The following is a 57,671-nucleotide window of genomic DNA, read 5'->3' as shown; positions in this document are numbered from 1 at the left end:
CTCCAGACGCTCACGCACCGAGAGAATGGACAGCATTTCCTGCTTTTCAGGAATCTTGATCGCGAGATGCGAAGCAACCGTATCGGCAAGCTTGGAATAGTCGTCGATCTGGCTGGCGGCACCAACCACTTCCGGCGAAATCTTCTTGTTCAGCTTGACGTAGTTTTCGAAGTCGGAAACCACCGAACGGGCCAGCGCCTCAATCTCTACGGCATCTTCTTCAGGCTCCGGCAGAGCCGCAGCGTAAGCTTCGTGATAGTCTTCGCGATCCGTAAACTTGGAAATCTTGGCGCGCGCCGTACCCTCAACCAGCACCTTCACAGTGCCGTCCGGCAGCTTCAAAAGCTGAAGCACATTGGCAATGGTGCCAATTTCATAAATTGCATCCGGCGCCGGATCGTCGTCGGCAGCATTTTTCTGGGTCGCAAGCAATATCTGCTTGTCGACACCCATCACTTCTTCCAGAGCGCGAATAGACTTTTCGCGTCCGACAAAAAGCGGAACGATCATGTGCGGGAAGACCACAATATCGCGCAACGGAAGAACGGCATAAAGCCCGTCTGCACCGCCCGCTTCTGCTCCACCCATCGGGGTCTTGTCTTCAATACCCGTCATAATTCAAGTCCTTTCTCAGGCCTTTCGACCCGACTGCCACGCCGACGCCCCCTTTCATCATGAGGCAGGTCGCACAGCGTGCTTCGGTTCATACTTGGAGAGCCAAGCCCGGCAATTCAATAGCCAGTTTCGGGCGGCTTTCATAGAATCGTTAACTATCCTGCGCCGTCCTGGCAATTTGCACAATATGCCGCTTTGGATATGCTCCGATACAAGCGCTTCGAACCCATAACACTAAAGCGAATTGCCAAACTGGCAACAAAAAAGGCCGCTTTCGCGGCCTTTTGAGGAGAAAATCTATCTCTTAGGCCGAAACATTGCCCTTCTCGTCCTGACGCTCCGCATAGATGTAGAGCGGACGGGCACTGCCATCCACGACATCACCGGAGATCACGACTTCGCGAACACCTTCCAGTGTCGGCAGTTCGAACATCGTGTCGAGCAGGATCTTTTCCATGATCGAGCGCAGACCGCGCGCACCCGTCTTGCGTTCAACTGCCTTGTTGGCAATGGCGCGTAGAGCGTCGTCATGGAACACCAGCTCGACATTTTCCATGTCGAACAGGCGCTGATACTGCTTCACAAGCGCATTTTTCGGCTCAGTCAGGATCTGGACCAGTGCATCGACGTCGAGGTCTTCGAGCGTTGCAATAACCGGCAGACGACCGACGAACTCCGGAATGAGACCGAATTTCAGCAGATCTTCCGGTTCCAGTTCGCGGAACACCGCACCGATACGACGTTCGTCAACCGAACGAACAGTCGCCCCGAAGCCGATGGACGTCTTTTCGCCACGAGCGGAGATGATCTTGTCGAGACCGGCAAAAGCACCGCCGCAGATGAACAGGATGTTCGTCGTATCCACCTGCAGGAATTCCTGCTGCGGATGCTTGCGACCGCCCTGCGGAGGAACCGAAGCAACGGTGCCTTCCATGATCTTCAGAAGTGCCTGCTGCACGCCCTCGCCCGATACATCGCGCGTGATGGACGGGTTGTCGGACTTGCGGCTGATCTTGTCCACTTCGTCGATATAGACGATGCCGCGCTGTGCGCGTTCGACGTTGTAATCAGCAGCCTGAAGCAGTTTCAGGATGATGTTTTCAACATCTTCACCGACATAACCGGCTTCGGTCAGCGTCGTCGCATCAGCCATGGTGAATGGCACGTCGATGATCCGAGCGAGCGTCTGGGCAAGATAGGTCTTGCCGCAGCCGGTCGGACCGACGAGAAGAATATTCGACTTCGCCAGTTCGATATCGTTGCTCTTCGACTGATGTGCGAGACGCTTGTAGTGATTGTGCACCGCGACCGACAGAACGCGCTTGGCATCCTTCTGGCCGATGACATAGTCGTCAAGAACGGCCATGATTTCCTGCGGCGTCGGCACGCCCTCGCGGGACTTCACCATCGAGGATTTGTTTTCCTCGCGGATGATATCCATGCAGAGTTCGACGCATTCGTCGCAGATGAAAACGGTCGGGCCTGCAATCAGCTTGCGCACTTCATGCTGGCTTTTGCCGCAGAACGAGCAATAAAGCGTATTCTTGGAATCGCCGCCGCTGTTGCTGACTTTGCTCATTGCAGTTTCCTTTCAATAAACCGAAACGAACCTTGGGCTGTTCATTCCGATCGTTTCTTCCGGTTCGGACCCAGTACGGAAGGAAACACTCACCTTCTACCGGTCACATTGACAGTTGATACGCACTGCCCCTGTAGTCTCTAGGATTCCAGTCACCGTGGACTCCCCGACCGAAGGAGTCTTTTGGTGACTTTTGCAGAACCTGAACCGTCGAACAAACAAAAAATAAGTTCCCGGCAAAGATTCGGCCTGATCTGACCAACTTTAGCGCCTTGATGCCCAACAGATGCTTAACGCGGCGCGTTAACCTTCACGTTGGTCCAAGAATTGAGCCCCTTTTGTGGCAAAAGGAGCCAATAATTGGAAGGGAGCCAGATTCAGGCTCACTTCGATTCGTCGGCGCTCACGTCGCGGGCTTCCACGACCTTGTCGATGAGACCGAATTCGAGCGCTTCCTGAGCGGTCATGAAATGATCGCGGTCAAGGGTGCGTTCGATGGTTTCGTAGTCGCGGCCCGTGTGCTTCACATAGACTTCATTGAGACGGCGCTTCATCTTGATGATGTCCTGCGCGTGGCGTTCAATGTCGGACGCCTGTCCCTGGAAGCCGCCCGAAGGCTGGTGGACCATGATGCGGGCATTCGGCAGCGCATAACGCTGGCCGGTTGCGCCTGCAGTCAGAAGCAGCGAACCCATCGACGCGGCCTGGCCCATGCAGAGCGTGGATACCGGCGGACGGATGAACTGCATCGTGTCATAGATCGCCATGCCGGACGTCACCACGCCACCGGGCGAGTTGATGTACATGTTGATCTCTTTCTTCGGATTCTCGGCTTCAAGGAAGAGAAGCTGTGCGCAGACCAGCATCGACATGCCGTCTTCAACCGGTCCGTTGACGAAGATGATGCGTTCTTTCAGAAGGCGCGAGAAAATATCATAGGCCCGCTCGCCGCGGTTGGTCTGCTCGACCACCATCGGCACGAGGTTCATGACGGTTTCAATCGGATCTCTCATTATGGGCCTCTGCATATATTGGATGCGTATTGAGTGGATTTGAATCGTCGGACTTCCATACATAGGGCGTTGCGCCCCTGTTCCGCAAGTGGTGCTCGGTTCCTCACGGAATCATGACTAACACTATAGTTGCATTCTTCGTGAGGTCGGTCTGCAACGAGCAATTTCCTGTGCTCCGGTGCTCACGCACCCAAAAGTACGCTCCGCTCCGGTGCTCGAAAATCACTCGTTTCGCCACGACCTGACGAATTTGCAACTGTAGTGCTAATCCCAGTCGTTTTCCGGCTTCTCCGGCTTGATGCCGCGCTTTTCGTCCAGCGTCTTGCGCGCCACTTCGGTCAGACGCGCCTGCACCCGAACCGAACCGTCTTCGAGATCTTCGCGCTGCACATCACTGCCGTGCTGGTAAATCCAGTTCAATATGTGCAACTCGAAAGGCGACAGAACGACATCCACCGTGCCAAGCACGCCCGCTATCCGCGTTTCGATCAGGTTTAGCAAGCGATCAACGCCCTCGCCTGTGATGGCTGACAGGGGGATAGGGCGGCCTTCATCACCGCCGGCTGCGGCCAGACGCAGCGCCGCTTCACGCCCGCTTTCGTCCAGATTGTCAATCTTGTTCCAGATTTCGACGACGCGCTTGCGGTCCTGCGGCTCAATCCCGAGACCAGCCAGAATATTCTCGACATCTTCAGCCTGCGCGGCATTGTCCGGATCAGAAATATCGCGCACATGCAAAATGAGATCGGCTTCCACCACTTCTTCCAGCGTCGCGCGGAAGGCAGCCACGAGATGGTGCGGCAGGTTGGAAATGAATCCAACTGTATCAGACAGGATCACCGTCTCGCCATGCGGCAGGCGAATGCGCCGCAAAGTCGGATCGAGCGTGGCGAAGAGCATGTCTTCGGCCAGCACCTCGGCACCGGTCATACGGTTGAACAGCGTGGATTTTCCGGCATTGGTATAGCCGACAAGGGCGACAATCGGATGCGGAACCTTGCGCCGCTTCTGGCGGTGCAGTGTGCGGGTGCGCACCACCGTTTCCAGTTCGCGCTTGATCTTCAGAATCTTGTCCTGCAGCAAGCGACGGTCGGCTTCGATCTGCGTTTCACCCGGACCGCCGAGGAAGCCGCCACCGCCGCGCTGACGCTCCAGGTGGGTCCAGCTGCGAACCAGTCGGCCCTTCTGGTAATTCAGATGCGCCAGCTCAACCTGCAGCGCGCCTTCCTTGGTGCGCGCACGTTCACCGAAAATCTCGAGAATCAGACCCGTGCGGTCGATGACCTTGACGTTCCATTCCTTTTCGAGATTGCGCTGCTGTACCGGTGTCAAAGCATGATCGACAATGACCAGCCCGATATCGTTTTCCTTGACCGTATCGGCAATGGCTTCGACCTTACCTGCACCAAGCAAGGTTGCGGGCCGTGGATTGGTGACAATCGCCACTTCTGCGTGAATGATTTCCAGATCGATGGCGCGCGCCAAACCGACCGCTTCCTCCAGACGTGCTTCGTTCGAGCGCTGGAACTGCGTGCGTGCGCCTTCTTCGCCCGAGCCGTTCGCACTATAGCGCTCCGGCAAAATGGGAACGACGACGGCAGCTCTGGTCGGTTCTTGTTCGGAAAGGCCGTAGCCTTTGTTCGCATCGTCTTTATGCGCGTCGAAGGATGACGCGTTTTTATCCTTGAATTTGGACAAATAAATTTTCTCCGGGGAGTGCAGAGACATTGCGCTCTATCATCAAGCACAAATAGGTCGCCGCAATGCGTGTTTCAAATGGAAGACGCCCCGGGCGTTAAAGCAAATATATCCGAGTCCCATGGCTGAGACCCGGAAATAATCGCCTAACAAAACATCCACGCGACGCGACATCGATGGACGAAGCCGCTACACCCGAATGGAATTCGGAAAGCGTCAGGCTTCCTCGCCTTCGAACATCTGAACCGGCTGGCTCGGCATGATCGTCGAAATTGCGTGCTTATAAACGAGCTGCGAATGACCATCGCGGCGCAGAAGCACACAGAAATTGTCGAACGACGTCACAATACCGGTCAGTTTTACGCCATTGATCAGAAAAATCGTCAGCGAGATCTTCTGTTTGCGTACGGAGTTCAGAAAAAGGTCTTGAAGATTTTGCGATCGTTCAGCCATTGTTTTTATTCCTTTAATCGATCAGCAGCCTGTTCGCGATACGTCAAAGCGGTGAACCCGCTTATCTCTTTGTTTTCGTGCACTTCTCGACCAGCAAAACCGTTTCACACTTTTGCTGGAATGCAGTTATTCCTTGTCTCATTTCCAAACGCAAAACCGTTTCACACTTTTGCTGGAAATGCTCCAGACGAGCATGCGCATTTGCATAAATCAAGCACCGGAGCGCGAGGCGCCAGTACAGAACTGCAATTGCTGTGGAAAGACAACTGCTTCGCCCTCTAGCTTCGGTTAACAGGATGGGAATCTTTGCGCAACCGACATTTTTGTTGAACACGCGTCAAATATTGCTCACAAGCCTGTCGGCTGTCGGTCGGCCCGCCTTTGAAAGCTCAATGTTATCATTGTGTTCCAGCAGAGGCTTAACCTGATCCCTCATCCACATGTAAAAACTTCCGGGTTGCAATGAAACAACTTCCTTGTGTTTTTTATGAACATGGAAGCCAATGAAATCGGGATGATTGAGCGGCTCCAGACCATAGGCAGGATCGTAGATACGGGTCGCATCCTTGCCCACCCAATAATAGAAATTCTCCTGCTGAGCGGCTTTTTTGAAAACTCCGTATTTGCGGGCAAGGCGTGAAATGCCGTCATTGCCGAAAACCGTGATACCGATAGATGCTGGCGTAACTTCCTTGCCGATTGCCCGGTAATAGAGCGGTCGCAGCGTTCCACGCCGTACTCCCAGCCATCGCGGCAGGGAATAAGTCGCGCCCATATAGGCTTCAAACTCGCCAATAATCGGATGGTCCGGCGGGAAATAAAGCGCCGATACACCGACGCGAAACCGGTTTTCGCGCGCAAGATACGGCTTCTGCGGATCTGGGTGGAATTGCTTTACGAGAAAAACATCCGTGTCGAGCCATACGCCCTGCTGGTGTTTCATCAGCATGATGCGGAAAATATCGCTGAACTGCACAATGGTTCGCGATGAACGAAAATTCGGATAGTCGCAATCCAGCCGTGTGAATGCACTTTCCGGCAGAACCGCATTGGCATCATGCAATTCCACCCCAGACGGCACATTTTCAATTGGCGCGTAGGCAAATAACTTCACACGCTGGCCCGTCATCACCATCGATGCCAGACAAATCCGATCGACCTCGCGCAAGCGAGGTCCGTACCAGAAGGTACAAATATCCATACAAGCCCCCAAGATTGCAGCTTGAAGACTTATACCACTCATATTTAATTAACTATATCAGAATTCTATGGTCAAAAAAATTCCAGGCTGACACGGAACATCTGTTCCACATGCTTTACAGCTTCCGCCGTAGCGAAAATAACCACCCGGTCCTTTGGCTTGATGCGGACGTCGCCATTGGGCCGGATCACCTGCCCATCCCGGTAGATCGCACCGATTCGCAAGCCGACCGGGAGATCGAGATCCCGCAATGGCGCGCCGACGAGCGATGATGTTTCCAGCGCTTCAGCTTCAATGATTTCCGCCATGTCGCGATAGACGCTATAGACGGCACGGATACGGCCGCGGCGCACATGCTGGAGGATTTTGGAGACCGTCACCGCCTTCGGATTGATATAGGCGTCGATCCCCACCATGTGGGTGAAATCCTGATAGGCGACCGTGTTGAGCAACGCCATGTTGCTTTTGCAGCCAAGGCGTTTCGCCATGATGCTGGAGAGAATATTCACCTGATCCTGATTGGTGAGCGCCACCATCAGGTCGGCATCCTGAATATCGGCCTCCTGCAGCAAAGCCTGATCCAGCGCACTGCCATGTAGCACCATGGTCCGCTTCAGCTGATCGGCAATCGTGAAGGCGCGCTCGTGGTCGCTTTCGATCATCTTCACGCGGGTTTGCCATTTGCGGTCTTCGATAGCCTTGGCGACATAAAGCCCGATATTCCCGCCGCCTGCTATGACGATGCGGCGCGCTTCCGGCTTTTCATGGCCGAACAGCGACAGCGTCCGGCGAACCTGCTCGCGCGTGGTGACCACATAAGCCAGATCGCCTGCATTCAGCTCATCGGACGAGCGCGGAATGAACAGATTTTCATTGCGCACCACGCCCACCACTGTTGCCGCGAGATCGGGAAACAGATCGGTCAACTGCTTGAGCGGCGTGTTGATGACCGGGCATTCTTCCAGACATTCGATGGCCAGGCCGATGACGCGATCATCGGCAAAGCGCAGAACATCCGTCGCACCCTGCAAGGCGATGCGGCGCAGCACCACCTCGCCCACTTCCAGTTCGGGCGAAATGATCACATCGATCGGCAGGTTTTCACGGAGAAACAGGTCCTGATATTCGGCCTGAAGGTAGGACTGGGCGCGAATGCGCGCAATCTTCGTCGGCACATTGAAAACCGAATGTGCAACCTGACAGGCGACCATATTCACTTCGTCAGACAACGTGACTGCGATGATCATATCCGCCTCGTCAGCGCCAGCCGCAGCCAGCACATCCGGCTGCGAACCATGGCCGACAAACCCACGCACATCCAGAGTATCACGCACGATTTCGATATGACGCGCCGACGTATCGATGACCGAAACGTCGTTCTCCTCGGCGGCCAGCCGCTCAGCTATGCCATAGCCGACCTGCCCCGCTCCGCATACGATCACCCGCATGACTGCTCCGCTTCTATAATCACCAGATGCTTATACGCCGAGTGATTTCAATTTACGATGCAGGGCCGAGCGTTCCATACCGACAAATTCCGCAGTACGCGAAATATTGCCGCCAAAACGGTTGATCTGCGCGATCAGATATTCCTTCTCAAAACGCTCACGCGCTTCACGCAGTGGCAACGCCATGATGTGCTGGTCCGACTCTGTCGGCGCACGCGGCAACGTGTCACCAATTTCGGCTGGCAGAAGATCAGCTGTTACCGGCGCATCCGCGTCGTCGCCCCGCGCCAGAATCATCAGGCGTTCGACATTGTTGCGCAGCTGACGAATATTGCCTGGCCAACTATGGGCCTGAAGTACGGCCATGGCATCCGCACCGATCTTGCGCGGCTTGATGCCCGCCTGCCCGGCAATCTGGGTCATGAAATATTCGACAAGCGACGGAATATCTTCGCGACGAGCTGCGAGCGGCGGAACCTGCACCGGCACAACCGACAGGCGATGGAACAGGTCTTCGCGGAATGTGCCTTCGGCAATCATGCCTTCAAGGTTCTGTGCCGAGGATGAAATGATGCGCACATCGACCTTGACGCGCTTCGTGCCGCCCACGCGCTCAAACTGCTGATCGACCAGCACGCGCAAAATCTTGTTCTGCGTTTCGCGCGGCATATCGGCAACTTCATCGAGATAGAGAATACCGCCATGCGCTTCTTCCAAAGCACCGACCTTGCGTTCGCCCCCGTCCATTTCAGTGCCGAAAAGCTCGATCTCCATGCGCTCCGGCGTGATCGTCGCCGCATTCACGGTGACGAAAGGCCCATTGGCACGCGCCGATTGCGCATGAATTGCGCGGGCTGCGAGTTCCTTGCCCGCCCCTGAAGGGCCGGTGATCATGATACGGCTGTTGGTCGGGGCAACGCGCTCGATGGTCTGCTTGAGCTGGCTCATGGCCAGCGATGCGCCGATCAGTTCCATGCTTTCGCCGGAGCGCTTGCGCAGATTGGACACTTCGCGCTTCAGCTTAGACGTTTCCAGTGCGCGCTCGGCGACGAGGATCAGGCGATCCGCCTTGAACGGCTTTTCGATGAAATCATAAGCGCCGCGACGAATGGCCGAAACCGCCGTCTCGATATTGCCGTGGCCGGAGATCATCACCACCGGCAGATCGGGGTGCTGCTTCTTGATTTCGTCCAGCAAAGCCAAACCGTCAAGACGGCTGCCCTGAAGCCAGATATCGAGAAAAACCAGTCGCGGCACGCGATCACCGATGGCGGCCAGCGCGCTGTCCGCATCGAACGCGGTACGGGTTTCATGACCCTCATCGCTGAGAATACCAGCTACGAGCTCCCGGATATCCGCTTCGTCATCAACTACAAGAATATCGGCTGCCATATCAATTCACCTGTCCAGCTATCTTTGTCTCATCATTTCCGTTGGCAGCGCCGGGTGTACCGGCCTGCGTATCAGGAAAGACCATACGTATCATCGCGCCACGACCTCCGTGGAAATCCGCTGGCGCGTCATGCAATTCGAGATGTCCGCCGTGATCCTCGACAATCTTGCGGACGATGGCGAGGCCAAGCCCCGTACCCTTTTCCCGCGTGGTCATATAGGGCTCAAGCAGCTTCTGGCGGTCGTCACCGGGCAGGCCCTTGCCATTGTCGATCACATCGACAAACAACTGCCCATCTGCCTTGTAGGACCGAATGAGAATATGCCCCTCGCCGCGGTCTTCCTTGGCAACGGCATCGATCGCTTCGCTTGCGTTCTTGATGACATTACCGAAGGCCTGACCGATCAGGCGGCTGTCAAAAGAGCCAGTCAGCTTTTCGGGGCCGAAATCATTTTCGAACTTGATATCGCTACGGCTGACTTCGATCAGGAAGGACGCTTCACGCAATGCTTCGCGCATATCCATCTGCCGCATTTCCGGTTTCGGCATGCGCGCAAAGGCGGAAAACTCATCGACCATGCGGCCAATATCGCCAACCTGACGGATAATGGTGTCGGTGCACTGGTCGAAGACCTCGCGATCCTCGGTAATGACCTTGCCATAGCGACGACGAATGCGTTCGGCAGAAAGCTGGATCGGGGTCAGAGGGTTCTTGATCTCATGCGCGATGCGCCGCGCGACATCGGCCCACGCGGACGTGCGCTGCGCCTGCACCAGATCGGTAATGTCGTCCACCGTCACGACATAGGAATGGTCTTCAGATTCAATATCTTCAACGGTAACCTGAACGTTGAATGTGCGTGCCACACCACTGCGTGTCATGCTCACCTGCTCGCGATGTACGGGTTTGTCCGCAGTGCGGGCGACTTCAAACGCCTGACCGACTTCGGGTGCGATGCTGCTCAGACTTTTGCCCACTGCATCCTCCGAAACGACCCCGAACATATGTTCGGCCGAGCGGTTGAGAATGGAGATGGAACCGTCGGTTTCGATGCCGATGACGCCAGCCGTCACGCCAGAAAGCACAGCTTCCGAGAAGCGGCGGCGTTCGTCGATCTGGTCCTTGGCCGAAATCAGTTCGTTACGCTGGCTTTTAAGCTCCGCGACCATATTATTGAACGTACCCGACAGGGCGCCGACGTCGCCGTCGGACGAACGAACCGGCACGGAAACGTCAAGATCGCCAGCTGTTACGTCATCGGCAGCGCCGATCAGCAGACGGATCGGGCGAACCAGACGATCCGCAACCGCGATACCGGTCCAGATGGCCGACAGAAGAACAATCAGGGTCAAACCGAAATACAAAAGCGCAAAGGCAATCTGGGTTGGAATGCGGTTCGCATCCATCGCCTGATAGCGCTGCGTATTGGCTTCCATCAAGCGCATTGCGTCGAGGATCTGCGGATCGACGGCGCGCACCGTATAGAGAAAAACGTCCGGAATTTCGCGCATCTTGATGATTGCGCCGACAAAATTACTGTTGCCCGGTGGAATGATGACAGGCTTGCCGTCAGTCGCGGTCTTCAGCGCATCTTCTGTCGGCGGCGGCAGGCGCGTTTCCAGCCCGGTGCCGCTTTTCACGACAATGGAACCGTTTTCGCGCACCAGAAATGCACCGAGCAGACCGCGTCCACGCGTCTGTAGCGTCATCAATTCGATGAACCCGCCCCGATCAAGGCTATAGAGCGTACGCTGCGCATCCAGATCCTGCAGCATCGAGTACGACGTGCTTTGCAGATTGAGCGCGGTCTCGCGAATATAGGCCGTGGTGAGGCTCTGTGAGGAATTCACAATGTCGCGCGTATTGGTGTCGAACCATCGATCCAGACCGAGATTAAGCGTCACCGATGCGACAATGGCTACCACAATCGCCGGAACAGCGGCGATCAGGGAGAACAGCGCGACAATGCGGACATGCAGCCGCGACGCCGCCTTGCCCGACCGCCGGGCCGTTACGATGCGGTAGACCTCACGGCAAATCAGCAAAATCAGGAACAAAATCAACGCGACATTGATGATGACCAAGGCCAGCGTGACTGTGCGGTCAGGGGTGATCGGGGTAATGCCGATCAGGATCGCAAAGGAAATAGACGCCGTTATCAGCGCCGAAACGACGGTGATAATACCGGGCAATGCAAGAAGCCTGCGCCCCTCGCCTTTGCGCGACGTTTTCTCCGCCTTATCCATATCCGTGGTCAGATTCGCTGCGTTCATATTAACCATGATACCCAATAGCGTTGCATCTATGCAACGCATTGTGGCGAAAATGCAACGTTTGTTTTCGTAGATTGTTGATATTCAACAGCACACGCATGGCGGGTGTCGGCAACTGAAAGGCGCTGCCACGGAAGCAGCTGAACATTTATTCCACTCTTTCCAGCAAAGATTGGCAAATCAAAGCGCCTGACATGCCCTGAAGAGGTCGTCTTTTCTTTGACGTTTACAGGCTATGACCTCAAAATTACCAACATGGAAACAGCTCAGTACATATTCGTACTTATTGCGGCCTCACCCTTCGTGATCTGGGGCGCCATTCTTTATGGCCTCTCCGTTGCCGTGCCTTTGAAGAGCGCATCAAACGTGAACGTGTCCGGTGAAGGAACGGCGAAAGCAACAGACAGACAATCATTTTATCTGTCCGAACTTCCTGATGTTGCGATTGAGCACTATTATATTCACCAGACTGAGCGAACACCCTTTATTTCGAGCTGAAGTCGTTCATCTTAACAAGATATACAGACATAAATTCAGTTATCGAAGACTGACATGCAATATTGTCTGGAACCAATTGCAAAATAATGCATTCTGTTCGGCACAGTCATCCAGTCCTTTGGCTGATTGAAGTGTCCGACCACGTCTGTTATGACGATCCCCCGGTCGGGCCACCTGTTTTACAACTGGAGTTCGACATGGGCATTTTCGACAAGATCAAGGGCGCCATTTGGGGTCAGGCACAAGCAGCGACACCTACCGCCGAAACGACCGCAACCGCCGAACCAAGCCAGACAACAGCAGCAGCACCTTCACCGACCGCAGCGCCAGCGCCGTCGGCACCTGCCGCCACAGGCTCTGTCGATGTCAGCGCTGTGCTTGATGCAGCGGTGGCGAAAAGCGGCCAGAAGCTCAACTGGAAAACGTCTATCGTCGATCTGATGAAGGCGCTCGGGCTCGACAGCAGCCTTGAACACCGCAAGGAACTTGCCAAGGAACTCGGTTATACCGGCGACACGAGTGATTCCGCGACGATGAATGTCTGGTTGCACAAGCAGGTCATTCAGAAGCTCAAGGACAATGGCGGCATCGTTCCAAGCGGCCTTTGATACTCTTGCGGCCAATGGGAACATTTGGCCGCATAACACGTTTATAAACAGACGCTTGGAGCGGCGAGTTTATCTGAAGGGATAAGCAGATGTTCCGGGCGTCTGTCGATAGTTCGAACGATCGATCCGATTTTGTGAAGTGTTTCCGTGCTTTTGGGACGCTTTTGAAAACCTGTTGTCTTACGTGCCTGTTTTCCGAGTGTAGCCCGCCTTGAGGGCATGATTTCGAAAGGCATATTTCAAGGTTGGGCAGATGGCTATGCCGTTTGTCGAGACCGGATTAGAGGAGTGGATCATATGAGCGGTGCAGGCGTGGGCTGGATTGCTGCCATCATCATCGGCGGCCTTGCTGGCTGGATTGCTTCCAATTTCATGAATAGCAACACCGGCATATTCATGAATATCATTTTGGGTATCATCGGCGCTGCAGTGGCGAGCTTTCTGTTCGGTCTGCTCGGTGTGTCCTTCGGTGGCTGGCTCGGTTATCTGATTTCAGGCTTCGTCGGGGCGTGTATACTCATATGGGTCGGACGAATGATCAGTTCATAAAACAAGGCGCCGCTGGCGCCTTTTTTATGCCTGTTCGCCTGCTCTCGCCCAGATATTCCTTTCATGCCTCGTACATGGCAAGCGTTCGCAACAATGTTTCGAATGTCGAAGGCTGGGCCTGATCCTGATGCGCGTCTGCCACCGCATCGGTCCTTGACGATGGCTTCCGCACACTGCTGGGGCTATAGCCGAACTGCTGTGTGAATGCGCGCGTGAAATTAGCAGCGGAATCGAACCCGAAAGCGAGCGCGACATCCGCAACCTTTCGATTTTCGGATGCATCCGCCAGCATGGCATGAGCCGCAAACAAGCGCCGTTGGCGAATATAATTCAGCACGCCGCCTGACCCTTCAAAGAGCTGATAAAGATGCGTGCGCGAAATCGCCAGTTCACGGCTCAACGCTTCCGGCGTCAAATCCCGCGACATAAGATTTTTCTGGATGAACCGCCGCGCCTTTGTCATCAATCCCAACTGGGAAATCTGCTCGCTGACGTCGATTTTCTTTACTAGCGGCGCAATGGTGTCAAATATGATCTGTCGCAGACTATCCCGTAATGCCGGCAAATCTTCGTTGGTGACCCGGCTGAGACCGTCTTCGAGGCTCGAAACGAAGTCGATCAGTAATTTGGCGCGGTAGCCGCCCAAAGTGACGTTGTTACTCGATTCAGGCATGCCGCCGCGTCCGGCAAACTGATCGACGGGGATGATCAGGGAAACGGACTCTGAAGCGATGGCCCGCCCTCGAAAAGGATAGCCGAGCGAGCGCACGTCGATCATGCCCGGCTCATTTTCCGCCACACGCCCATCAACGCCGGTCCAGCTGTGGCCGCTGCGCAAAAAGCCGATCTGCCAGTGATCTATCGTGCTGAAACGCACCTTTTCCTTCGGGCGCTCATAGCTGAAAGCCGGTGCTGACTGCTGGATGAGGAGCATGCCACCCAGATTCCACACCGTTTGAGATGCTAGAAATCCGTCGCTGGCATGAACTCCATCCGGCAGGCGCATGTCCAGCAAGGGCAGCATGTGCTGTTGCCAGGCAGCAAATTGTTCGGAGGGTTCATAAGATTCCGTGGTGAAAACCAGAGGTTCCAGACGGTTGCTACAGCCAGCAATTTCGCCCAAGGGAGAAACCGGCACGCGCACTGATTGTCGGCGCTCGACAAATTCCAACTCAAAATCTTGCGCGGTCTTGTCATTGTCGGACGTCACGGCAATTCCTTGATTTCACCGCTTGATCCAAGCGATGCACTTCGCCTTAGACTTTAGGCCTAGATGATAACATTTGGGAAAATTAAATAAATCGAATTCGCCGGCGAAATATTAAATTAGTTTCATGAATAAAGTCGGCGAAAACTTGGCGCTGACACTCCATTTTAAAAGTCATCTTGGTGTAGCGGCAAAATCCAAAATAACCAGTCGCCACGCAGTGTCCCTCAAATGCTCCATACCTCTTCGTATATTAGCATTAGCTAACAGTGGACAGGCATACGCCTTTCATGGGATATATGCGGCTGCATCCCATTTGATGAAAATTGTCTGGAATTTCCGGCAAGAATATTAAATCGCTCTTGCTAAAACACCTCCAAAATAACCAACAGGAGGCAGTCGCATGAACAATGTATTTTTCAATGCTGTACGCCGTGAAAGCGTAAAATGGGCAGCAACGGCCGCGATAGGTCTTGCAGCTTCTTTGTGTCTTTCTGCAAATGCGCAGGCCAAAGACAAATACAAACCGAAGAATGACACGCAGTCCGTTTACCTCGTGAAGTATCGCGTCAATAACGAAGTCCGTTACAACAAGAACCCGATGGGCAAGGTCGTCAAGGTTTCGGCTTCGCAGTATTATAGCGGTACTCCCTATGTCTGCACACCGAGCGGCTTTGGGCAAAAGTCACGCTGTTTTATGCGTGACTAATAATGTTCGTAACCCGGGGCCGACATTCGCATCCTTGGGACATGAATGTCGGCTTCTAACGACCACCAGCCCGCCAACTCCGCTCATGCACTCCTAACGCACGAAGTCGGCGAGCCGGTTCCCCGCCTGGGATTTATTTGGCTGACGCCTTAATTCGCATCAGTCCTTTGCTGACCAGATCGCCCCGCACGAGCTTTTGTGCTTCATCCGTCGGCTTCGAAGGGTTGTTCCGGAATATGTACCAGTCGCCGCCAATGGAGCGCTTCTGGTAGATCACGCCTGCCTTCTCGCGATGCAGGAAGCAGCTTATATCTCCGCCGCCACCACTGGATTTATTGCGCCAGTAAGCCTGCATGCAGAGCTTGCCGCCGTCGGTCGCGTACCAGCGTCCTTCACCATAGGACCAGGCTTTTCCCTTTTGGGACCAGGCCGCCAGTTTGTGTCGGTCGGCAGAGAAAAAGCCGCCGCCGTCCTTCCATTTCCATGTCTTGCCCGCATAGATCGCCTCAAGCGCCTGTGCGGACATTGGCGAAGCGGCAGCGGCCAGCTTGGCCGTTGCGTCATCTGCTTTTGGCTTCGGTGCAGCTTCGGCGACACCTGCCACGAGGAGTACGGACAGCGCCGCACTCACAGCTGTGAAACGGATCGAAACCATTTTGCTTTCCTGTCCAATCTTTCGAGTTTCGGTTAATCCAACGGATGGTTCGCGACGCGCCAGTCAGGCCGCCCGACACCCCTTGGCCACGGATAGACTTCGCGGTCATTGAAATAGACAACGGCTGTCAGTTCCGGGAATTCGGGCTGAGGCTTGTTTGCCTCCGCAGCCCATGCCCGCACATAGTCGTCGCTCCCTTCATAACCGAGTTCCGCAATAACGATCGGCTTGTTGAAGGCCACCACGCGGTCGTAACCGGGCTTTGCGCGTTCGACGAAACTCGTGGGGCGCCCGACCTCCAGCTTGTCATAAGGCTCGTAGCCGAACACCGACAGGCCGATCACATCCACGAAGGCGTCGCCCGGATAATAGGCCTGAAGTCCCTCGTCTCCCTTCGGCGACCACATATATTTGGCGTTCGGCAGAGTTTTCCGGCAGACCTTCACGGCATGCTGGTAAGCAGCGATATAACCCTGCGGCGACCAATAGGACCATGTGAACTGGCCGGTCTTGTCGTCCATTTCCTGCGCCCAGCGAATAGTCACCGGACTTTTCAGTTTTGACGCCGCCGAACAGACGGCACCCATGTTGGAGTCGTAGCGACCATTGACGATCCCGCTCAGGAGCGCATCCGGCGCAACACGCCAGTCGCGCGCCCATGACCACGGCTCGATGGTGATCAGCAGATCACGACCGCGCTCCCGCGCATAGGCATCAGCTGCGCTGAGGCTTGTCAGATCCACATCTTCCCATGGCAAGAACAGATGTTCGATCTTCGAATTGGGATCATTGGTATAATCCCCGTGCGGGTCGTAAGCGCCGGGCGTGATCGACTTCGGTGTTATCACCGGGCGCTTGTCGTGGAACAGATTGCGCGTATCGACCGTCGCACCGGAAACCCCGCTTGCGGCATAGACAGCGCTGGTAACGAATGCTCCGCAGAGCAATATCGAAGCTATCTTGTAAGGGGTTTTCATGGCCCCCTCCCTTCTATTGTTTTGGCGATTGCTGGGCGGCTTCCGCCGCTGTCAGCTCGCCATTCTTTTTTTCCGATGCAAGACTGATGGATATGAGTTTGCGCGCCTCGTCTTCCACACGACCGTCAGCGTGACGGAAGACGTACCAGACGCCGTTGGGCTCGCGCTTTTGATAGACTGCTCCATCGCCGATACGGTGCGAAAAGCACGTCTTCGCCGGAAACTTGCCTTTTTCGGTGTGCCAGTCAGCCTTGAAGCACATGCGCCCGGTCTTGGTGATCATCCAGCGACCTTCCGCCCAGGCTTTGCCCTTTTCGCCATCGACACGCGCCGTAAAACGACGATCCGCACTCACCATCTGGCCGGAGCCATCGGCCCATTGCCAGTTTTTGTCACGGTAAAGCACGTAGATTTCAAACGGCGTCATCACGCGCGTCCCGGCGGGGATATTATCACCGGGCATGGTCGCAGCTTCGGCAGCACCTGCTGCGAGACCGGTCAGGCCAGCCATCAGGGCAAGAGTTGTAAGGGACAGCCTGCTCCGGCGGCTGAAATAGCGGCCGGTATCAAACATCGATAGTTTCATTTGATCCTCCCACGATTTTGAGATTGCGCGCGCCCGCCGGGGGTTCTTGTGGTGGGCGGACGCGCGCCTGCGGCAGCAAGTTTATTGGTTTTATTTCCTGCCGCAGATGAACGGGGCGACCGATGGTCGAAATACGAAAGCCAAGCCTTTCGGCCATCGCCCGGGAAAAGACATTTCTGAGATCTATGAGAACCGGCTGGCGCATTAGCCGCTTCATGCGAACGAGATCAAGCTTGCGAATGCTGTCCCATTCGGTCACGACAACGGCGGCATCGGCATCGGCCACACAGTCATAGGCGTTCTCGCAAAACTCCATATCGCTGAGGATGCGGCGTGCATTTTCGATGCCGACCGGATCATGGGCACGAATGCGTGCGCCGAAACGCTGCAAGGTTTCAATCAGCGGAATGGACGGCGCATCGCGCATATCATCCGTATCGGGTTTGAAGGTCAGGCCAAGCACGGCAATGGTGCGGCCCTCGATATCGCCGCCGAGCGCATCCATGACCTTCAGCGCCATGCGGCGCTTGCGCGCTTCATTGGCTGTCACGGTTTCCTCGACCAGACGCAGCGCTACGCCGTGGTCCTGCGCCGTGCGCAGAAGCGCAATCGTATCCTTTGGAAAACAGGAGCCGCCATAGCCCGGACCCGCATTCAGAAAGCTGGTGCCGATCCGCTTGTCCAGCCCCATGCCCAAAGCGAGATCGGAGACATCGCTGCCCACTTCCTCGCAGAGATCGGCGAGTTCGTTGATGAAGGTGATCTTGGTGGCAAGAAACGCGTTGGCCGCATATTTGATCAGTTCGGACGTGCGGCGCTGCGTCACCACGATGGGCGTCTGGTTTGCTTCGAGTGCAGCGCTATAAAGCGCGACCAGAAGCTTGCGCGCACGCTCGTCCTCGACGCCGATAACCACGCGGTCGGGTTCCAGAAAGTCGCGGATGGCAACGCCTTCGCGCAGAAATTCCGGATTGGATGCAACAGAGAATGTTCCGGGCTTGCGCACCGAGCCGATGATCTTCTGCACCACATCGCCGGTCCCGACCGGAACAGTGGATTTCACCACGACAACCGTATTGTCATCGATGAGCGGTGCCAGTTCGCGTGCCGCCATATAGACGAAAGACAGGTCCGCATCGCCATGGCCAGCCCGCGCGGGCGTACCGACGGCGATAAGCACAAGCTCAGCGCCTTTGACGGCTTCGGCCAGATTGCAGGTGAAGCTGAGACGACCGAAGGCGAAGTTGCGTTCGACCAGTTCGTCCAGCCCCGGCTCGTAAATGGGCACGATGCCACGTTCCAGTCCGGAGATTTTCTGCGCGTCCTTGTCCACGCAGACAACCTCATGTCCCCAGGCAGCGAAGCAGGTGCCGCTGACCAAACCGACATATCCCGTTCCAATAACAGCGATCTTCATAACAAGTCCCGCCTCTCCGCTAGTTGTTTTCGTTGCGCGTGCCGCCCAATGGGTTCTCGCGCCAACGTGGGTTGAATATTGTCTTGTGCGTGTCGCGTCCGCCGACGCCTGCTCCGGCTACCGAGAATTGGTCGTCGAATACTGAAAAGCTCAATGTGCCCCAGGTGAGCGCTTCAATGCCGTCGCGGCCCCGTTCAGCGGTCGTGAAACCTGTGACCATGACAAGCGCCATGAAGCTGCTTGCGAGGACCGGCTGATAGAACCGGCTTTGCATCCGCACCTTGTTTTCATGTGCGTGCTGCACAATGATCATGCCGATCAAAAACAGGTAGAAGCACGCATTGATGATGGCGAAGACGTAGAAGCCGCGTGTTTGATCAGCGTCATCGACCAACAGAACCGGAACAAGCGACAGCATGGAGATGGAGGCATAGGGTGCAAGCACTCGGAACGGCACCGGATCGACTTCTGATGAGCCCTTCGGCGTAACGCGGAAGTCGACGAATGAACCCGTTGCCCAGTCCCGAAATGCTGCGAAGGTTCCAGCCAATACCCATGGCCAACGCGCCAACAGAAACAGCATCGCTTCCCAGCTGAAAATCTTGCCGTCGACCGGGCGGAACGTCTTGCTCGACCGCCACCAGAACGCAAGGAACAAAATCATCAGCGACTGCGGCATGAAGTGAAGCAGAAAATCCGGATATGTGACGCTTACAAAATTATCGCCATAGGCAAGGATAATGATCGGCAACAGAAAGGTCATAGCCAGGAAGAAGGCATAGAGCGGATACCAGACCTGTGAAAACAGAAACTGGAACTTCAGACGCAGCGGCAGTCGACCGATCAACTTCGGCGTGTACTGCAAAAGGATCATGACCAGACTACGCGACCACTGAAACTCCTGCGTTACCAGATCGCCGAAGGTTCGCGGACCATCGCCATGGGCAATGGCATCCAGTGCGTGAACGCCGCGCCAGCCATGCGCATTCATGAACAGGGTTGTCGAATGATCTTCTGCAAGTTCGGGACCAAGGCCGCCGATTTCCATCAAAGCCGCTGTACGAACTGCATAATGCGAACCGATGCACACAGGCGCAAAGCCGCCATTGTACCCCGCCTGCAACGAGCCATGCATGCTCGCCTCGACATAGAGACGTCCGCGTGCCGACCAGCTTTCATGGGCATTGCGATCGCAAATGCTTGGCGCTGAAACATAGCCGATTGCCGGGTCTGCGAATGGACGCAGAATGTTGTAGAGATAATCCGGCTCTGGCACATGGTCCGCATCGAGCTGCGATACGAAGTCATAGCGTTCATAGCCGTAATGATCGTAGAAGAACGCCAGATTACCTTCCTTGCAGCGCGTGCGGCGCGGCCATGTCTGCCGGTGATAATCGGCGCGTCCCTTGCGCGTTGATACGAACACACCATGCTCACGGCACCATGCCAGCGTTGATGGTGACGGATCTTCATCGGCAAGCCAGGTGTCATGCGGGACATTCTGAGCCAGCATGGCCAGCAATGTTTCCGACACGACTTCAAACGGTTCGGACGGTGCCTTGGTGACCACCATGGCCACCCGGCTTCCTTCCGGCAGCCGTAACGGGCCGGTCGGGCGCGCCGCGTGGAAGAAAATCAGGATGAAATAGAGCGGCAGGATGGTTATCCAGGCCAAAAGCGCCGTAACCAGAACAGAACCGACCGGATGGATATGTTCGGCGCTGATCAGCCACCATTGCCAGAAATAAGCAATGGCCATAGCCCAGAGAACGATGCCGATAATATATTCCACCCGCTTGCGGCCTGTGAAAATGGGTGTCAGCAAGGGTTCCTGATTGTCCGTGAGCGGAGGAATTCGAGGCGTTTTCATGATCGCGCCTCCAGACCGAAGAACGGAGCAGCGGTACGAATGATCGTATCGAGATCGGAATGAAGCGTCGTGAAGCCGAGCTTTGCGGCGGCTTCTGTCGGATCGGCGTAAAGCGCTGGCGGATCGCCTGCCCGGCGCGCGCGCATTTCTACCGGCACCTCACGTCCCGTCACCCGCCCGATGGCATCGACGATTTCCTTGATCGATGTGCCGCGTCCGGTGCCGAGATTGAGAACGAGATTGCCGCCGCCATTCACCAGATGTTCGAGGGCCAGCACATGGGCCCGCGCCAGATCGACAACGTGGATATAGTCGCGAATACAGGTGCCGTCCGGCGTATCGTAATCATCGCCGAAAACTTCAAGCACATCAGCGCTACCAGCCGCCGCCAGCATGGCGCGCGGGATAAGATGCGTTTCGGGATCGTGCTTTTCGCCCAGTTCTCCATCGATATCCGCGCCGCACGCATTGAAATAACGCAGCGCCGCATAACGCATCCCATAGGCTGTCGAATAATCGGCAAGCATATGTTCGGCGATCAACTTGGTCCGCCCATAAGGATTGATCGGACACTGCACCTCGCCTTCCCGGATCGGCAGGCGATCTGGGATGCCATAGGTCGCACAGCTGGACGAGAAGATAACCGGACGTCTGCCCGTCAAACGGCACGCTTCCAGAAGCGATTGCGTGCCGCAGACATTGTTCCGGTAATATTTGGCCGGGTCCGTGACGGATTCACCGACATAGGCCGAAGCCGCAAAATGGATGACCGCAACGGGATCAAAAGTCTCGATCGCCGCGATGAGCTTTTCCTGCGAGAGAATATCGCCTTCGACGAATTCGCCCCAACGTACCGAAGCCTTGTGACCCGTCGACAGATTGTCGTAGACGACCGGGGAAAATCCCTGCCCGGCCAAAAGCTTGGCCGTATGGCTACCGATAAAGCCAGCACCGCCGGCAACGAGTACGTTTTGCCTGGTCATCATGCCACCTCAACAAGCTCTCCCGAAGGTCGGACCAGTTGGCGCTCGAAATAAGCTATCGTTGATTTCAACCCTTCGGTGAGGGCGATCGCCGGTTCCCAGCCAAGCTCGCGCTTGGCAACGGTGATATCGGGCCGACGCTGGCGCGGGTCGTCGGTTGGCAGCGGACGCTGCACAATCCGCGATGACGAACCGGTCAGAGCGATGATCTGTTCCGCCAGTTCTCGCACCGTGAATTCGCCGGGATTGCCGAGATTGACCGGCGTGTGGATGGCAGGCTGACTGCCCATCAGGCGGCAGAAGCCTTCGATGAGATCATCGACATAGCAGAAGGAACGCGTCTGCGAGCCATCGCCATAGATGGTGATGTCATCACCCTTCAGAGCCTGTACGATGAAATTGGAAACGACGCGGCCATCGTCCGGGCGCATGCGCGGACCATAGGTGTTGAAGATGCGCACGATGCGGATATCAACGCCATATTGCTTATGGAAATCATAGAACAGCGTTTCAGCCGAACGCTTGCCCTCGTCATAGCAGGACCGTGGACCGAACGAATTGACGTTGCCCCAATAGGTTTCCGGCTGCGGGTGCACCTGCGGATCGCCATAGACTTCCGATGTCGAAGCCTGGAAAATCCGGGCCTGATAATGAGCGGCCAGTTCCAGCAGATTGAGCGAGCCGATAACGCTCGTCTTCATCGTGTGAACCGGATCAGCCTGGTAATGCGGTGGCGAAGCCGGGCATGCCAGATTGTAGATTTCATCAACCGGCAGATCGAGCGGGTGCACAATGTCATGGCGAACGAAGCTGAACGTGTCATAGCGCAACAGATTGCGCAGATTTTCGATGCGCCCCGTGGAAAAATTATCGACGCAGATAACGAAATTGCCTTCGCGCAGAAGTCGCTCGCAAAGATGCGAACCTAGGAATCCTGCACCGCCAGCAACAAGAATGCGGCGCGTAGACATGCGCTCTGCGAATATACTCGACGATTTGAAGATGATGCTCACAAAAACCTCCCGCGATACTCATCCGGTTTATGTCAATTCTTCAAATGCAAAGGACCTCCCCCAGCGACCGCATAGCAGCGGCCACTTTGAACAGTGTTTTCGGATGCCCTTTATTAGATGATTGACGATAACCGCACGGGTTGGCGCTGTCGTTAGCGTAGAATCCTGAAACTTATCCACGCGTCCAAATCTTTATAAAAACGACGCGACCGGCTTTCGGGACGAGAAAATTGAATTTCAGACGCCTTGAAGCTGCAGATTGCAGGTCGAACGCAGCCCATATCGCGGATAAAACCGCGTGTTCCGCAGCGCATATGGTACAATCAATGAGAAAACACGCCATATTACGAATTGTTGTATTTGTTTACAGCCTCAGAAATTCATTAGAATTACATTCTATTTGTATATAAAATTTTTTCTAGTTTATTCCGCTTTTCCTGGCTCTTTGGATAGCTTTTCGGCCCTGAAACCTCATCCATGTCTCTTTTTATTTATATTTGCAGTCTTTATCCATATACGAGTTTACATTAGCGTGCGCGCATTCTTGAGGTGATGAGGAGGAGACACACCGGAATGAGTGCTACACATATTGATAGCGCTGTTCGGAAGGCCACACGGCGACTGCTGCCATTTCTGGCGCTGATGCTGATCATGGCCTTTCTTGATCGCGCGAATATCGGCTTCGCCAAGAAGGAATTTCAGCTCGATACGGGCCTAAGCGATGCAGCCTATGCTTTTGGAGCGGGCATATTCTTCATCGGTTACGCGCTGTTTGAAGTGCCGAGCAACATCATCCTGCACAAAGTGGGCGCGCGGCTCTGGCTTAGCCGCATCATGATCAGCTGGGGGCTTGTATCGGCGGCGATGATGTTCGCCCATACGGAAACGGTGTTCTACACGCTGCGTTTTTTGCTGGGCGTTTGCGAGGCTGGTTTCTATCCCGGCGTTCTGCTGTATCTGACCTATTGGTTCCCAGCGAAGGAACGCGCGAAGGCGACGGGCCTGTTCTATCTCGGCGTCCCTCTGGCGCTGGTGTTGGGCAGCCCCCTGTCCGGCTGGCTTCTCACGCATCACGGCATATTCGGGCTCACCAACTGGCAATGGATGTTCCTTGTCGAAGGTCTTGGCGCCTCACTCATGGGCATCATTGCGCTCTTTTACCTGACCGACCGGCCCGAAAAGGCGAGCTGGCTCACGCCGGAAGAACGAGATGCGCTGACGACCGTTGTGAAGGCGGAAGAAGCCGCCAAGGAGAATACGCACAAGCATTCGGCACTTTCTGTTCTGAAAGACGCCAGAGTCTGGGCCTTTATCGCGATCTACTTCTTCCTGCAGATTGGTACAGCACCGCTCACGTTCTATTTCCCCTCGCGATTCGCGGACGCGGCATCGGGTGGAGAAATGAACCTCTTGATCGGCACGCTGTTGAGCCTGCCGTGGCTGTGTTCGGTGATAGCAACCCGCTATTTCACCGTGCTTGCGGATAATACCGGCAAACACCGGCTCATCTGCGCTCTGATGGTCACCGCAGGCACCATCGCCCTGGGGATGATCGGTCTGACCGGAAATGCCTGGATTATGCTGATTGCGGCCTGCATCGCCGTGCCCGGACTGACCGCATCGCAGCCGGTTTTCTGGAGCCTCCCGACGCGCTATCTCGGTGGCGTGGGTGCGGCAAGCGGTATCGCCTTTATCGTGTCCATCGGCAATCTAGGCGCATTCTTCGCGCCGCAGATCAAGAACTGGGCCGATGTCGCCGTCGGCAATCACGATGCTGGGTTCTACGTTCTGGCTCTTTTGTGTGCGCTTGCCATCGTCGTTCTGATCGGACTGCGGGCAAGGAATGGCGGAAGCGAACTCGCCAAAACTCACGCATAAAGCTTTCGAAATTCAAGCTCCCGGCTGACCGTTTGGCCGGGAGTTTTATGACCTGATGCCTATTCATCCATAGGCAACAGAACCAACTGGCGATTCATGCACCGCGCGTCAGATTTAACTTGGTTTATGAAAATAAGTCATTGATGCGATTGCGCGGTTCAGCTAGAAACGCGGCAGAACAGGCTTTTAGCCGTCCAGTTTGCACCCGTAGCTCAGCTGGATAGAGTGCTGCCCTCCGAAGGCAGAGGTCACAGGTTCGAATCCTGTCGGGTGCGCCATTTTCCAGATAGCTTTCAGTTCGCTCAGGATACCTGTAGCCAGCCGTCGATACCTTCGGCTGCGGCAACGCCCATTGCGAAACAGGCCGTTAAAAGATAGCCGCCGGTGGGTGCTTCCCAATCGACCATCTCACCGGCAACAAAGAGGCCGGGCATTTTCTGCAACATCTGATTCTGGTCGATCTCATCCCACACGATACCGCCAGCCGAAGAGATGACCTCATCTATCGGACGGGTACGCAGCAAAGGGACGCGAAGCGCCTTGATGGCATGCGCCAGCTTGTCAGGATTTTTATCGCGCAGATATTCAGCAACAAGCGCTGCCTTCACGCCGGTCAAGCCAGCGCCCTTCCGCAAAAGATTGCCAAAGCTGAGCTTGCTGTCCTGTCGTTCCAGATCGGCTTTGAGCCGCTCAACGCTACGCCCTGGCGCAAGATCGAGCACCAGATCGGCCCGCCCGTCTGCTTCCAGCGCGTCCCGCAAGGCGGCTGCGTGCGCGTAAACAAGGCCTCCTTCCACACCCGTTTTCGTGACGACGAACTCGCCCTGTGTGGTCCCCGCAACGCTTGTGATGGTGACGGATTTGACCGGTTCGCCTGCAAAACGGCTCACCAGATGCTCACTCCAGGCAACATCGAATCCGCAATTTGCGGAACGCAACGGCGCAATCGTAATGCCCTTCTCGGCAAAATGCGGCACCCAGGCGCCATTTGAACCGAGTTTCGGCCAGCTTCCGCCGCCAAAAGCAAATAGCGCAGCATCGCATTCGACGGTTTCGCGGCCTTTGGCCGTTTCCACAACAGGCCTATTGCCATCAAAGCCCACCCAGCGATGGCGCGTCAGCACCCGTACGCCTTGCGCTTCCAGACGGCGTCCCCATGCGCGCAGAAGCGGCGACGCTTTCATCGCCTTGGGAAACACCCGATCCGAGGAACCCACAAAGGTTTCAGCGCCAAGCCCGTCAGCCCAGTCGCGTAGTTGTTGAGGTCCAAACTTTTGCAGCATTGGCAGAAGCCGGGCATTGGCCGCGCCGAAACGGCTTGCGAAAACCGCGAAATCTTCCGCATGGGTGATGTTGAGGCCGGATTTTCCCGCCAGCAGAAATTTCCTTCCAACCGTCGGCATCTGCTCATAGACGGTCACGGCGTATCCGAGGGCAGATAGTTTTTCGGCTGCAATCAGTCCGGACGGACCGCCGCCGAAAACCGCAATGCGACCGCTACGCATGAGTGCTTTGCTGAAACGTGGACGTAAAATCCATCAGTCCTGCTTCTCCAGCATTTCCTTAACGGTAGTCGCCAACTGCTTGAGCGAAAACGGTTTTGGCAGGAATCCGAACTTTGCATCCGCTGGCAAGTTACGCGCAAAAGCATCTTCCGCATAACCGGAAACAAACACGAATTTGATGTCCGGATAGGTCTTGCGCAGCTCACGCAACAGCGTCGGGCCGTCCATTTCAGGCATGACCACGTCGGATACGACGATATCCACCTCGCCGCCCAGCTCTTCCATGATTTCCAGCGCTTCCACGCCGGAAGCCGCTTCATGCACCGTATAACCGCGCGACTGGAGCGCGCGCACGCCGCCCATACGCACGGCATCCTCGTCTTCCACGAGCAGGACGGTCGCGGAACCGGACAGGTCCGTTGCCTTTTCGACCTTCTTTTCCTTGACCGCGACGGGCGCGTCTTCGGCGCTCTTTTCCACGATAAGGCGCGGCAGGAAGATCTTGAAGGTCGTTCCCTTGCCGACTTCGGAATCGCAATAGATGAAGCCGCCGGTCTGCTTGATAATGCCGTAGACCATCGAAAGGCCAAGACCGGTGCCCTTGCCGACTTCCTTGGTGGTGAAGAACGGCTCGAAAATCTTTTCAAGCACATCGGCTGGAATGCCCGTGCCGGTATCTTCCACCTCGAAGACGACATAATCGGCTTCAGGAAGATCGCGATAGTTGAGCTTTGCCGCTTCATGGACGGGCACGTTGCGGGTCCGCAGCGTGATTGCACCGCCTTCAGGCATAGCATCGCGGGCATTGACGGCGAGATTGACCGCAACCTGCTCGAACTGGCCCAGATCGGCTTTGACTGGCCACAGGTCGCGGCCATGATCAATCTTCAGTTCGATATCCTTGCCGACAAGGCGCGCCAGCAACATGCGCAGATCGGCCAGAACATCGGTCAGGTCCAGCACTTCCGGACGCAGCGTCTGGCGGCGCGAGAACGCGAGAAGCTGGCGCACGAGCGAAGCGGCACGGTTTGCGTTCTGCTTGATGTTCATAATGTCCGGGAAAGACGGATCGGACGCGCGATGATTGGTCAGAAGCAGGTCCGACGACATGATGATTGCCGTCAAAACGTTGTTGAAATCATGCGCGATACCACCGGCAAGCTGGCCCACAGCCTGCATCTTTTGGCTCTGCGCCATTTGGTTTTCGAGCGCTTTCTGTTCCGTCGTTTCAACGGCGGAAATGATCGCGGCTTCTTCCGACGATTCCCCACCCATATCGCTGACCGGGCTCATATAGAAACGGATATGCCGTTCTTCATTGCCCGGAAGCACCGTATCGACGGGCGAGATACTCGCCTGTCCGGCAAATGCCGCAGCAAGCGCCTTGGTGAAGACTTCGCGGTCACGCTCATGCACGACATTTTCAAGCTTCACGCGGCGATCGACGGAATCGCGATCCACAACGGACGAGAAGATATCGAGGAAACGCGCATTGGTGCGCAGCGTGTGCCCCTGCGCATCGACGGCGGCAATGGCCATCGGCGCGGAATTGAAGAAGCGCGTGAACCGCACTTCTGCCGAACGCAGTGCAGCCGAGGAATCATCCCCCTCCGCACGATCCAGAACGATGGTGCGGCTGGTGCCGCGCGTCCCGTCGCGCGCCGCCTGCACACGATGATAAAAGCGCACGGCCAGACTCTGACCGTTGCGCTTGATGAGATCGAGATCGATCACCGTGTTGCGGCTGGTGCCGGGTTCGGCCTTGACGGCCTTGATCAGCGCCATGCCACTGCCCGCAACGATTTCGTTGAGCGTTAGCGAGCCCGGTGTGAAGGCTGTGAGATCGACGCCCAGCCACTCCGCCAACGTGGCGTTGAGATAGATGATGCGGCCCGACGGATCGGCAGAGAAGAAGCCTGCCGGTGCATGATCGAGATGATTGATCGCTTCCTGCAATTCCTGAAAGAAGCGTTCCTGTTCGGCGCGTTCTTCTGAAATGTCGGCAATCTGCCAGGCGACGAGCGGACCTTTGTAATCCTGCCCCGCTTCGATGGGACGAGCTTTGATCCGATACCAGACCGGTGCAAGCGAACCATGGGCTTCACGGGACAGCCCGCCAGACAGTCGCACTTCCTCCTGCCCGGAAAGACCGTCACGCACGGCATTCGTCAGACGGTAAATCGCGTCGGATGCTGCCGGTTCCGCCGTCAGCACATTGTCAAGCGAACGGATGCCGTCGGCATTAGCAACGCCGGTCATGTTGGCATAAGCCTGATTGGCATAAACGATCTGACCGCGAGAATCGGAGATGACAGTACCTTCCGGCTGCGAATCCATGAAGGAATGCGCCAGATCTTGCCCGCCTTTGCGCTGGCTGAACTGAATGAGTCCCGTGGCCGCGCCCAGAAGATAGAAGACGCCGACCATCGACAGAATGCCCATCAGGATAAGCGCGAAACCATCACCAATCCGGTCGCGAAACAGGAAGTAGACAACCGCCAGCCCGGTCAGCAAAAGGCCGACGATCAGCAGACGCAGCGCGCCGCTGGAATTGCGCTTCGGTGTAACGAGCGGTTTCGGATATGCGTTGTCCGTCTGTCGAGACATCAAGCCCACCGACCTTCCATACTGCATGACTGTTCTGCGCAGGCCGTGAATGTGCCGTGCATTGTTTCGATCAGCCAAGACGTCTTTTCACTCATTAAGCAACCCGATCCTGTCGCCACCCATCTTCTTGCGCGTTCTCCATAAACGATCGCGCAGCGGGGCGAAACGCCATGCATCTGGTATATCCGATTCGCAGAATGCGTTAATCGGCGAGCAGCACAAGCGTTGCTACACGGAAACGGTGTAAATGCGGTTGTTTTTCACCGTTTTGGTTGGGGATCATAGATTTCTCGCAATTCGATGGAACATTCCCAACGCTTGCAAATTCAACTACTGTCCTGGAAAGTGCAAGTTGCGCGATGATGCGGAATGTCGGGGGATGCACAATCTCCGCTCGTCGGGTTTTTCGAATATTGAATTTAAGAGGGTATCCGCATGAAGGAATGGCTCAGCGGCATCGTTGGAGAAAGCGCGGCTAATATTGTCGGCTTTATGCTTATATTTGCGATCATTCTCGGCGGAATTTTCGTTGTTTTGAGTATCATCCGCCGTTTTAGCGGTGGTACTTTCGTCTCGAACGGTCGGACACGCCAGCCGCGCCTCTCCGTCATGGATGCCGCAGCCGTGGATAGCCGCCGCAAGCTAGTTCTCATCCGTCGCGACGATGTCGAGCATCTGCTGCTTATCGGCGGCCCGACGGATGTGGTTGTCGAACAGAACATCGTTATGGAATCACGCGCCCATGCCCGCGTGCAGAACTCGCGTATCGAGCCGGAACATATCGAGCGTTTTCGTCAGCATGAAGCGACGATCACAAGCGACGTGAACGAGCGGCCAGCTTTGTCGTCACAAACATCCGCGCCAGAACCGACGCCGGCCAAGGATGAGGCGATCCAGCTGAGTTCGGCCATTGAAACGCCGGTCTACCGCAAACCGGAACCTCCGAAGGAAGAACCGGTCAGACACGAAGCCCCGCAAGTTGCTGCGCCGCGCGTACCACCGCGCCCGCCGGTGACACCAACGGTTACTCCCGCCGCCCCGCAGGCCCCTGTTCGCCCTCCGGTCGCGCCGCCCGTACAGGCCGCACCACAGAATCGTCCGCAACCGCGCCCTGCACCCAATTATCCGCCGCAGCCGCGCACGGTGCTTCCAGCCCAGCCAGCACAGCCGTCGCAGCCGCCTGCCCGTGCTCATCCTGCCTATCCGCTGAGCCAGGTATCGCGCGGCGTGGTCAGCTCTACGTCAAACCTGGGAACCACCGCCGCAACAGCTGGCGCTGCTGCTGCAACGGTCGCCTCGGCAAATCTCGGCAGCATCGTGCCGGAGCGTGAACCGGTAGCCGCCGTGACAAACACGCCCACGCCTTCGCTCGACGTGACGAGCCCGTCCGTTTCGTCCACCGTGACACCGGATTTCAGCAATGTATCCGAACCGAAGCGCGTCGAGCCGGAAGTAGCAGTCGCCGCACCGGTCCAGCCCACAGCGGCAACGGAAGATGACGATCTGGAAGGACTGGGGGGTGCGTTACACGACGCCATTATGGCCGATCTTGAAACGGAAGTGACGCCGGTGAAGGAAGAAACGCCTGAACCGGAAGCGGATTTGACGACTGATTTCTTCGAAAGCGAACTTTTGAGCTCGTTTGACATCTCGGCAACCGACGACACGACGTCGGATGATATTGAAGATGAGATGGAAAAGCTTCTCGGTGAACTGACGAAGAACGAAACCCGCCCGTAAGCAGGCGGTTCTCGTTTCGGCCTAGAGCATTTCCAGCAAAAGTGCGAAGCCACTACGCAGGGAAATCAGTCCACTGGACTGATTTCTGATCCTGCTTCGATGCGTAGGATAATGCGTAAAGACAAATAGATAGAGCAGTTCTACGATTCCGTTTTAAGCGGAACCGCTCTAAAAACGCCAGCGGTTATGCCGCTGGCGCTTTTAGTTTGGCGGGCATGCAAAAACAAAAGGCTGCGGTCACCCGCAGCCTTTGAAATTTCTCAAACCAACGTTATGTTTTAGTCGTCGCGATAAACTTTTTCACGACGCTCATGACGTTCCTGCGCCTCAATGGACAATGTCGCAATTGGGCGTGCATCCAGACGCTTCAGGCTGATCGGCTCGCCGGTTTCTTCGCAGAAACCATAAGTGCCTTCGTCAATCCGGCTCAGAGCCGCATCAATCTTGGAAATCAGCTTCCGCTGTCTGTCGCGAGCCCTAAGCTCGATTGCCCGGTCCGTTTCGGAGGATGCCCTATCCGCCAGATCGGGATGGTTTGCATTTTCCTGCTGTAGCGCATCAAGCGTTTCACGCGCTTCGCGAAGAATATCATTCCTCCAGGCGATTAGTTTCGCTCGGAAGTAAGACTTCTGCCGTTCATTCATGAACGGTTCGTCTTCAGTGGGCCTATAGTCAAGGTCGATTAATTCACTCATTCTGAATCACCCCACATCTAGGAGACGCGTGCGGTTATATAAGTCCATCGTCCAGTCGACACAACATCAAAGAAACGTATCCCACTACTTTTTAGTGCATCAATTTTGTGTGTATTTGCAAAAAATTTGTGCAAATGGCGCGCGCAACAGATACTCCGGCCATTATGTCTGGAAGATGACACAGAGGATTAAAAATAGATTGCAACGGGAAACATGATCTCAGCAATTCCGTTACCGTTGCTCTATTATGCCCAATAAATCAGCACCAATCCGCTGTGAAAAACGTCAGGCAACGGTGGAAAATTACGCCACACGATGCAGCAACCGCGCATTTTAGCGAAAATCATGGCAAAACATCTGTATAGCCACGTTCGGAACGTTACAGATGAGTCGCTTGCTTCTCCTACGACATGCCAAAGCCGTCTGGGCAAAGCCCGGGATGAAAGATTACGACAGGCCGCTGGATGTGGAAGGCCACAACGCGCTCGACAGGCTCGCCGAGGCGATGCGCGCGACAGGCCTTCTGCCTGACCGCGTGGTGCTTTCCGGCTCCTGCCGTACGCGGGAAACCGCCTTCGGCCTGCAGACAAGGCTGGGCGTCGAGGTCGAAACCATCATAGACGACGAAATCTATAGCGGCGGCGCAGCGGAATATCTGCGCTCCATTCGCGCGCATGGCGATGTCGAGACGCTGATGCTGGTCGGGCATAATCCGAGCATGGAAGATCTGGCGCTTGCCGTGTGCGCCAAAGGCGACCGGGAGAGCCTTGACCGTCTGCATGCCGGTTTCCCCACCGCCGCCCTCGCTACAATCATTTTTTCCGAAAAGCTGAGCGATCTCAGCCGCGAACACGGATTTCTTGAAAGTTTTCTGCAGCCGTGAGCTTGAACGGGATCCTGACGCGCCTTCGTCTTGCGAAAAGGGTTCATTGTCTTATTTATACGTGAACCGGGCTTCACCCTGCGAGGACATCATTGGCAAAGCTTACCAGCATCGGCGATGAAGCCAAAATCGCACTGGACACACTGACGGAACGTGCGACCGGGCTTCTTTCTCCGTCGCTGCGCCTTGGGGTGACGGGCCTGTCCCGCGCGGGTAAAACGGTTTTCATCACCGCACTGGTCCACAATCTTGTTCATGGTGGCAGGCTGCCGATGTTCGAAGCGTATAAGTCGGGGCGGATCTCCCGCGCGCTTCTGGAGCCGCAGCCCGATGACGCTGTTCCGCGTTTTCAATATGAAGAACATCTGTCGGCGCTTATCGACGAACGCGTCTGGCCGGATTCCACTCGTGCCATTTCGCAGCTTCGTCTAACCATTGAGTATGAAACCGCATCAGCATGGGGACGATGGCTGTCTCCTGGACGACTCTCGGTCGATATTGTCGATTATCCCGGCGAATGGCTGCTCGATCTGCCACTGCTCGGCAAGAACTATGCCGAATTCAGCGCAGATTCCTTCGCCTTGGCCAACGAACCGACCCATATCGATCTGGCGCAGCCGTGGCTAGCGGATGCCGCCTCGGTCGATCCAGCCGAAAAGGCGGATGAACTGACGGCGCAGCGGCTGGCAAAAAGTTTTACCGCCTATCTGCGGGCCGGAAAAGCGGACGAACGCGCATTGTCCACCCTGCCGCCCGGTCGCTTCCTGATGCCCGGCGATCTTGATGGCTCGCCCGCGCTGACCTTTGCGCCACTACCCAACCTCGCTCCGGAACACATAAAGGCCGGATCGCTCGCGGCCATGATGGAACGGCGCTATGAAGCGTATAAAACCTATGTCGTGAAACCGTTCTTTCGCGAGCATATTGCGCGGCTGGACCGCCAGATCGTGCTGATCGACACGATGCAGGCCATGAACGCTGGTGGCGCCGTGGTGGCGGACCTCGAACGTGCGCTGACCGATATCCTGTCCTGCTTCCGCCCCGGGCGCTCCAATCTGCTGACCGGCCTCATCCAGCGCCGTATCGGGCGAATTCTGGTGGCCGCGACCAAAGCCGACCATCTGCATCATGAAAGCCATGATCGCTTGCAGGCGATTGTCCGCCGTCTTGTGGAACGCGCCATCGAGCGCGCCAATTTTTCGGGCGCAGACATCGATGTTCTGGCCATGGCAGCCGTGCGCGCAACCCGCGAAGCGACCGTCACACAGGGAAAAGAGGTTCTTCCGGTCATCGTCGGGACGCCGCTCAAGGGCGAGCGCATCGACGGCGATATTTTCGATGGCGAAACAGAAACCGCTATATTTCCCGGCGACTTGCCGAAGAATCCTAACGCGATCTTTGAAGAGGTTTCCACACCAGACGACCCTGCCATTCGCTTCGTGCGGTTCCGCCCCCCGCGCCTTGAACGCACCGCCGAGGGCGTGACGCTGTCGCTTCCTCATATAAGGCTGGACCGCGCCCTTCAGTTCCTGATCGGAGATCGTCTGGCATGAGCGATGACACACCGCGCAAACCGACCTCCTTCAAGGTTGCCCCCCAGCCACGCGTTCAACCGGTACCGGAAGCGCCTGACGAGACGCCGCGCCGACCCCGTGCCGTCAAAGATTTGGAGCAGATCGTCGTAGAGCCGGATATTTTCGAACTCAGCGACGAAGAAGCCGCCGAACTCGAAGTTCTTGATCCAGCCTTCGAAGCACCGAAGCGCAAGGGCTGGTTTGGCGGATGGTCGCTCGGCAAGATATTGACCGGCGCACTGGGTGTTCTGGTTTCTTTTGCCGTTGGCATCTGGACCGAAGATCTCATTCAGGCGCTTTTTGCCCGTGCAGGTTGGCTCGGCTGGACCGCTCTGGCGGTGGCGCTCATAGCCCTCGCCGCTTTCATCGCCATCATAACCCGTGAATTGCTGGCCCTGAGACGCCTCGCCTCGGTGCAGCATTTGCGCAGGGACGCGGCGGACGCCGCAGAGCGCGATGACATGGCGGCTGCGCGCAAAGCGGTCGATGAATTGCGCGCCATTGCGGCCAACCTGCCGGAAACGGCGCGTGGACGTCAGCTTCTGGACGGTTTGACCGACGACATCATCGATGGGCGCGATCTGATCCGACTCGCGGAAACGGAAATTCTGCGCCCGCTCGACCGTGAAGCGCGCGCGCTCATTCTCAACGCGTCGAAGCGCGTATCGATTGTGACGGCGATCAGCCCGCGGGCGCTTGTCGATATTGGCTATGTGATTTTCGAATCGGCGCGGCTCATTCGCAGGCTGTCGCAGCTTTATGGCGGCAGGCCCGGTACGCTTGGCTTTATCAAGCTCGCGCGGCGCGTTCTCGCCCATCTGGCCGTCACTGGCACCATTGCCATGGGCGACAGCGTGATTCAGCAACTGGTCGGGCAGGGTCTGGCGTCGCGGCTGTCGGCCAAGCTTGGCGAAGGCGTGGTGAACGGCCTCATGACGGCGCGGATCGGCATAGCGGCGATGGAGGTCGTGCGCCCCTTCCCGTTTAACGCTGAAAAGCGCCCCGGTATCAGCGATTTCATCGGCGATCTGGCGCGCGTCAATGGCGACCGAAACGCCGCTCCCAAGTCTGGCAAGGCTGCAGCGCCCAAGGCCCAACCATGAGTTTTTCCGGGAAAACCCACTGACTTCCAGCCCGATGAAAACCAAGCGTTAACCATTCGCGACGATTATTAGCAGATAGAAATCCTGCGTCAGAATCGTGTGATCTGGTCGTTTGGCACAATCCTGTTTCGGTGTGCCCATCCAGTCCGTTTGTTTCTGATAGTGCCGGTTATTCCGGCTTTTTGCAGCGTATGACACGACATTCGGTCGTGACATACTGACCAACAACGATTAGGAATGGCGTCCAGTAAAGGTCGCAAATTCCGGGACAGAGCCGAATATGAAGAATTGCATCGCTGCCTGCCTGACGCTGCTGCCCGTCTCGCTTTCCGCTGCGCCGGTTCTGGCCGCAGACAAGGACAAGCAGTTTTTCCAGACGATAGAAGGCCAGTGGTCTGGCCCCGGCGAAATCGTTGCCGGCAAGTACAAGGGCACCAAATTCGTCTGCAATCTTGCTGGCACCACACCGGATGATGCCGTTGGCATGACGCTGGATGGCAACTGCCGCGTCGGTGTCTTTTCGCAGCCCATGAAGGCTACCGTCACCCGCGTCGGCTCCGGCTATTCCGGCAAGTTCAATGATGGGTCGGAAGGCAAAGGCCTCGACGTTACGTCCGGTTCTGTCAGCGGCAACAAGATGGTGTTCGGCCTTAATCGCAAACAGCTGAACGGCGCCATGCTGGCCCGCATTTCCGATCAGAACACGATGAATGTCACCGTGTCGGTGCGTGTCGAAAAGGAACTCGTTCCGGTTATCGGCATGAGCCTCAAGCGCATTGATAATGTCGCCGTCGGCAGCATCGCCAAGAATTGACTTTTACAGTTTTATTGGTTCCACCAGCCCGCATCCGTGCGGGCTTTTTCTATTTCGGATGATGGAACGTCCGCTTTCCATTCTGCAACCGTTCGCCCGGCGACTTTCAAGGATGGTGCGATATCGCTGAGTGGCACAAGCACAAATGCCCGCTCCTGCATGCGCGGATGCGGCAACTGGAGTTCCGGCAGCGCCATCGCAACAGGCTGCCCGGCAGCATCTTGCATGGCCAGAATGTCGATATCGATGATGCGCGGCCCCCAACGCTCCAGCCGAACGCGTTTCAGCGAGCGCTCCACGTCGAGACATGTCGCGATCAGTTCCAGCGGTTCGAGCGTGGTTCGCAGCTCGGCGCAGGCATTGTGAAACCAGGCCTGATCGGTCTTGCCCCATGGCGGAGTGCGATAAACGGGTGAAACGGCGACCACACTAGTATCCGCGCGCGCATCCAGCATACGCAGTGCGCTGCCCATCGAAAGAACGGGATCGTCAATATTCCCGCCGAGGCCAAGCCAGGCGCGATAGGGTCCTGCGACTGCGCTCACTGCGGATGAACCACCGTGACCTCAACATGATCCAGAACACCCGGCACTGGCGCATTGGGCTTGCGAATGGTGATTTCGGCGCGCTTGATCTGCGGAAACCGCTTGCTCAGAGCCTTGGCGACATCAAGCGCCAGCGTTTCGATCAGATAGCGCTGGCGACCGGTGATGATTTCCTCGATCACCGTGAAAGCCGTTCCATAATGGACGGTCCCTTCAATATCATCGCTTTCCAGCGCATTGCCGGGATCGACATCCAGAATGGCGTCGACATAAAAACGCTGACCGAGTTTGTGTTCTTCATCGAACACGCCGTGGTGCGCAAAGAATGCGCAATTCATAATCCGGATCGTGTACACGGCTTCACTTTCTCATATTCTCGCTGCGCTTCACTTGCAGGATAGCATCCGCAATCGCAAGTGCGTCTCTATTAAAAGCGACATTGTGAACGCGAAAGATGTCGGCTCCTGCCAGTCGCAACGCAACCGAGGTCGCAGACGTAGCTATATCACGCTTCAAAGGGTCGGTCTCGCCCGTGATCGTGCCCACAAAGCGTTTGCGCGATGTGCCCACCAGCCACGGATAGCCGAAACGATGTAGTTCCTCCATCCGTGCCATCAAAACCACATCCTCCTCCACGGTCTTGCCGAAACCGAAACCCGGATCAAGCATGATGCGGGATCGATCAATGCCTGCCGCAGCGGCAATCTCCAGCGACTTTTTTAGAAAAACGGCGCGATCCTCAATGACATCGGGATCGGTTTCCCGGTCGCGGGTCGTATGCATGATGACAAGCCCTGCCCCCGTCTCGCGGGCAACACCGGCAATAGCCGGTTCGCGCTGCAAGCCCCAGACATCGTTGACGATATGCGCGCCAGCCTCCACCGCCGCTCGGGCCGTTGAAGCCCGATACGTATCGACGGAAATGATGCAGCCGAAACGTTCCGTCAGCGCCCGGATGATCGGTACAACACGGGCCACCTCTGTTGCGGCTTCGACGCTCTCAGCGCCCGGCCTCGTCGATTCACCGCCAACATCAATGATGGTGGCGCCGTCCTCGAGCATCTTTCCGGCAGCGGCAAGCGCCGTTTCGAATTCATTGTGATGCCCACCATCGGAAAAGGAATCCGGCGTAATATTGAGAATGCCCATGATTACGGACTTTTCCCCGAACTCAAGGCTGCGCCCGTGAGCCAGTTGCCAGATTTTCGCCATTTCCGGATATTCCTGTATAGATGCTAATTAAGGCCCGCGATGCAACCAAGCTGGCCGAATGTCATTTAACCAAAGCGTTATAGTTCTCTTGACGTTTGCATGCCATGCTGCGACGGCAAAATATGAGTTTATTCCGAGTTTAGGAAAAAGGTGCCAGAATATGATTTTCAAAAAGCGGATTCTGGCTTTTGGCGCAGCTCTTGCAATCCTTGCATCTCAGGCCGACGCCGCATCGATCTTCCGTGAATTCAAATATTACACCGTCAATGGCAAGACAGCTGCCGAACTCGACAAGGCGCTCTCCCGCAGCGGCCCCTTTCTGAAGAAAACAGGGCAGCATCATCCTGGCGCCGCTGAAATCCGATTCGACGCCAAAGTCCGCTATGGTCGTGCGCCGGGCAAGGCCTGCAAGGTGCAGGACGTTTATGTCAATGTTCACGCGAAAGTCTCGCTGCCGCGCTGGGCGCAGCGCCGCAAGGCGACAGCGGAACTGGCTCTGATCTGGGACACGCTCTATCAGGACATTCGCCGTCACGAGGAAAGTCATATCGTCATCGCGCGCAGCCATGCCAGCGAGATGGAACGACAGATCCGCGCCCTCCCCACTCGCTCGGACTGCGCCGTTTTGCGCAAGGATATCGACAGGATCACCGCCCGACTGATGGAAGCCCATGACGAAGCGCAGCAACGCTTCGACCGCGTCGAGACCATCAATTTTGAAAAGCGCTTCGAGCGGCTGCTGACCTATCGTCTTGAAAAGATGAATCAACTGCCGCGCTGATTCCTACGATCCGGCTTTATGCAATCTCTTGCGCACAGCCTGCGTCATGAGGGCGGCTTCATGAAAACCGGACAGGATCAGCTTCAGCTTGCCCGGATAATAGCAGGCATCGCCAATCGCATAGATATCGGGCTGTGAGGTCGCGAAAGTTTCAGGTGCGACAGCAATGGCATTGCCAGCCCTTTCCAAAGCGATTTCGGCCAATGGATCGGGCCGCACGATCTGGCCATCCGGTCCGAAAGCACCGAGACCAGAAGCGATCACCACGGCATCAGCCGCAAATGAAGCATCGTTGGCCGTCGTCAGGACAAGGCGTTCTCCAGCGCGTTCCAACGTCGTGACGGTCTGACCGTAATGGAATGTGGGTTCGTAGGGCGCAATCTGTTCCAGGAGCCGGGATACCAGCTCGTCACCCATGATCGTGGGGAAACCCGGAATATCGAAGATTGGCTTGTCGGGATAGAAGGCGGAACATTGTCCGCCCGGCCGATCCAGCGCGTCGATAAGCTGACATCTGAACCCGAACAGGCCGAGCTGGAATACTGCGAAAAGTGCAACAGGCCCTGCCCCGATGATCGCTATATCATTCTTTATAACGATCCCCGGAGCCGCCGCCATTTTCTTAGTTCTGGCGTTCCGGCACCTGAACGACGAGACCGTCGATCTCATCGGTCACGCGGATCTGGCAGGACAGACGCGAAGTTGGACGCACCTCATAGGCGAAATCCAGCATATCTTCTTCCATCGGATCAGGCCCGCCAACCGTTTCCGTCCACTCTTCATCAACATAGACGTGGCAGGTAGCACAGGCGCATGCGCCACCGCATTCGGCGTCGATGCCCGGAATGCCATTGCGAATGGCCGCTTCCATCACGCTGGAACCGTTATCGGCCTCAACTTCGGTACGTGTCGCGCCGTCAGCAGATACGAATACGATCTTGGTCATTTTCATTCCTTGAAACGCGTGAAGCCACGCGATCTTTTATCCCTTGCGATGGATCACCTGAAATTGGGATCTGCACGCATAATCTCGCAATGGCAGATACGGCGTTCCGGCCTTAGTTTCAACTGCAAGAGCCCCGTTAAGCCCAACTGCGCCAATATGCCGTGTTTTATAATGTATAAGCGGTGCGCCAGCGCCGATATAATGGGTTTTCTGCAAAACTCCGCCTTGCCGTTGCGCAAGTTTGCGGCATATGATGACAAGATGGGAATGCAGACATGTCGGATGGACGAATCCTGCACCCGGCAAATACAGCTTATGATTGCGCTATCGGATATCGAATTCGAAATACGAGCAATTTTGTTAACGAATTTGCATCGCCTTTCGAACTGCAAAAAGCGACCCCTGCTGATTTCCACAACTTGCTGATAATTGCAAAAAGCCCGGAAACACCGCATTTTTATGAACCCAAGCGTTTTCTGTTAACCTTGTATTTAAAGTTTTAGGCATCAGCGGGTGTCGCCTATTTCCTTAACAGGACCGAGCCGATACGATGCAAAATGGCGGATAAAGTTTAGTAACGGCTCTTTGACGATCCGGCCGTCACGGTAATTGAGTACGAGGTAGGCGAACAATGGCTTCCAAATCCAAGGCACAAAAGCTCGACCTTGAGGTTGAAAAGGCACTAGAACAGGCACTCGACATCGACTTCGGCGATGATCTCGATATCGATATGGATTTAAGTGCGTTCGACGAGAGTTTTTCGGTCGACGATCTGGAAGAGCAGATTTCGCGCGCCGCTGAAGAGCTGGTCGCGGAACAGAAGACGAAAGCCGCTGAACCCGAAAAGGTCGCAGCCGTGGCAGCCGAAACCAAGGTCGCTCCGATCGTTTCTGCATCCGTTATCGCCACGCCTGCAGCACCACCCGTACCGCCGGTGGTCAAGGCCGTGTCTTCCACACAGCAGCCCCTGCAGCAGATCGTCGCCAATACGCCGCATAAGCCGACCCCGATCAAGCCCGACACGACGCAAGCCGCTCCTTCGCCTCAGGTAGCAGATGTGCCGGAAGCGCCGGAAGCAATCCTGCGCCCTGTTGCACCGGCGGCGACCGTCAGCGTTGCAGCGCCTGCCACACGCACACCCGCCAACGATGATTCGCGCAACGATCGTGCAATCGCAACCGCGCCGCGCCGCGTGACCGAGCGCACATCCAAGCTTTACTGGACCACCACAGCCATCAGCGTTTTGTGGGCTGCCGGTGGCGTCGCACTCAGCAAGGCCATCGATCCGGCTGTGTTCTCCAGCCTTGAGGCCACCAAGAACTTCTTCACCTCACCCGCAGGCATTGGTGTGGTTGCAGGCGTTGCCCTGCCCGTCGCCATGTTCTGGGGCTTTGCGCAGCTTGTGAAGCGCGCGCAGGAAATGCACAACGCCGCACGCAGCATGTCTGAAGCGGCGATGAAGCTGCTTCAGCCCGAAGCCGTATCGGCTGATCGTGTTTCGACGCTGAGCCAGGCTGTGCGTCGCGAAGTGGCTGCCATGAACGAAGGCATCGAGCGCACGCTCGCCCGCGCCGTCGAGCTGGAAACCCTCGTTCAGTCCGAAGTCAATCAGCTTGAACGCGCCTATAGCGATAATGAAGTTCGCATCCGTTCGCTGGTCGGCGATCTGGGCAATGAGCGCGAAGCCGTCGTCAGCCACGCTGAACGCGTTCGCTCGTCGATTTCCGGCGCCCACGAACAGCTCAAGGAAGAACTGTCGAGCGCATCCAACATCATCCGCGATAATGTTCTGTCTGCTTCCCAGCAGCTCAGCTCGCTGTTGAGCGAATCCGGCGAACGTCTAATCGGCAGCATCAATGAGAGCGGCAGCTCCATTGCCGAAGCCATCGAAACCCGCACGGGTGACATCGGTTCGCGCATCACGACCTCGGGCGAGGCTTTTGCCAATCTGCTCGATACGCGTATCGCAACGCTGGACGAACAGTCCCGCACGATCTCCGAACGCTTCACGACGGCTCTCGATGAACGCGCCGCTGGCATTGCCAATCTGCTTGGCAGCTCGACGCAATCGATGGTCAGCGAATTCGACACGCGCCTTGCCAATCTGGAAGGCACCTTGTCCGAACGCGGTCATGCCCTGCTTTCCGAGTTTGAGGCACGCGCTCATGCACTTGACAGCAGCACAGAGAAGCTCAACGCCGCTCTGGAAACACGCTCGCGTCAGATCAACGAGAACCTCATCGCCCGCACCCGTGAAATTGCCGAGACCTTCTCCGGCGGTCGCGCTTCGCTGAGCTCGATGATCGACGAAACCAAGACGAAGATCAGCGACGATCTGACCTCTATCGGTGAAAGCGTCGGCAATCTTCTCGGTGAAAAGGCAGCCGCCTTTGCAGGCAAGCTGGCAGAAAGCCGCGATGTGCTGGCTGCTTCGCTCGAAGGCGAAACTGACCGCGTGTCGGCAGTCATTCGCGGACATGCCGATACGCTGGCAGCCCGCACCGATGACATCCGCAATGCGATTGACGGTAGCGCATCGGCGCTCAACTCCGTCGCGGATAACCATGCGGCCATTCTGGCTGAGCGCACCAATGCGCTGCAGCAGGCAATGGCGAGCCATTCGGCACAGCTGGATGCAAGCTTTGCCGATCACGCCCGCTCGTTGGAAGAGCGCGCTTCCGCGCTGCATACGGTCATCACCGGCAATCAGGCCATGCTTGCTCAGCTGATGGATGAGCGCACGGCGGCAATGCGCGATAATTTCAACGAAAATCGCGAAATCATGGCGCGCGCATTCGATGACCGCGTCAATTCGCTTCAGGCCCTGATTGCCGACAACCAGGCTTCGCTGGCGCGCATTCTGGACGAACGCGCGGCAACGCTGGGCCAATCCATTGCCGCCGGACGCGACGCTTTCGAAGCAACGCTTGGCGACCATATTCGTCAGGTTGAGGAACGCACAAGCGGCCTGCGTGCTGTCCTGAGCAACCATAACGACTCGCTGGTCGATATTCTGAACGGCCATGAGCAGACGATTGAAACGCGGGCAGCGGCAATCCGCGCAACGCTGAGCGACAGCACGTCTTCGCTCAACCAGTCGCTGCAGGACCATAGCGATGTTCTGGATCAGCGCACCGCCAATCTGCGCGGCGCAATTGCCGACAGTGCCGCTGCCATCGGTCAGGCGTTCGAAGGCCAGACCGGCATTATCGAAGGGCACACGGCCAATCTCCGCAGTGTCATCGCCGAAAGCGGTTCCGTCATTGGCCAGGCATTCGCCAGTCAGAACGGTGCAATTGAAGAGCACACCGCCAACCTGCGAAACGTCATTGCGGATAGCAGCGCTATCATCAACGACGCGTTTGCTGGCCAGACTGGTATTATCGAAGAACGCACGCAGACCATGGAAAAGGCGCTATCCATCGGCGTCGACAATGTTCGCCGCGCACTGGAACAAAGCGCCGGTGTTGTTGCAAGCTCGCTGCGTGAGAAGATCGGCGAAGCGGCAAGCACGCTTTCCGCAGAAGCAGCAAAGGCCGGTCAGGCTCTGGATGGCTTCGGCGAAGCATTCAGCGCGCGCCTGATCGACAATCTGTCGGGCACGGAAGCACGCTTGGGCGAGCGCGCCGATGCGATTGCCGGACGCCTCGGCGATATCGAAACCCGCCTCACCGGCGAGCTCGGTTCTATCGAAGCCCGCATCGCTGACACCGCAACCAAGACAAGCGAGACCCTTGCCGGTCACAGCGAGGCTTTCGCTGCGAACGTTATCGATAATCTGGCGGGCACCGAAATCCGCCTCAATGAGCGCGCTGGCGCGATTGCAAGCGGCCTTGAAGCCATCGAAAACCGCCTCACCGGTGAACTCAGTGCCATCGAGGCCCGCATCGCCGATACGGCATCGAAGACGAGCGAAACCCTTGCTGGTCACAGCGAGAGCTTCTCTGTCAGCGTTGCCGACAATCTGGCAGGCACCGAAGCCCGCCTTGCGGAACGCGCCGACGCGATTGCCACCCGTCTGGGCGACATTGGTTCGCGCATCACGATGGAACTCGGCTCCGTGGAAGCCCGCATCGCGCAGGTCACGGATACAACGGCTGTTACCCTTGAAGAGCGCACCCGTGAACTCAATGCGGTTCTCTCGGCCCGCTCGCAGGAAATCACCAAGATCCTCAACGATACGGCTGAGCCGCTGGTCCAGCGCCTTGCCGATAGCGGACGCGGTCTGGCACAGCAGCTTGAAGAAGCAACCCATGCGGCAACCGACCGCCTGCGTTCGGAAAACGCCGCTCTGGTCAACGCACTGGCAAACCGCACGGCAGAAACCATTGCAGCCGTTCAGCAGGCAAAGGCCGGTCTCTCCGACAATGTCAGCGAGCTGATCGACCGCCTCTCCACTTCGAATGGCGAGCTTGGCAAGCTGATCGACGCTGCAACGCGCAACCTGACGGATATTGATGGACGCCTCGTCGATACCACGTCGAGCTTCGTTGAAAACACCAATCGCGCTGCGCAGATGTTCCAGGCCTCGACCGGCCTGATCGACACGAATATCGGTACGCTGCGTGCGCTTTCCGACAGCACCCTCTCGCAGATTGCCGACATTGCCGACCGTTTCGAAGACCATGGAAAGGTTCTTTCCTCGGCCTCCGACATGATCAATTCGGCGCAGAACGGTCTTGTCACCACGCTGTCCGACCGCCAGCAGGCGCTCGACAAGCTGGCTTCCGGCCTTGTCGAGAAGTCGGAAGGCATCGAGAAGCTGATGCAGTCCTTCGAAACTCTGGTTGCTTCGGCATTCCAGCGCGCAGAAGGCCAGACCCGCGCCTCGGCAGAAAAGATGCGCGAAAGCGTTTCGGAAATCGTCGAGCAGGCAGCGCAGAAGTTCTCGGCGGCAACCGACGATATCCGCCGCACCGCTGGCGAAATCCGCACCGAGTTGAATACGACCCGTGGCGAGCTGAAGCGCGGCGTTCTCGACATGCCTGCCGAAGCGAAGGAAACGACGACTGCCATGCGCAAGGCCGTGAGCGAACAGATCAGCGCGCTTAAGGAACTGGCTGAAATCGTCAACAAGTCTGGCCGTCTGGTCGATGTTGGTGAAAGCCGCGCAGACCGTACGGTTTCGCGTCCGGCGCCAGCTGCACAGCGCCCGGCCCCTGTTCAGGCGCCAGTTGCACCGGCCCCACAGGCTGATGTTGCCGTGCGCCAGCGCCCGGTTGAAATGCCAAAAGCTCCGGCTGCATCGGCACCTGCCGCTACCACTGACAAGCCTCGTGGCTGGGTTTCCGATCTCCTTGCCCGCGCATCGCGTGAAGAAGAAGAAGCCGTCCAGCCCAAGGCGCAGCCAACCGCCGCTCCGCGTTCGCCGAGCCATGTGGTTGAATCGTTGAACTCGCTTTCGGTCGATATCGCCCGTGCAATCGATCATGAAGCGTCGGTTGAACTTTGGGACCGCTACCGCCGTGGCGAGCGCAACGTCTTTACCCGTCGCCTTTACACGCTCAAGGGCCAACAGACGTTTGACGACATCAAGCGCAAGTATCAGACGGATGGCGAATTCCGCCGCGCCGTGGACCGCTACATGGACGACTTCCAGCGTCTGCTCGAAGACGTCGCGCGTAACGATCGCGATAATATGGTGACGCAGACCTATCTGACGTCCGATACCGGCAAGGTTTACACCATGCTGGCCCATGCCAGCGGTCGCCTGCGCTAATCAGGCACCAGACCACACGCAATTCAGAACGCGGCTTTCGGGCCGCGTTTTTTGTTTACCGAAAGGAAGTGAGACTAACAAACGTGGCAACGCGGCGATGGGTTGATAAGACCGAAATCCGGCGTGCTTTGGCTGCTACAGCCGGACAAAAGAAAAGCGGGGTTAAGCCCCGCTTTTTCATTTCAAATCATCTATTCTGCATTTGCGCGGTTTACAGCGATGAAACCGTCCAGCTGACGATTTCATTCACCGTACGATCAAAGGCTGCATCAAGCGCCTTCACGTAAGCCGCATTGCCGGTGCCGCTGACCAGTGCGGAATTCCGAAACACGCGTGTGGAGCGCACTTCACCGGTCTTGTCGTTCATAAGCTTGATGGCGAGTTCCACAACAGCCGTTCTGGAGCCGCCGCTAACCTGAACGCCAAACATGCGAAGATCAGTCAGGATCTGATAATTGATCGCCAGACCATCACCCGGACGCCCAACACCGCCAAACACGCCGGTATTCTCATAGGCCTGGACGAGGCGAGACTGGACGATATTCGTCAGCCTGTCGCCCCATTGTGCGCCCTTCAGATACTCGATGGAACCCGGCGCGGAGCTGATGACGATATTCTCGCTGTCCAGCGCCTTCAATGCTGTTGGCGTCGGAACCAGCAGCTGCAGGCTCTTGCGGCTCGGCGACGAAACAGATGGCTTCGGCGTGGCGAGATTGAATGTGTCGAGAGGTGTCGTCCCACAGCCCGCGAGAAGCGCCGCCAGCAAGAGCGAAACCGAGCCCACGGCACCAATCTTGCGGCGCGATTTCAAGCCATGCGTCTCGCCTGTCGAATTTTCGCTTAAGAAAATCAATGACGCGCCCTTCCGTTATACTGGGGTACACTGCCTTGCCCGCCGAAAATCAGACGCTGCGGGTTGCGTTCTAGATCTGTGATGGCCTGCTCAATACGGTGTATGGACCGGCGGCTATCCACGACCACCGACTGCACGTCGCGCAATCCCTGACCTGAAAAACGCTGCAAATTATCTGCAATCGGTCCGAGGCGCTTGTCGAGATTGTCCGAGGTCTGGCGAATGGATTCGAGCGTCGCCTTGGCCTGCGCCACCACACCGTCCTTATCGTCCGTAGACAGAAGCTTGTCGGTCTTGGCCAGAATGCCGTCAACGCGCACCGAAGCCGCATTGAGCCGCGCCATCGTTTCCTTGGCATCCTCGATGATCTGCTTGATGTTTCCGGTGTTGGAACCCAGTTCGTCAAGCACATCGGCGTTTTTGGCCAGTGCGTCGGTGAATGTCTTGGTGTTATTGATCGTGTCGGTCAGAGGACCACGCGCTTCTTTGACAAAGCCTTCCAGCTCGCCCAGCACAGTGTTGGCCCGTCCGAAAATATCCTGCGCGGTGGCAAGGAGATTGTTGACCGCAGATGGATCGGCGTCGATACGCGCGACGGTATCCTCCTTCGCCGCTTCGGTCAGCAGGTTAGGCTCGTCCAGGCTGCCGCCCTTCAGTTCGATATAGGCCTGTCCGGTCAGGCCCTGAAAGCCGAGCGTTGCAGCCGTCGAGCGCGTGATCGGCGTGCTGCCATTCACGCGCGTCTGCACGATAACCATTTCCGGGTTGCTCTCATCAAGGCGCAGACGACGGACATCGCCAACCTTGATACCATTGAAGAGAACCTGACTGCCGACAGTCAGGCCCGTCACGGAGCCGGGAATGCGCACATCCATGGGAATGGAATCACGGGCCTCGCCGAAGCGCGCAATCCAGTACACGAATCCGAAAGCCAGCAGGCTGACAAGCAGCGTGAAAACCCCGACCAGAACGTAATTGGCTTTTGTTTCCATATCTTATCCCGTCTGCAAGCGGCTGCCGGGCCGCCGTCTTGATGGCGCCGAAGTATCGATCTGGCGCGCACGCTTGCCCCGAAAATAGGATTTAACCCACGGATCGTCTACATGCAGCATGTCTTCTATCGTGCCGCTGACGAGCACTTTCTTGTTGCCCAGAACCGCTATGCGGTCGCAGATCGCAAACAGGCTGTCGAGATCGTGTGTGACCATATAGACCGTCAAGCCCATCGTATCGCGCAAATTCGCGATCAATTCATCGAATTCCGCGGCGCCGATAGGGTCGAGACCCGAGGTCGGCTCGTCAAGAAAGACGATGTCCGGATCGAGCGCCAGCGCACGTGCCAGAGCGGCGCGCTTGATCATGCCGCCGGAAAGTTCCGACGGAAATTTCTCTGCCGTATCCGGCTTCAGTCCCACAAGATCGATCTTCAGTCGCGCCAGCTCATCCATCAGCTTTGGCGACAGATCGAGATATTCGCGCATCGGCACCTGAATATTTTCAAGCACGTTGAGCGCCGAAAACAGCGCGCCATGCTGGAAAAGAACGCCCATCCGCATGTCGATGGCCATTTTTTCCAGCTCATTGAGGTGATCGATATTGCGCCCAAGAATCTCGATTTCGCCGGACTGCTTCTTGTTCAAGCCCAATATGGTGCGCATCAGCACCGACTTGCCCGATCCGGACGGACCGATGAAGCCCAGAACCTCGCCCTTGTAGATATCGAGGGACAGCTTATCGAGCACCGGCGCACGGCCAAACGACACCGTCACGTCGCGCACCGAAATCATCGGTATCGCCGTGTGGTGGCCATCGTCCTGCTGTGGTTGCGACTCTGCGTCGATACCGTTCTCCATATCTATTCTTTAACCGAGCCGCGCTTCCGACTGAACAGCGGAAGGCCAATGCAGGATCAGTTTTTTGTGTAACTGTGTCTCAAAGAACCCAAACAAAACAACGGCCATATAAAATTCTAGAAATTGATCGCTGCGTAGAACATCGCAAACATGCCATCGACAACGATAACCACAAAAATAGCCTTCACCACCGATGCTGTGACCCGGCGTCCAAGTGATTCTGCACTTCCGCCGACCTTCATACCTTCGACCGAAGCAAGAATACCGATAATCATCGCCATGAATGGCGCTTTGATCAAACCGGCGAAATAAGTGTTGAGCGCCACGGCATCATGCAGACGGCTGATAAAGGCCTCCGGCGAGATATTGGAATAGAACCATGCGACACCACCTGCCCCTACCAGTGCCGCCAGATTGGAAATAATGGTCAGCAGCGGCAGCACGATGACGAGCGCAACAAGGCGCGGAAACACCAGAACTCCAACGGGATTGAGCCCGATGACGGTCAGCGCGTCGGTTTCCTCGCGCATTTTCATGGAGCCTATTTCGGCCGTGATGGCGCTGCCGGAACGACCGGCAATCATGATCGCAGTCAAAAGCACGCCCAGTTCACGCAAAACCAGAATGCCAACCAGATCGACCACGAAGATTTCAGCGCCAAAATAGCGAAGCTGAAACGCGCCCTGCTGTGCGATAATGGCGCCCACAATCGTCGACATCAGCACGATAATGGGAATGGCACCCACGCCCATGCGGTCCATCTGCGTCACGATGGCGGCAATCGGAATTCCGCTCCCACGACCATATTTCAGCTGCGCGCCGCGAATGGTGGCGCCCAGAATATGCATCGACATCTTGAAGTCGTTGTAAATCGAGACGACACCGCCACCAAGGGCTGCCAGAAACGCGATAACGAAGAACGGCTTTTTGGCGCGCGGAACGTCGAGCGCGCGTTCGACGGCACCGCCGACTTCGTCCATCAGCGGTGCCCAGGCTTCGCGGATACCTTCAAGCTGAACATCCGCCTTCTGGGTGATGAGACGCTGCCTCAGCCGCTCGACAAGCCACGCGCCTGCCGTATCGAGGCCGGAAATGCCGGAAGCATCGATATGCGTGGATTGGCCGCCCGCAACTTTTTCGAGACTGCGCATTTTGTCATCGACGAGATGAACACTCTGCGAAACCCAGCGTCCGCTCAGGCGGACCACACGCACGCCATCCTGATCGGCCACATCGATCTTTGGCGCGACATTCGCAGCGGCTCTTGCTTTGTCAGCAGTGTCGGTCAACATGGCAAACCTCATATACGAGTCGTAACACGACCGAAATACAGCGTATTGGAGCATCCGCCCGTTGAATCAGACGAATACCCCAATTTCGCTCTCTCACGCACTATCTCATCCCAAAAGCCCATCAACTTTTCGGGATTGAGATTCGGAAGGCTCTCCATGCAGAATACCTTGAACATCCTCGTTGAACGCTACCCTATCGCCGGAAAATTCACAATTTCGCGCGGGTCGAAGACCGAAGCAGCGGTTGTTGTGTGTGCAATCGGCAACGGTGAACATCAGGGGCGCGGCGAATGCGTTCCCTATGCACGCTATGGCGAAAGCATCGAAAGCGTCACGGCAGCAATCGAAGCCGTCCGGGCACAGATCGAAGATGGTGCAACACGTCAGGATATCCAGACGCTGATGCCAGCCGGTGCCGCCCGTAATGCGGTCGATTGCGCCCTGTGGGATCTGGAAGCCAAGACCACCGGCAAACGTGTTGCCGATATGCTGGGCGGTGCGTTCAAGCCGCTGGAGACCGCGATTACCGTTTCGCTGGGCACGCCGGAAGAAATGGCGGAATCGACCGCTAAAGTCGCGCATTATCCGCTGATCAAGGTGAAGATGGGCGGCGACAACGACATTGAACGCATTCGCGCCGTTGCCGCGGCAGCGCCGAACAGTCGCATCATCATCGATGCAAACGAAGGCTGGACCGATGCGAATATTGCCGAAAATATGCGCGCCGCTGCCGATGCGGGCGTGATCCTCATCGAGCAACCCCTGCCCGCAGGCAAAGATGCGATCCTGAGCCAGATCGAACGCCCGGTCATGATTTGCGCCGATGAAAGCGTTCACACGTCAGAGGGTCTGGAAGAATTAGCCAAGCGCTATGATGCCGTGAATATCAAGCTCGACAAGGCGGGCGGGCTGACTGAAGGGCTAGTGATGCGCGAAAAGGCCATTGGGCTCGGCCTGAAGATCATGGTCGGCTGCATGGTGGGCACATCGCTCGGCATGGCGCCCGCAGTTCTGCTCGCCCAGAAGGCAACGGTTGTCGATCTCGACGGACCACTGCTCCTTGCACAGGACCGCGAACCCGGCCTTCGTTATGATGGCGCGCTTATTTATCCGCCGGAAGCGACTGTCTGGGGCTGAACTGCCTGATAGTCCCGAACGGGGGGCTGTCCGCCCCCTATGGAAGTCAAAGCCTCTTCAAAGATGTCTGCGCAGGCATCCCAGGTGAAGGGTTTTAGAACCTGTTCCGGTTCGAAAGGCTCAAGCTCCAGCGCGGCCAGACAGGCCGCGCGCAAGTCTTCCGAAAGAACACCCGCGCCCGTCGCGCCGATGACGTCTTTCGATCCCGGTACGGGAAAAGCCGCAACAGGCAGACCGGATGAAATTGCTTCCAGCAGCACGAGGCCAAACGTGTCTGTCCGGCTCGGGAAAACAAACACGTCCGCCGACGAATAGGTTTCGGCCAGCGCCTCGCCTTCCCGCTTGCCGACAAATACCGCATCGGGAAAGCGCGATTTCAGATCATCGAGTGCCGGGCCGTCACCGACAATCAGCTTGGTGCCGGGTAGATCGAGACTGAGAAAGGCGGGTAGGTTCTTTTCCGTCGCCACGCGTCCAACACAGATGAAAACAGGTTCCGGCAGACCGCGGCTCACATTGGCGCGGGCATGGAATACACCGCGATCCACGCCGCGTGTCCACAGATTGAGGCCGGTAAAACCGCGCTCTTTCAGATCATCCAGAATGGATTGGGTGGGAACCAGCGTATGCGATGCGGCATTGTGAAACCGCCGCAGAAAGCCATAGCTCCAGCTCAAGGGAACCGGAAAGCGTTCCGCAACATATTCAGGAAAGCGCGTGTGAAAACTGGTGGTGAAACTCCAGCCCTTTTTCAGACATGCCTGTCGCGCCATGTAGCCGAGCGGACCTTCGGTGGCGATGTGGATATAGTCAGGCTGCATTTGCACCAACCGCCGCCGAAATGCGCCGGGCGTGGTCAGCGCCAGTCTGACTTCCGGATAGGTCGGGCACGGAACCGACTTATAGTCGAGTGGCGAAACCACAATCACCTCGTAACCGCGCGCGCGCATCATATCCTGACATTTGGTCAGTGTCCGAACAACGCCGTTGACTTGCGGATGCCAGGCGTCGGTGACGATGACGAGCTTGTTCATCCGGCAATTTTCGCCGCGCTACGGGCAGGACGTGGCAGACGGACTATCCTGTTGTCGTCGGCCCAATTATCGTGAGCGATGGCCCTGCCGCCGGACGATTTTTCGTCGCGCATTTCCGTCCAACTGACCAGTTCCATACGTCCGTCGAAATGCTCCAGCACCGCTGTGCAGCTTTCCACCCAGTCGCCGGTGTTGATATATTCAACATCGTTCATCTTTTCGATGGTGGCGTGGTGAATATGACCGCAAATGACGCCATCGACACCGATGCGCTGCGCCTCTTCGGACACCACCGTTTCGAACTCGCCGATGAAATTGACCGCCTTTTTCACGCGGAATTTCGCCCAGGCCGAAAACGACCAGTAGCGCAACCCGAAGAGCGAGCGCAAACGGTTCATCGCCGTGTTGATCCAGATCGCCGTGTCATAGGCCCAGTCACCGAGATAAGCGATGAAACGGGCATTGCGCACCACCACGTCGAACTGATCGCCATGGATCACCAGAAACTTGCGGCCATCCGCCGTCTCGTGAATGGCGCGGTTTATCACTTCGATGCCGCCGAAATGCGTTCCCTGAAAATTACGCAGGAACTCGTCGTGATTGCCTGCAATGTAGATGATGTTGGCGCCCTTGCGGCTTTTGCGGAGAAGCTTCTGGACAACGTCGTTATGTTCCTGCGGCCAGTGCCAGTTGCGCCGTAATCGCCAGCCATCGACGATATCGCCGACCAGAAAAATCGTTTCCGCATCATGGTAGCGCAGGAAATCAAGAAGCAGGTCGGCCTGCGCGGCCTTTGATCCCAAATGCACATCCGAGATGAAAATCGTCCGGAGTTTCTTGGCCTGCGCTGCATCGGTGCTCATTTGGTTGTCCCTCTCAATGGCAACCTGAAACTACGTGCAGAGAACCTGATTCATGTCACAGAGTTATGACGGGACTGTAATGCGCAGATGACAGTGGCCGACGAACAGACAGCCCCATGCAAAACACGATCACCGAATAGTGTGCGTGAAAAACACCAAAAAATGGTCAAATGAGCGTCGAGAAAAGTGGACACATCAGCGCGTCAACCAGAATCCGGTTGATTGCACTTGGCGCTTGGTGGCATGTCTCCATGACCTTTAAAAAGCAAAGAGGATCGAGCCGTGGATTTGGGCTTGAAAGGTCGCAAGGCAATCGTATGCGCTTCCAGCAAAGGTCTGGGTCGCGCCTGCGCCGAAGCACTGGCCGAGGCAGGATGCGATATCGTGCTGAACGGACGCAGTGAAGAAACTCTTCTTGAGACAGCTGACGCCATTCGCTCGGCTTATAGTGTCAATGTGGTCGCTGTCGCCGCCGATGTTTCGACGCCAGAAGGTCAGAAGGCGTTGCTCGCCGCCTGCCCCAACCCGGATATTCTGGTCAACAATAATGGCGGACCACCCTTCCGCGACTTCCGCCTGCTCGACCGCGAAGCCCTTCTTGAAGGCGTGACGCAGAACATGGTCACCCCGATCGAACTGATCAAGGCGGTCATCGACGGAATGGTTGAGCGCGGCTTTGGCCGCATCGTCAACATCACCTCGACCTCAGTCTATGCGCCTATTCCGGGACTTGATCTTTCATCCGGCGCCCGCGCGGGACTGACGGCCTTTCTGGCCGGCGTTGCCCGTACCGTTGCCGGGGCCAATGTCACCATCAACAATATCCTGCCCGGTGCATTCGACACGGACCGCCTGCGCAAAGGCTTTGCCTTCTCCGCGCAGAAGACCGGCACCACCGCAGAAGCAGAAGCTGCCAAGCGCGCAGCCCGCATCCCTGCGGGACGCATTGGCCAGCCAGAAGAGTTTGGAAAGGCTTGCGCCTTCCTCTGCTCGCAGCATGCAGGCTATATAACGGGCCAGAATCTCGTTATTGACGGCGGCGCTTATCAGAGCGCCTTCTGACACGGCCATTACATTACAGATAAACTCATTCTCCAAAACGGGCCTAATGGGACGTCAGAGTTTGAGCTAAAACCCAAAGTGCCCGACCCACGTGTTTAAAGGCTCGGTGTGCATGTGATTGCACCCTCCACGCGCCGCTGATCATCCCGGCGGTGCGGAAAAATGGAAAGCGATGCGACTATGACCAAGAAAACTCCTTCCACGCCGACGCGTTCGGATTTCGATGAAGCAGCCCTGTTTTTCCATCGATATCCGAAGCCTGGAAAGCTGGAAATCCAGGCAACCAAGCCGCTTGGAAACCAGCGTGACCTTGCGCTCGCTTATTCGCCGGGCGTGGCAGCGCCCTGCCTCGCCATTCAGGAAGACCCTGCCACCGCAGCCGAATATACAGCGCGAGGCAATCTCGTGGCGGTGGTTTCGAACGGCACGGCTGTTCTCGGTCTTGGCAATATCGGCGCGCTCGCATCGAAGCCGGTCATGGAAGGCAAGGCCGTACTGTTCAAGAAGTTCGCCGATATCGACGTTTTTGACATCGAAATCGACGCGCTGGAAATCAACCGCGTTGTCGATGTGGTGTCCGCTCTGGAGCCGACATTCGGCGGCATCAATCTGGAAGACATCAAGGCACCGGAATGTTTCGAAGTTGAAGAACAGCTTCGTGCCAAGATGAATATTCCGGTTTTCCATGACGACCAGCATGGGACGGCGATCATCGTGGCCGCCGCCGTGTTGAACGGTCTGGAACTTGCAGGCAAGCAGATAGCAGACGCCAAGATCGTCACCTCGGGTGCCGGTGCCGCGGCTCTCGCCTGCCTCAATCTTCTCGTCAATCTCGGCGCCAAGCGTGAAAATATCTGGGTCTGCGATCTGGAAGGTGTGGTCTATGAAGGCCGCAACACGCTCATGGACCGCTGGAAAGAAATCTATGCCCAGAAGACCGATGCGCGCACGCTGGCCGATGTCATCGGCGGGGCGGATGTGTTCCTCGGCCTTTCGGCTGCGGGCGTGTTGAAGCCGGAGCTTTTGAACCAGATGGCTGAAAAGCCACTGATCATGGCTCTCGCCAATCCAAAGCCGGAAATCATGCCGGAAGAAGCGCGTGCTGCGCGTGCCGACGCCATGATCTGCACCGGACGGTCCGACTATCCGAATCAGGTCAACAACGTTCTTTGCTTCCCATACATCTTCCGTGGCGCTCTCGATGTCGGCGCAACCGCGATCAATGAAGAGATGAAGCTCGCCGCCGTGCGCGCCATCGCCTCGCTCGCCCGCGAAGAACCTTCCGATGTCGCCGCCAAGGCCTATTCCGGCGACACGCCGACCTTTGGCCCGGATTACATCATTCCCTCGCCTTTCGATCAGCGCCTGATCCTGCGCATCGCCCCGGCTGTTGCCAAGGCTGCGATGGAAACCGGTGTCGCAACGCGCCCCATCGAGGACATGGAAGCCTATCTCGACAGGCTGAACCGCTTCGTGTTCCGCTCCGGCCTCATCATGAAGCCGGTCTTCGCCGCCGCCCGTTCGCAGGACAAGCCCAAGCGCGTTATCTATGCCGATGGTGAAGATGAGCGCGTGCTACGTGCCGCGCAGGTGGTGATCGAAGAACGCATCGCCGCGCCGATCCTTGTCGGTCGTCCGCAGGTCGTCGAAACGCGCCTGCGCCGTTATGGCCTGAAAATCCGTCAGGGCGTCGATTTCGAACTGATCAACCCTGAAGACGATCCACGCTACCGCGACTATGTCGATCTGTACCTGTCCTATACGGGGCGTCAGGGCGTCACGCCGGAAGCGGCCCGCACCATCGTGCGAACCAATTCGACCGCCATTGCGGCGCTCGCCGTGATGCGCGACGAAGCGGATGCAATGATCTGCGGTCTCGAAGGTCGTTTCGAGCGCCATCTGCGCGTTGTGCGCCAGATCATCGGCATTGTGCCGGGTATCCGCGATTACTCCGCGCTCAGCCTCCTGATTTCGCAGCGCGGCGCGCTGTTCCTGACCGACACCTATGTCAATGTCGATCCGAACGCGAATGAAATTGCTGAAATGGCAATTCTCGCCGCCAAGGAAATCGACCGTTTTGGCATTGTCCCGAAGGCTGCTCTGGTTTCGCATTCGAATTTCGGATCGAAGGAAAGCGCCAGCGCGGAAAAGATGCGTCAGGCAGCGGCCATCCTCGCAGAAAAGGCACCGGATCTCGAATCCGACGGCGAAATGCATGGCGACTCGGCGCTGTCTCAGGCGCTGCGCGACCGCGTGTTCCCGAATTCGCGCCTCAAGGGAGAAGCCAATCTTCTGGTTTTCCCGAATCTCGATGCGGCCAATATCACGCTGAACGTGGTGAAGACCGTCACCGATGCGCTGCATGTCGGCCCGATTCTGCTCGGTGCCGCCCGCCCGGCACATATTCTAACACCTTCGGTCACGTCGCGCGGTGTCGTCAACATGACCGCTCTGTCGGTCGTGGAAGCACTGCAGCGCGCTGGCGAAGCACCGGTCCGCAAGGCAAAGATTCGCAAGTAAGCCATCCGCAAAAAGAAACAGCCGGCACAGTATCAACTGCGCCGACTGTTTTTGTTTGCAGGTACGAAAGCTATCAGGGCTTTCGCCTCTGAACCTTATCCGGCCCCATCAGCACTAGAAGGTCGGCCAGTTCGGGTCCGTGGGGTTGGCCCGTCAGTGCCAGACGCAAGGGCATGAAGAGGCCCTTGCCCTTACGTCCCGTTTCCGACTTGATGGCCTCGGTCCAGACTTTCCATGTCTGGTGGTCCCAAGGAGCTGCTGGCAACGAATTAAACGCGATACGAATAAAGTCGCGATCCTCATCGGACAGTTCCGGCGCTTCCGGCAAAACGCCAGTCACGATCTGCCACCAATGCTGCACATCGCCGAAGCGATCCAGATTGCCACGCACAGCGAGCCAGAATGATTCAGCCTTGTCGCCTTCAATACCAAGCGCTGTGAGACGAGGCTTGGCGTCGGCAAAAGACATTTCGTGCAGCAATGCGCGATTAAGCGTGTCCAGTTCCGCTGGATCGAACTTCGCCGACGATTTTGAGATGGAGGCCAGATCAAAACGTTCCGCCAGCGCATCCATGGTCGGTGCAGCGGTGACATTTTCTGACGTGCCGATCAGGATAGCCAGCGAAGCAACCGCCATCGGCTCATAGCCGTTCTCGCGCAGTGACCCGACCGAAAGCGCGCCCGTCCGCTTGGAAAGACCTTCGCCTGTCGTGGTGGTCAGCAGATTATGGTGTCCGAAGACCGGCGGTTCAGCGCCGAGCGCCCGGAAGATTGCGATCTGCACGCCGGTATTCGTCACATGGTCGTCACCACGGATAATATGGCTGACGTCGAGATCGATGTCGTCCACGACCGAAGGCAGCGTATAGAGATAGGTGCCGTCTTCACGCACCAGTACCGGGTCCGACATGGACGCCAGATCGACCACCTGGGCCCCGCGCACCAGATCATCCCAGTGAACTTCGGTGCGCTGCGTTGTGAACGGATCGCTTTCGAAATTCGGCAGCAGAAAGCGCCAATGCGGCTTGCGGCCTTCGGCTTCGAAAGCGGCCTTTTCCGCATCGGTGATTTTCAGCGCCTCGCGGCCATAAACCGGTGGCAGGCGGCGCGCGAGACGCAGCTTGCGGCGACGCTCCAGTTCGTCAGCCGTTTCATAGCAGGCATAAAGCAGCCCTGCTTCCTTCAGCTTTTCCACGGCGCGAGCATAAACATCGAAGCGTTTCGACTGATATTCGACGCGGTCCGGCTTGACGCCAAGCCAGTCCAGATCAACGGCGATCGCCTCAGCATATTCTACACGCGACCGTTCAACATCCGTGTCATCGTAACGCAGGACGAACTTGCCGCCATTCTTTTGGGCATAAAGCCAGTTCGAGAGCGCAGTGCGCGTGTTGCCGATGTGAATGTAACCCGTCGGCGACGGGGCAAAACGAACAGTAACAGTCATTCTATTATCTTTCAGCGGTCGCGGAAGCGGTTCGTTATGGGATAACGGCGATCGCGTCCAAAATTCTTCCTGGTAATCTTAACACCGGGTGCCGATTGTCTGCGTTTGTATTCAGCGAGATAAAGCAGATGTTCGATACGCTGCACGGTCTCAACCGGATGACCGCGCGCAACAATATCGGCATTGCTCATTTCATTCTCGACCAGACATTCCAGAATGTCGTCGAGCACCGGATAAGGCGGCAAGCTGTCCTGATCGGTCTGGTTCTCGCGCAGTTCGGCGGACGGCGCCTTGGAGATGATGTTGTTCGGAATCACCTCACCCGCTGGTCCGAGCGAGCCTTGCGGAACATGGCTGTTGCGCCATTCCGACATCGCATAGACCTGCATCTTGTACACGTCTTTGATCGGATTGAAGCCGCCATTCATGTCGCCATAGAGCGTGGCGTAGCCGACCGACATTTCCGACTTGTTGCCGGTCGTGACGACCATGGAGCCGAACTTGTTCGAAACGGCCATCAGGATGGTGCCGCGCGCGCGGCTTTGCAGGTTTTCTTCAGTGACACCGCTGTCCGTACCGGCAAATAGTGGCTGAAGCGCGCTCATGAAGCCCTCAACCGGCTCGGCAATGGGCACGATATCGTATCGTACGCCAAGGGCCTTGGCGCAGTCGGCTGCATCTTGCAGGGATTCACCTGACGTGTAGCGATACGGCAGCATGATGCAGCGCACACGCTCCGGCCCCAGTGCATCCACGCCCATCGCGGCGCAGATTGCTGAGTCGATACCGCCGGAAAGACCCAGAACGACATCCTTAAAACCGTTCTTGTTCACATAATCACGCAAGCCCAGCACACAGGCGG

At 56.8% G+C, this 57,671-nt stretch carries 48 protein-coding genes, 1 tRNA gene and 1 pseudogene (2 of these 50 only partly in view); 17 read left to right on the top strand and 33 right to left on the bottom strand.

Translation table 11 applies throughout. The features are described from left to right. From lon to D8666_RS02165, 9 genes are all read right to left on the bottom strand, one after another. A protein-coding gene (gene lon, locus D8666_RS02205; RefSeq protein WP_121536153.1) for an endopeptidase La crosses the window boundary here: on the bottom strand, positions 1 to 615 show its beginning. 1,824 nt of this gene lie to the left of the window's left edge; 615 of the gene's 2,439 nt are visible here — the first part of the coding sequence; it begins with the start codon at positions 613 to 615; the stop codon falls past the left edge of the window. A gap of 304 nt (positions 616 to 919) precedes the next feature. Next, positions 920 to 2,194 carry an ATP-dependent Clp protease ATP-binding subunit ClpX gene (clpX, locus tag D8666_RS02200; RefSeq protein ID WP_078338598.1) on the bottom strand — a complete coding sequence of 425 codons (1,275 nt, stop codon included), beginning with the start codon at positions 2,192 to 2,194 and terminating at the stop codon, positions 920 to 922. Positions 2,195 to 2,577: 383 nt separating this feature from the next. Then, positions 2,578 to 3,207, bottom strand: a complete 630-nt coding sequence (clpP, locus tag D8666_RS02195; RefSeq protein WP_078338597.1) for an ATP-dependent Clp endopeptidase proteolytic subunit ClpP — start codon at positions 3,205 to 3,207, stop codon at positions 2,578 to 2,580. Positions 3,208 to 3,471: 264 nt separating this feature from the next. Beyond that, positions 3,472 to 4,905: a GTPase HflX gene (gene hflX, locus D8666_RS02190; protein ID WP_109368957.1), complete on the bottom strand. Its 1,434-nt coding sequence runs from the start codon at positions 4,903 to 4,905 to the stop codon at positions 3,472 to 3,474. Positions 4,906 to 5,121: 216 nt separating this feature from the next. Continuing rightward, positions 5,122 to 5,358 carry an RNA chaperone Hfq gene (hfq, locus tag D8666_RS02185; RefSeq protein WP_002964239.1) on the bottom strand — a complete coding sequence of 79 codons (237 nt, stop codon included), beginning with the start codon at positions 5,356 to 5,358 and terminating at the stop codon, positions 5,122 to 5,124. Between the two features lie 337 nt (positions 5,359 to 5,695). Continuing rightward, complete coding sequence (locus tag D8666_RS02180; protein WP_121536151.1) at positions 5,696 to 6,559, bottom strand: glycosyltransferase family 32 protein; 864 nt, start codon at positions 6,557 to 6,559, stop codon at positions 5,696 to 5,698. Positions 6,560 to 6,630: 71 nt separating this feature from the next. Further along, positions 6,631 to 8,007: a Trk system potassium transporter TrkA gene (gene trkA / locus D8666_RS02175; RefSeq protein ID WP_109368955.1), complete on the bottom strand. Its 1,377-nt coding sequence runs from the start codon at positions 8,005 to 8,007 to the stop codon at positions 6,631 to 6,633. A gap of 30 nt (positions 8,008 to 8,037) precedes the next feature. Further along, positions 8,038 to 9,399 (bottom strand): nitrogen assimilation response regulator NtrX, encoded by a 1,362-nt coding sequence (gene ntrX, locus D8666_RS02170; protein ID WP_121536149.1) that lies wholly within the window; start codon positions 9,397 to 9,399, stop codon positions 8,038 to 8,040. Between the two features lies 1 nt (position 9,400). Then, positions 9,401 to 11,716: a sensor histidine kinase NtrY-like gene (locus tag D8666_RS02165; protein ID WP_121536147.1), complete on the bottom strand. Its 2,316-nt coding sequence runs from the start codon at positions 11,714 to 11,716 to the stop codon at positions 9,401 to 9,403. Between the two features lie 177 nt (positions 11,717 to 11,893). On the opposite strand from D8666_RS02165, the gene D8666_RS02160 reads away from it, so the two are divergent. From D8666_RS02160 to D8666_RS02150, 3 genes are all read left to right on the top strand, one after another. Then, entirely contained in the window at positions 11,894 to 12,172 is a 279-nt protein-coding gene (locus tag D8666_RS02160; protein ID WP_121536145.1) for a hypothetical protein, read from the top strand. Between the two features lie 197 nt (positions 12,173 to 12,369). Continuing rightward, on the top strand, positions 12,370 to 12,780 hold the full coding sequence (locus D8666_RS02155) for a DUF3597 domain-containing protein (RefSeq protein WP_121536143.1): 411 nt from the start codon (positions 12,370 to 12,372) through the stop codon (positions 12,778 to 12,780). Between the two features lie 297 nt (positions 12,781 to 13,077). Further along, positions 13,078 to 13,329: a GlsB/YeaQ/YmgE family stress response membrane protein gene (locus D8666_RS02150; RefSeq protein ID WP_109368950.1), complete on the top strand. Its 252-nt coding sequence runs from the start codon at positions 13,078 to 13,080 to the stop codon at positions 13,327 to 13,329. Positions 13,330 to 13,390: 61 nt separating this feature from the next. Here D8666_RS02150 and D8666_RS02145 read toward each other — a convergent pair whose 3' ends face one another. After that, a complete protein-coding gene (locus D8666_RS02145; RefSeq protein WP_121536141.1) occupies positions 13,391 to 14,539 on the bottom strand; it encodes a helix-turn-helix domain-containing protein in 1,149 nt (382 codons plus the stop codon). Positions 14,540 to 14,939: 400 nt separating this feature from the next. Here D8666_RS02145 and D8666_RS02140 point away from each other — a divergent pair, with 400 nt between their 5' ends. Next, positions 14,940 to 15,245 carry a hypothetical protein gene (locus tag D8666_RS02140; RefSeq protein WP_109368948.1) on the top strand — a complete coding sequence of 102 codons (306 nt, stop codon included), beginning with the start codon at positions 14,940 to 14,942 and terminating at the stop codon, positions 15,243 to 15,245. 133 nt (positions 15,246 to 15,378) lie between these two features. Here D8666_RS02140 and D8666_RS02135 read toward each other — a convergent pair whose 3' ends face one another. Genes D8666_RS02135 through D8666_RS02105 form a run of 7 tightly spaced genes read right to left on the bottom strand, consistent with a single transcriptional unit; the run spans position 15,379 to position 22,746 of the window. After that, complete coding sequence (locus tag D8666_RS02135) at positions 15,379 to 15,900, bottom strand: DUF995 domain-containing protein (protein WP_121536139.1); 522 nt, start codon at positions 15,898 to 15,900, stop codon at positions 15,379 to 15,381. 32 nt (positions 15,901 to 15,932) lie between these two features. Continuing rightward, the gene (locus tag D8666_RS02130) at positions 15,933 to 16,877 is read right to left on the bottom strand and encodes a glycoside hydrolase family 26 protein (RefSeq protein WP_109368946.1); all 945 of its coding nucleotides are present in this window, start codon (positions 16,875 to 16,877) and stop codon (positions 15,933 to 15,935) included. Positions 16,878 to 16,890: 13 nt separating this feature from the next. Further along, positions 16,891 to 17,463, bottom strand: a complete 573-nt coding sequence (locus D8666_RS02125; RefSeq protein WP_235858870.1) for a DUF995 domain-containing protein — start codon at positions 17,461 to 17,463, stop codon at positions 16,891 to 16,893. Continuing rightward, complete coding sequence (locus D8666_RS02120; protein WP_121536137.1) at positions 17,444 to 18,880, bottom strand: UDP-glucose dehydrogenase family protein; 1,437 nt, start codon at positions 18,878 to 18,880, stop codon at positions 17,444 to 17,446. Before D8666_RS02120 ends, D8666_RS02125 begins: the two co-directional genes overlap by 20 nt. 19 nt (positions 18,881 to 18,899) lie before the next feature. Next, positions 18,900 to 20,750, bottom strand: a complete 1,851-nt coding sequence (locus tag D8666_RS02115; protein WP_121536135.1) for a glycosyltransferase family 2 protein — start codon at positions 20,748 to 20,750, stop codon at positions 18,900 to 18,902. Continuing rightward, positions 20,747 to 21,733, bottom strand: coding sequence for a UDP-glucose 4-epimerase GalE (galE, locus tag D8666_RS02110; RefSeq protein ID WP_121536306.1), 987 nt, complete (start codon positions 21,731 to 21,733; stop codon positions 20,747 to 20,749). Before galE ends, D8666_RS02115 begins: the two co-directional genes overlap by 4 nt. After that, the gene (locus D8666_RS02105) at positions 21,733 to 22,746 is read right to left on the bottom strand and encodes a UDP-glucuronic acid decarboxylase family protein (protein ID WP_371830781.1); all 1,014 of its coding nucleotides are present in this window, start codon (positions 22,744 to 22,746) and stop codon (positions 21,733 to 21,735) included. The genes galE and D8666_RS02105 overlap by 1 nt, the downstream gene beginning before the upstream one ends. Before the next feature lie 573 nt (positions 22,747 to 23,319). Between D8666_RS02105 and D8666_RS02100 the strand changes: the two genes are divergently transcribed. Both D8666_RS02100 and D8666_RS02095 read left to right on the top strand, forming a co-directional pair. Continuing rightward, positions 23,320 to 24,624, top strand: coding sequence for an MFS transporter (locus tag D8666_RS02100; RefSeq protein WP_121536133.1), 1,305 nt, complete (start codon positions 23,320 to 23,322; stop codon positions 24,622 to 24,624). 201 nt (positions 24,625 to 24,825) lie between these two features. Continuing rightward, positions 24,826 to 24,902: transfer RNA gene (locus D8666_RS02095), tRNA-Arg, on the top strand. Positions 24,903 to 24,926: 24 nt separating this feature from the next. Here D8666_RS02095 and D8666_RS02090 read toward each other — a convergent pair. Continuing rightward, the gene (locus D8666_RS02090) at positions 24,927 to 26,129 is read right to left on the bottom strand and encodes a TIGR03862 family flavoprotein (protein WP_121536131.1); all 1,203 of its coding nucleotides are present in this window, start codon (positions 26,127 to 26,129) and stop codon (positions 24,927 to 24,929) included. Positions 26,130 to 26,162: 33 nt separating this feature from the next. Further along, positions 26,163 to 28,736 (bottom strand): cell cycle histidine kinase CckA, encoded by a 2,574-nt coding sequence (cckA, locus tag D8666_RS02085; RefSeq protein WP_109368941.1) that lies wholly within the window; start codon positions 28,734 to 28,736, stop codon positions 26,163 to 26,165. Positions 28,737 to 29,171: 435 nt separating this feature from the next. On the opposite strand from cckA, the gene D8666_RS02080 reads away from it, so the two are divergent. Continuing rightward, entirely contained in the window at positions 29,172 to 30,476 is a 1,305-nt protein-coding gene (locus tag D8666_RS02080; RefSeq protein ID WP_121536129.1) for a flagellar biosynthetic protein FliO, read from the top strand. A 278-nt stretch (positions 30,477 to 30,754) separates the two neighbouring features. Here D8666_RS02080 and dksA read toward each other — a convergent pair whose 3' ends face one another. After that, the gene (dksA, locus tag D8666_RS02075) at positions 30,755 to 31,171 is read right to left on the bottom strand and encodes an RNA polymerase-binding protein DksA (RefSeq protein WP_109368939.1); all 417 of its coding nucleotides are present in this window, start codon (positions 31,169 to 31,171) and stop codon (positions 30,755 to 30,757) included. Between the two features lie 385 nt (positions 31,172 to 31,556). Here dksA and D8666_RS02070 point away from each other — a divergent pair, with 385 nt between their 5' ends. The 4 genes from D8666_RS02070 to D8666_RS02055 all read left to right on the top strand — a co-directional run bounded on the left by D8666_RS02070 (position 31,557) and on the right by D8666_RS02055 (position 35,545). Then, a complete protein-coding gene (locus tag D8666_RS02070) occupies positions 31,557 to 32,054 on the top strand; it encodes a SixA phosphatase family protein (RefSeq protein WP_121536127.1) in 498 nt (165 codons plus the stop codon). 92 nt (positions 32,055 to 32,146) lie between these two features. Beyond that, positions 32,147 to 33,607 (top strand): YcjX family GTP-binding protein, encoded by a 1,461-nt coding sequence (locus D8666_RS02065; protein WP_121536125.1) that lies wholly within the window; start codon positions 32,147 to 32,149, stop codon positions 33,605 to 33,607. Continuing rightward, a complete protein-coding gene (locus D8666_RS02060) occupies positions 33,604 to 34,731 on the top strand; it encodes a YcjF family protein (protein ID WP_121536123.1) in 1,128 nt (375 codons plus the stop codon). Before D8666_RS02065 ends, D8666_RS02060 begins: the two co-directional genes overlap by 4 nt. A gap of 280 nt (positions 34,732 to 35,011) precedes the next feature. Next, positions 35,012 to 35,545 (top strand): hypothetical protein, encoded by a 534-nt coding sequence (locus D8666_RS02055; protein WP_121536121.1) that lies wholly within the window; start codon positions 35,012 to 35,014, stop codon positions 35,543 to 35,545. Between the two features lie 11 nt (positions 35,546 to 35,556). Here the strand turns inward: D8666_RS02055 and folK are convergent, their stop codons facing one another. From folK to folP, 3 genes are all read right to left on the bottom strand, one after another. Beyond that, positions 35,557 to 36,018 carry a 2-amino-4-hydroxy-6-hydroxymethyldihydropteridine diphosphokinase gene (folK, locus tag D8666_RS02050; RefSeq protein WP_235858880.1) on the bottom strand — a complete coding sequence of 154 codons (462 nt, stop codon included), beginning with the start codon at positions 36,016 to 36,018 and terminating at the stop codon, positions 35,557 to 35,559. A gap of 68 nt (positions 36,019 to 36,086) precedes the next feature. Further along, positions 36,087 to 36,446, bottom strand: a complete 360-nt coding sequence (gene folB / locus D8666_RS02045; RefSeq protein ID WP_109368933.1) for a dihydroneopterin aldolase — start codon at positions 36,444 to 36,446, stop codon at positions 36,087 to 36,089. Between the two features lie 4 nt (positions 36,447 to 36,450). Next, positions 36,451 to 37,302, bottom strand: coding sequence for a dihydropteroate synthase (gene folP / locus D8666_RS02040; RefSeq protein ID WP_121536117.1), 852 nt, complete (start codon positions 37,300 to 37,302; stop codon positions 36,451 to 36,453). A gap of 160 nt (positions 37,303 to 37,462) precedes the next feature. Here folP and D8666_RS02035 point away from each other — a divergent pair, with 160 nt between their 5' ends. Further along, positions 37,463 to 38,083, top strand: coding sequence for a DUF922 domain-containing Zn-dependent protease (locus D8666_RS02035; RefSeq protein WP_109368931.1), 621 nt, complete (start codon positions 37,463 to 37,465; stop codon positions 38,081 to 38,083). A gap of 3 nt (positions 38,084 to 38,086) precedes the next feature. Here the strand turns inward: D8666_RS02035 and D8666_RS02030 are convergent, their stop codons facing one another. After that, the gene (locus D8666_RS02030; protein WP_121536115.1) at positions 38,087 to 38,701 is read right to left on the bottom strand and encodes an NAD(P)/FAD-dependent oxidoreductase; all 615 of its coding nucleotides are present in this window, start codon (positions 38,699 to 38,701) and stop codon (positions 38,087 to 38,089) included. 4 nt (positions 38,702 to 38,705) lie between these two features. After that, positions 38,706 to 39,029, bottom strand: coding sequence for a 2Fe-2S iron-sulfur cluster-binding protein (locus tag D8666_RS02025; RefSeq protein WP_109370221.1), 324 nt, complete (start codon positions 39,027 to 39,029; stop codon positions 38,706 to 38,708). A 608-nt stretch (positions 39,030 to 39,637) separates the two neighbouring features. On the opposite strand from D8666_RS02025, the pseudogene D8666_RS24635 reads away from it, so the two are divergent. Both D8666_RS24635 and D8666_RS24630 read left to right on the top strand, forming a co-directional pair. Continuing rightward, positions 39,638 to 42,231 (top strand): annotated as a pseudogene (locus D8666_RS24635) (apolipoprotein A-IV repeat region-like domain-containing protein); the annotation flags it as partial. Continuing rightward, complete coding sequence (locus D8666_RS24630; RefSeq protein WP_371830787.1) at positions 42,205 to 44,748, top strand: hypothetical protein; 2,544 nt, start codon at positions 42,205 to 42,207, stop codon at positions 44,746 to 44,748. The pseudogene D8666_RS24635 and the gene D8666_RS24630, both read left to right, overlap by 27 nt. 211 nt (positions 44,749 to 44,959) lie before the next feature. Here D8666_RS24630 and D8666_RS02010 read toward each other — a convergent pair whose 3' ends face one another. The 4 genes from D8666_RS02010 to D8666_RS01995 all read right to left on the bottom strand — a co-directional run bounded on the left by D8666_RS02010 (position 44,960) and on the right by D8666_RS01995 (position 48,746). Continuing rightward, positions 44,960 to 45,559: an ABC-type transport auxiliary lipoprotein family protein gene (locus D8666_RS02010; RefSeq protein ID WP_121536302.1), complete on the bottom strand. Its 600-nt coding sequence runs from the start codon at positions 45,557 to 45,559 to the stop codon at positions 44,960 to 44,962. A gap of 38 nt (positions 45,560 to 45,597) precedes the next feature. Beyond that, positions 45,598 to 46,593, bottom strand: a complete 996-nt coding sequence (locus tag D8666_RS02005) for an MlaD family protein (protein ID WP_121536109.1) — start codon at positions 46,591 to 46,593, stop codon at positions 45,598 to 45,600. A gap of 3 nt (positions 46,594 to 46,596) precedes the next feature. Beyond that, positions 46,597 to 47,454, bottom strand: a complete 858-nt coding sequence (locus tag D8666_RS02000; RefSeq protein WP_121536107.1) for an ABC transporter ATP-binding protein — start codon at positions 47,452 to 47,454, stop codon at positions 46,597 to 46,599. Between the two features lie 116 nt (positions 47,455 to 47,570). Next, positions 47,571 to 48,746 carry an MlaE family ABC transporter permease gene (locus D8666_RS01995; protein WP_121536105.1) on the bottom strand — a complete coding sequence of 392 codons (1,176 nt, stop codon included), beginning with the start codon at positions 48,744 to 48,746 and terminating at the stop codon, positions 47,571 to 47,573. Positions 48,747 to 48,902: 156 nt separating this feature from the next. On the opposite strand from D8666_RS01995, the gene dgcA reads away from it, so the two are divergent. Continuing rightward, the gene (dgcA, locus tag D8666_RS01990) at positions 48,903 to 49,883 is read left to right on the top strand and encodes an N-acetyl-D-Glu racemase DgcA (RefSeq protein ID WP_121536103.1); all 981 of its coding nucleotides are present in this window, start codon (positions 48,903 to 48,905) and stop codon (positions 49,881 to 49,883) included. Here the strand turns inward: dgcA and D8666_RS01985 are convergent. Both D8666_RS01985 and D8666_RS01980 read right to left on the bottom strand, forming a co-directional pair. Then, a complete protein-coding gene (locus D8666_RS01985; RefSeq protein WP_121536101.1) occupies positions 49,853 to 50,917 on the bottom strand; it encodes a glycosyltransferase family 4 protein in 1,065 nt (354 codons plus the stop codon). The genes dgcA and D8666_RS01985 overlap by 31 nt on opposite strands. Continuing rightward, the gene (locus tag D8666_RS01980) at positions 50,914 to 51,780 is read right to left on the bottom strand and encodes a UDP-2,3-diacylglucosamine diphosphatase (RefSeq protein WP_121536099.1); all 867 of its coding nucleotides are present in this window, start codon (positions 51,778 to 51,780) and stop codon (positions 50,914 to 50,916) included. The genes D8666_RS01985 and D8666_RS01980 overlap by 4 nt, the downstream gene beginning before the upstream one ends. Positions 51,781 to 52,062: 282 nt before the next feature. Between D8666_RS01980 and D8666_RS01975 the strand changes: the two genes are divergently transcribed. Next, entirely contained in the window at positions 52,063 to 52,842 is a 780-nt protein-coding gene (locus D8666_RS01975) for an SDR family oxidoreductase (protein WP_121536097.1), read from the top strand. 180 nt (positions 52,843 to 53,022) lie between these two features. Beyond that, entirely contained in the window at positions 53,023 to 55,362 is a 2,340-nt protein-coding gene (locus tag D8666_RS01970; RefSeq protein WP_109370218.1) for an NADP-dependent malic enzyme, read from the top strand. A gap of 73 nt (positions 55,363 to 55,435) precedes the next feature. On the opposite strand, the gene gltX is transcribed toward D8666_RS01970, so the two are convergent. Together gltX and D8666_RS01960 are read right to left on the bottom strand one after the other, a co-directional pair. Further along, the gene (gene gltX, locus D8666_RS01965) at positions 55,436 to 56,809 is read right to left on the bottom strand and encodes a glutamate--tRNA ligase (RefSeq protein WP_121536095.1); all 1,374 of its coding nucleotides are present in this window, start codon (positions 56,807 to 56,809) and stop codon (positions 55,436 to 55,438) included. A gap of 11 nt (positions 56,810 to 56,820) precedes the next feature. Beyond that, a protein-coding gene (locus D8666_RS01960; RefSeq protein WP_109368920.1) for an NAD+ synthase crosses the window boundary here: on the bottom strand, positions 56,821 to 57,671 show its 3' portion. The gene runs 805 nt beyond the window's last position; the window shows 851 of its 1,656 coding nt (coding positions 806-1,656); the start codon falls outside the window, past its right edge; its stop codon occupies positions 56,821 to 56,823.

Source organism: Ochrobactrum soli (assembly GCF_003664555.1).
In the GTDB taxonomy this organism is placed as follows: Bacteria; Pseudomonadota; Alphaproteobacteria; order Rhizobiales; family Rhizobiaceae; genus Brucella; species Brucella teleogrylli.
The sequence above is the reverse complement of the archived record's forward strand: the minus strand, read 5'-3'. Positions and strand labels throughout refer to the sequence as shown.

Bases quoted from the DNA above. Each gene is read 5' to 3' on its own strand.
- clpX (WP_078338598.1), bottom strand. From the start codon at position 2,194: ATGAGCAAAGTCAGCAACAGCGGCGGCGATTCCAAGAATACGCTTTAT.
- clpP (WP_078338597.1), bottom strand. From the start codon at position 3,207: ATGAGAGATCCGATTGAAACCGTCATGAACCTCGTGCCGATGGTGGTC.
- hfq (WP_002964239.1), bottom strand. From the start codon at position 5,358: ATGGCTGAACGATCGCAAAATCTTCAAGACCTTTTTCTGAACTCCGTA.
- D8666_RS02180 (WP_121536151.1), bottom strand. From the start codon at position 6,559: ATGGATATTTGTACCTTCTGGTACGGACCTCGCTTGCGCGAGGTCGAT.
- trkA (WP_109368955.1), bottom strand. From the start codon at position 8,007: ATGCGGGTGATCGTATGCGGAGCGGGGCAGGTCGGCTATGGCATAGCT.
- ntrX (WP_121536149.1), bottom strand. From the start codon at position 9,399: ATGGCAGCCGATATTCTTGTAGTTGATGACGAAGCGGATATCCGGGAG.
- D8666_RS02165 (WP_121536147.1), bottom strand. From the start codon at position 11,716: ATGCGTTGCATAGATGCAACGCTATTGGGTATCATGGTTAATATGAAC.
- D8666_RS02155 (WP_121536143.1), top strand. From the start codon at position 12,370: ATGGGCATTTTCGACAAGATCAAGGGCGCCATTTGGGGTCAGGCACAA.
- D8666_RS02150 (WP_109368950.1), top strand. From the start codon at position 13,078: ATGAGCGGTGCAGGCGTGGGCTGGATTGCTGCCATCATCATCGGCGGC.
- D8666_RS02140 (WP_109368948.1), top strand. From the start codon at position 14,940: ATGAACAATGTATTTTTCAATGCTGTACGCCGTGAAAGCGTAAAATGG.
- D8666_RS02135 (WP_121536139.1), bottom strand. From the start codon at position 15,900: ATGGTTTCGATCCGTTTCACAGCTGTGAGTGCGGCGCTGTCCGTACTC.
- D8666_RS02130 (WP_109368946.1), bottom strand. From the start codon at position 16,877: ATGAAAACCCCTTACAAGATAGCTTCGATATTGCTCTGCGGAGCATTC.
- D8666_RS02125 (WP_235858870.1), bottom strand. From the start codon at position 17,463: ATGAAACTATCGATGTTTGATACCGGCCGCTATTTCAGCCGCCGGAGC.
- D8666_RS02120 (WP_121536137.1), bottom strand. From the start codon at position 18,880: ATGAAGATCGCTGTTATTGGAACGGGATATGTCGGTTTGGTCAGCGGC.
- D8666_RS02115 (WP_121536135.1), bottom strand. From the start codon at position 20,750: ATGAAAACGCCTCGAATTCCTCCGCTCACGGACAATCAGGAACCCTTG.
- galE (WP_121536306.1), bottom strand. From the start codon at position 21,733: ATGACCAGGCAAAACGTACTCGTTGCCGGCGGTGCTGGCTTTATCGGT.
- D8666_RS02100 (WP_121536133.1), top strand. From the start codon at position 23,320: ATGAGTGCTACACATATTGATAGCGCTGTTCGGAAGGCCACACGGCGA.
- D8666_RS02090 (WP_121536131.1), bottom strand. From the start codon at position 26,129: ATGCGTAGCGGTCGCATTGCGGTTTTCGGCGGCGGTCCGTCCGGACTG.
- cckA (WP_109368941.1), bottom strand. From the start codon at position 28,736: ATGTCTCGACAGACGGACAACGCATATCCGAAACCGCTCGTTACACCG.
- D8666_RS02080 (WP_121536129.1), top strand. From the start codon at position 29,172: ATGAAGGAATGGCTCAGCGGCATCGTTGGAGAAAGCGCGGCTAATATT.
- dksA (WP_109368939.1), bottom strand. From the start codon at position 31,171: ATGAGTGAATTAATCGACCTTGACTATAGGCCCACTGAAGACGAACCG.
- D8666_RS02070 (WP_121536127.1), top strand. From the start codon at position 31,557: ATGAGTCGCTTGCTTCTCCTACGACATGCCAAAGCCGTCTGGGCAAAG.
- D8666_RS02060 (WP_121536123.1), top strand. From the start codon at position 33,604: ATGAGCGATGACACACCGCGCAAACCGACCTCCTTCAAGGTTGCCCCC.
- D8666_RS02055 (WP_121536121.1), top strand. From the start codon at position 35,012: ATGAAGAATTGCATCGCTGCCTGCCTGACGCTGCTGCCCGTCTCGCTT.
- folK (WP_235858880.1), bottom strand. From the start codon at position 36,018: ATGGGCAGCGCACTGCGTATGCTGGATGCGCGCGCGGATACTAGTGTG.
- folP (WP_121536117.1), bottom strand. From the start codon at position 37,302: ATGGCGAAAATCTGGCAACTGGCTCACGGGCGCAGCCTTGAGTTCGGG.
- D8666_RS02035 (WP_109368931.1), top strand. From the start codon at position 37,463: ATGATTTTCAAAAAGCGGATTCTGGCTTTTGGCGCAGCTCTTGCAATC.
- D8666_RS02030 (WP_121536115.1), bottom strand. From the start codon at position 38,701: ATGGCGGCGGCTCCGGGGATCGTTATAAAGAATGATATAGCGATCATC.
- D8666_RS02025 (WP_109370221.1), bottom strand. From the start codon at position 39,029: ATGACCAAGATCGTATTCGTATCTGCTGACGGCGCGACACGTACCGAA.
- D8666_RS02005 (WP_121536109.1), bottom strand. From the start codon at position 46,593: ATGGAAACAAAAGCCAATTACGTTCTGGTCGGGGTTTTCACGCTGCTT.
- D8666_RS02000 (WP_121536107.1), bottom strand. From the start codon at position 47,454: ATGGAGAACGGTATCGACGCAGAGTCGCAACCACAGCAGGACGATGGC.
- D8666_RS01995 (WP_121536105.1), bottom strand. From the start codon at position 48,746: ATGTTGACCGACACTGCTGACAAAGCAAGAGCCGCTGCGAATGTCGCG.
- dgcA (WP_121536103.1), top strand. From the start codon at position 48,903: ATGCAGAATACCTTGAACATCCTCGTTGAACGCTACCCTATCGCCGGA.
- D8666_RS01985 (WP_121536101.1), bottom strand. From the start codon at position 50,917: ATGAACAAGCTCGTCATCGTCACCGACGCCTGGCATCCGCAAGTCAAC.
- D8666_RS01980 (WP_121536099.1), bottom strand. From the start codon at position 51,780: ATGAGCACCGATGCAGCGCAGGCCAAGAAACTCCGGACGATTTTCATC.
- D8666_RS01970 (WP_109370218.1), top strand. From the start codon at position 53,023: ATGACCAAGAAAACTCCTTCCACGCCGACGCGTTCGGATTTCGATGAA.
- gltX (WP_121536095.1), bottom strand. From the start codon at position 56,809: ATGACTGTTACTGTTCGTTTTGCCCCGTCGCCGACGGGTTACATTCAC.